We start from the raw sequence: 55542 nt of genomic DNA, 5'->3' as shown, positions 1-55542 counted from the left end.
CACGGCGCCGGCCGCGGGTGCGGCCAGGGCGCCCACGGCCAGGCTTGCCGCGATCGCCGCGCCCAGCGTGCGCCGGCGGCGGCGATCGGTCCGGTCAGGGGCGGTACGTACGCGAGGAGCAGAAGACAAGTCTCAGCACTTCCGAGGGTATCGGCGTCTTTTCCGTCCCTCAGAGGCTAAGAAAACGTCCTGGCCTGGAGCTTCGTACGCTTAGCCGAAATCCGGGTACCCCAGGTGACCGAGGATGGCCTCCTTCGATCGAGGTATCCGGGCAGGTGAGCCCGGGTGGCGGCGGGCCACCGGCGGGGGCCTACCAGCGGGCGAGGCCGGCCTGGAAGGACGGGTCGAAGCGCCGCATGTACCCGGTGTCATCGCGGTTGCGCTGTCCGCAGTGGACATACTGCTCATGCAGCCGCGCCAGGGCGTCGGGGTCCAGTTCCACACCGAGGCCGGGGGCGGTCGGCACGGGCACCGAGCCGTCGGTGAACGTCAGCGCGCCGTCCACGATCACGTCCTCGGTCTTCCAGGGCCAGTGGGTGTCGCAGGCGTAGGTGAGGTTCGGGGTGGCCGCGGCCGGGTGGGTCATCGCGGCCAGGCTGATGCCCAGATGCGAGTTCGAGTGCATGGACAGGCCCATGCCGAAGGTGTCGCAGATGCCGGAGAGCAGCTTGGACCGGCGCAGTCCGCCCCAGTAGTGGTGGTCGGAGAGGACGACCTGGACGGCGTCGGCGGCCACCGCGGGGGCCAGCTCGTCGAAGGCGACCACCGGGGCGGCGCCGAAGCCGCCGCCCCCGTTCCCGCGCGGACCGCCTCCGGGTGACCCCGGCCCGTCCCGCCCGGGGCCGTGTGGTTCCCGGGCGGGACGGGACCGTGTGGTTCCCGGAGGGACATGGGGCCGACGTGGTCAGCGAAGCCCGGAAGCCGGTGTGGGCACGGCACGTGTGACCTGGATCTTCTCCCGGAACATCAGCTCCTCGACCCGGGGGCCGATCTCCTGCTGCCACCGCTCGCTCTGGTAGACCGCCGCGTACAGCCGCTCCCGCTCCGCCTCGTCGGCGAAGCGCCGCATCCACACATAGCCGTCGGGATCCTCCTCGTCGATGAACGAGGCGATGACGTTCATCCCCATCGACTCCTGGAAGGGGATGATCACCTCTTCCATGAAGCCGACCCATTCCTCCCGGCGGCCGGGCCTGATGTGGTAGCGGCGGATCTCGTAGAACATGCGTGTCTCCTTCTGATGTGAGGGGTGGTGCGAGCGGGCCTCGGGCGTCCGCCGTCGGCGCGGAGCGGGTCAGGCGCCGACGCGGAGGACCAGCTTGCCGCGGGTGTGGCCGTCCTCCCCCTGGCGGTGGGCCCGTCCGGCCTCCTCCAGCGGGAAGACCTCCTCGACCTCGACCGCGACCTCACCCTTGTCGATGAGTCCGGCGACCGTGGTGAGCGCGGCACCGTCCGGCTCGACCAGGAAGGCGCTGGTGCGCACCCCACGAGCGTCGGCGGCCTGCCGCACCTCGGGGGCGACGCCACCGGGGACGGCCACCAGCAGTCCGCCCTTCCTGAGCACCTTCAGGGAACGGGTGCCGGTGGCGTCGTGCTCCTCGCCCAGCAGGTCGATCACCACATCGACGTCCTCGACCGCGTCCTCGAAGCGCTGCGCGGTGTAGTCGACCAGCTCCGCCGCCCCGAGCCGGGCGAGCCATGCGTGCCGGCTCTCCCGGGCGGTCCCCACCACCCGCGCGCCCAGGTGCCGTGCGAACTGGACGGCGAAGTGCCCGACGCCACCCGCGGCGGCGTGCACCAGAACCCGCTGCCCGGCCGTCACCTGCGCCGTGTCCACCACGATCTGCCAGGCCGTCAGCGCCGCCAGCGGCACGGCGGCCGCCTCCTCATGGCTCAGCGTGGCGGGCTTACGGGCGAACTGGCGGGCCGGAGCCGTGACGAACTCGGCGTAGCCACCGGCCTGACGGGGGAACCACGGCATCCCGTACACCTCGTCACCGGGGGCCAGCGTGGTCACCCCGAACCCGACTTCCTCGACCACACCGGAGACATCCCAGCCCAGGGTGAACGGCGGCTCGCCGAGCACGCCCGCCATGCCACCGCCCTGACGGGTCTTCCAGTCGACCGGGTTGATACCGGCGGCGCGCACCCGCACCAGCACCTCGGTGGGCAGCGGCTCCGGCCGCGGGACCTCCGCGACGCGCAGCACCTCCGGGCCGCCGAGCGCGTCCTGCACCACCGCACGCATCATGGACCTGGCCACGTGGGCCTCCTGAGCTCATCGTTCTCGTCACGCCCGCTCTCCGGGCGCGCTCGCACGCTAACCGCGGAGGCGTGGTTACCCACAAGGGACACTGCTATCTTTTGGGTAGTACCAGCGCCCGGAAGGTCCCTCCATGAGCACGCGATGCCACACAGGCCAGCACGACCATCATGATGTGTACGAGGCCCAGTGCCCGTGCCGCGCCATGCTCGATCTGCTCGCGAACAAGTGGTCGGCGCTTGCCATCGGGGCTCTGGAGGACGGCCCGCTCCGGTTCGGCGCACTACAGCGCCGCCTTCAGGGGATCAGCCCCAAGGTGCTCACACAGACGCTGCGCCGCCTCGAGGACGCCAGTCTCATCGAGCGGACGGTCTACCCCGCCGTCCCGCTCCACGTGGAGTACGAACTCTCTCCCCTGGGCCACAGCGCGTCCGTCCCGCTCAGGAACCTGCGCCTGTGGGTGGAGGACAACCTGGACCTCACCACCGCGCCCGTGAAGCCGGTGTGACGGCGCCGGTTCCCCTGCCGACGCCGCCCGCCCCCCCTCAGCGCCCTCCTGCGCAGACGGCAGTCGTAAGAGCGCCCTTTCCGGGTCCGGGCTCGTCAGGCGGCGGGGACGGTGCGGATGGCGGCGATGTCGAACTGGAGGCGGACCTTCTCACTCACCAGCGCGCCGCCCTCGGCCAGCCGGGCGTTGTAGGTCAGGCCCCATTCGGAGCGGTTGATGGTGGTGGTGCCGTCGAAGCCCGCCCGCTGGTAGCCGAAGGGGTCCGTGACGTACCCGATGTAGGTGAGCTCCAGGACGACGGGGCGGCTGATGTCTCTGATCGTGAGGTCCCCGATCATGCGGTAGACGTCCGGGCCCGCGACTTCCACGGCGGTACTCGCGAACCGGATGTGGGGGTAGGTTCTGGCGTCCAGGAAATCCCGGCCCATCAAGTGGTCGTCGCGCTGCTCGACACCGGTCTGGACACTGGCGGTGGACAGCAGGACCTCGGCCCGGGAGCGGCGCGGGTCACGGCCGTCGAAGTAGAGGCGGCTTTCGAATTCCGTGAAGGCGCCACGTACCGTGCTCACCATGGCGTGCCGCACGGAGAAACCGATCCGGCTGTGGGCCGGATCGACGATCCACTCTCCGGTGAGAGCCGCGAGGCCGGTATCCGGCACCGCGACGGCGCCGGACGTCGCCCGGGTAGGGGGGACCGCCGGTGCGGCGTTGGTGACCGCGCGACGGGAGGTACTGCGGCTGAACAGGTTCATGCCACCTGTTGTTACTTTCAACTTAGGGGGTGACGCAACCCTTGATCAAGAGCAGTTACTCAAGGATCTTGAGTAACTGCCTCCCACCGCCGTCCGAGCGCGCTCATCAGTGGCCCGCGCCAGGACGGCCGCGCCCGACGCGGGGCGGCGTCCACCGGGCCGGATAGGTCATCCTGGTCAACGCCCCCTGATCACCAGGATGTTCCCGCCCGAGGAGAAGTCCCCGTTGACCACCGACAGCTACTACGTGCCGATCGACGAGCACCGCTACAAGCCCACCGCCCATGTCAGTGGCGCCTGGAGCACCGACGAACAGCACTTCAGCCCGCTCGGCGGGCTCATCGTCCACGCCATCGACCGCCACCTCGCCACCCGTCCGGACACCGGGCTGCTGCTCAGCCGGATCAGCTTCGACATCCTCGGGCGCCTCGCCCTCGACGAGTGCGAGATCCGGGTGGAGACCGTCCGGCCCGGCCGCACCATCGAACTCATCGAGGCCGTCGTGCTCATCGCCGACCGCCCCGTGGTCCGGGCCCGTGCGTGGCTCCTCGCCACCGTGGACACCGCGGCCGTCGCCGGTGGCGCCGGGGACCGGCTCACCCATCCCGAGCAGCTCGCCCCCTGGTCGATGGCCTCCCTGTGGCCCGGCGGGTACATCGCCTCCCTGGACTCCCGTCCGCTGGCGCCGCCCCAGCAGGGCCGGGCGACCGTCTGGGTCTCCAGCCCGCTCGCCCTCGTGGCCGGGCAGACCAGCACCCCGCTGGCCTCGTACGTCGCGCTCGTCGACACCGCCAACGGGATCGCCGTACGTCAGCCGCCCACCGAGTGGATGTTCCCCAATGTCGATCTGACCCTCCACCTCCACCGCCGGCCCGAGGGCGGCTGGGCCGGGCTGGACACCACGGTCACCTTCGGTCCCACCGGCCAGGGCATCACCAGCACCGTGCTGCACGATCTGCGCGGTCCGATCGGACACGCCCAGCAGATCCTCACCGTCCGCCCGCTGCCCGGCGCCTGACCTCGTACGACACACGCCGCCACCGGCGAGGTGGCGGCCTCCCTGTACGATGGCGCGGCAAGCAACGAACCACTCTGCCTGACGCAGAGCTGGCGCGACCGCTCGGCGGCCGCGGTCCTTCTGCCTCCTCATCGGCGCGGACCCGGTATCTACCCCGGTCCAGCGCGAGAGGACAGCTCTCGGCGCACTCCGGCATGCCGGCCCGGGTGCGCTACCAGGCGGCGGAAAGGCGTCGGCCGTGGCATCCGCGGTCTCCAGCAACACCCCTCCTCCCGCACAGCGCGTCGGCTACCGGCAACTGCTGCGCACACCGGGCGCATGGACCTTCCTGCTGCCCGGCTTCGCCGCCCGGCAGCCGTTCGCGATGCTGACGATCGGCATCGTGCTGCTGCTGCGCCACACCACCGGGTCGTACGGGCTCGCCGGTGCGGTCGCGGCCGTCACCGGCGTCTCCATGGCACTGTTCGCGCCCCAGAGCGGCAAGCTGGCCGACCGCCATGGGCAGAGCGCGGTCCTGGTGCCGGGTGTGCTGCTCCACGCGGCGGCCGCCGCCCTGCTGACGGCGCTCGCCCTGGCCCACGCGCCGCTGTGGGCGCTGATCGCGGCCGCGGTGCCGACGGGCGCCTCCGTCCCGCAGGTCGGGCCGATGGTGCGGGCCCGCTGGGCGGCCGCTCTCGGGGACGGCGCTCCTCTCGGGGACGGTGCCCCGGGCGGATCCGGGCCGCGTTCGGGGCGCCATCCGCTGCTGGCGACCGCGGCCGCGTTCGAGTCCGTGACGGACGAGCTGACGTTCGTCATCGGCCCCGTGCTCGCGACCGGTTTGAGCACCGGTGTGCATCCGGCGGCCGGCCTGATCGCGGAGGCGGCGCTGACGCTGGTGGGCGGGCTGCTCTTCGCGGCCCAGCGCCGTACCGCGCCGCCGCTGAGCGTGGCGCGGGCGGACACCCGGGAGCGGCCCGCCTCGGCCCTGTCCGTACCGGGCGTACGGGTCCTGGCGGTGGCCTTCCTGGGCGTCGGCTCGGTCTTCGGCGGGATGCAGGTCGCCCTGACCGCCTTCGCCCAGGAACACGGCCAACCGGCCCTGAACGGTGTGCTGTACGGCGTCTTCGCGGCGGGCAACATGCTCGCCGGCGTGGCCTGTGGCGCCATCGCCTGGCGCACCTCCCCCAGGCGGCGGCTGCTGACCTCCTACGCCGCGCTGACGCTGATCTGCGGGGTGCTGTGGGCGGTGTCCGCGCCGCTGCCGCTGGGCGGGCTGGGACTGCTGGCGGGCCTGTGCATCGCACCGGCGCTGATCACCGGATACACCCTGGTGGAGGCCCTGGTCCCGGCCACGTCCCGGACCGAGGCGTTCACCTGGCTGACCGGTTCGGTCGCGCTGGGGCAGGCCGCGGCGGTGACGGCGGCCGGACAGATGGCGGACGGCTTCGGCGCGAGCGCCGCCTTCACGGTGCCGTTCGTCGGCACGGCGCTGGCCCTGCTGACGGTGGTGTCCCTGCGCGCCCGGATCGCACCGCGCGGCGTCTCCACGGTGATAGGCCATGAGCAGCCCACCGCCGAAACCCACTCCGCCTCACTCCGGACGGCGGACACTCCCTGAGCGACCTCCGGCCGCACGGTCCCGGCACGCCCTCATGCGAACGTCACCTGCGCCGTGGCGTGCCGGGCCTCCCGGTGAGTGGCGATGCGCAGGTCGGCGCCGCTGCCGGCGGGTGTGCCGGACGCCAGGAGGTGTTCCCCGGCGAACAGCGGCCGCCGCAGCCGGTAGGACAGCGAGGCCACCCGCCGTGCCGGGGCGTGACGGCGGACGAGTTCGAGCATCAGCAGGGCCAGCAGCGGGCCGTGGACGACGGGACCCGGGTAGCCCTCCTCCCCTCGCGCGTACGGCGTGTCGTAGTGGATGCGGTGGGCATTGGCGGTGAGCGCGCTGAACCGGAACAGCAGTGTCGGATCCGGGTGCAGCGGAAGCTGCCACGTCCCTTCGGGGTCGGGGGCGGCCGACTCGTCGAGCGCGGCCGGGTGGTGACGTACGGAGCCGCGCCCCGACCGGTAGACGATGTCCTGCTCCTCGACAAGGCAGGTCCGGCCATGCTGGCGGAGTTCCCGGCGCTCGGTGACGAACAGCAGCTCCCCCGTGCTCCCGTGTTTCGCCGCCACCGTGCCCAGGCTGCTGATGCGCTCGGCGGGCTCGCCGAGGCGCAGCGGTTCGGTGATCTCGCACCGCCCTCCGGCGATCATCCGCTGCCGGTGCGGGAGGGGTGGCAGGAAGTGTCCGTCCCGGAGGTGTCCGTCGGCTCCGAGCTCCCGCTGCGCGGGCCAGTGCAGGAAATAGAGCCAGTGCCACAGCGGTGGCAGGGGCTCACTGTCCTTCGCCACGGCCTCGGGCAGGTCGAGGACCGCCGACAGGGCCGCGACGGGGCCGACGGGCAGGGCGTCCTCGGCCGTGACCGGTCCCGGGGCCCATGCGGCGATGTACGAGCTGAGCGGGGGCGGGGTGGGTGGCATGGTTCTTCTGTCCCTCCTCATGGGTGGTCTGACCTGGTCAGGCCGGGAAGGGCTGCTCCGCCAGGAACGACGACACGATCGTCGCGGCCGCCGGGCGGCACTCCTGGAAATAACCGTGCCGCGCACCCTCGAAGATGTGCGTACGCGCCCGGGGGATGCGCGAGGCGAGCAGCGGTGCGTTGGCCGCCGGGGTGAGCCGGTCGTCCGCGCCGTGCAGGATCAGGGTGGGCGCGCTGATCTGCGGAAGGACGTCCCATGCATCGTGTCGATTGCTGGCCACCAGGTGGCCTCGCCGGGCGTGCGGGGGCATACCGGGGGCGCCGAGAGTCGTATAGGGCCCGGGGTGTGCGGACCGCCAGGCCGGGGTGTACATCAGGTCGATCAGCGCCTCGTTCGCCGCCCGCGCGTCGGCCTGGGCCAGCGAGCGCCGCACCGCCATATCGCGCTCCGTCGCATGGGGCCCGCCGGGCGAGGTACAGCCGAGCACGAGCCGCCGGATCCGGTCCGGATGGCGGGCGGCCACCCACTGGGCGGCCCGCCCTCCCATGGAGGTCCCGTACAGATCGGCGCGCTCGATGCCCAGATGGTCGAGGACGGCGATCACATCGTCGGCGAAGCCCGGCGTCGAGTAGGGCTGGTCGGGCTTTTCGCTCTCCCCCGTGCCACGCCAGTCCATGGTGAGGGTGGTGTGGGTGTCGTGGAAGTCCGCCCGTATGCCGTCCCACCAGTGGTGGTTGTTGGCCTGGCCCGCCAGGAGCACCAGCGGGGGCCGTCCGGTGCCCTGGTGCTGATAAGCGAGGAGGGTGCCGTCCAGCGCGCGGGCGTGGCCGCTGACCTGCTGATGGACGTCGGTGCTTGCCATGGGTGTTTCTCGCCTTCCGGGCTTCACGGGTCGTTTTCCGGGTTTCGGGCTTCAGGTGTCGGCCCCGTCGATCAGGCTGCGCAGGCCGTGCCCGGCCGCGGGGATGACCAGCGGATGCTCGGCGGCCCGCGCGAAGGGGACGGGCCGATCGCCACGCAGCCCCTCGGACGGCGGCGCGACCACCCACAGCCGCTCGCGCACCAGGGGCTCCAGGCCCACGGTGACGATGCCGGTCACCACGCCCGGGGTCGGCTGGACCTCGGCACGGGCGCGCTCCAGCTCGTCCAACGCTCGCTCTCCAGCCATCCGCGCCCGGCATGGACGTATCACGCTTTGCCATTTCACTGGCACGCCCATGAGCGTCCATGATGACACTCCCGGCGCTCCCGGCTGATCGCCCTGCTCTGCAAGACCGACCCCGGCGCCACCCCCGCGCACCAGGGCATCTCCATCCTGCTGGTCGAGCACGGACCCGGTCTGACGGTATCCCGCGATCTGCCCAAGCTGGGCTACAAGGGCGTCGAGAGCTGCGAGTTGTCGTTCGACGGCTACCGCACCCCGGCCGACGCCGTTCTGGGCGGTGCGGAGGGCAAGGGGTTCGCCCAGATGATGAAGGGGCTGGAGACCGGGCGGCTACAGGTCGCCGCCCGTGCGCTCGGCGTGGGCCGGGCGGCGCTGGAGGACTCGCTGGCCTACGCCCAGGAACGCGAATCGTTCGGCAAGCCGATCTGGCAGCACCAGTCGATCGGCAACTACCTCGCCGACATGGCTCCCTCGCTGACCGCGGCCCGTCAGCTCACTCTGTACGCCGCGCGGGAGGCCGACGCGGGGCGGCGCGTGGACATGGAGGCGGGTATGGCGAAGCTGTTCGCCTCCGAGACCGCCATGGAGATCGCGCTCAACGCCGTCCGCATCCACGGTGGTTACGGCTATTCCACCGAGTTCGACGTGGAGCGGTACTTCCGTGACGCGCCCCTGATGATCGTCGGCGAGGGCACCAATGAGATCCAGCGCAATGTGATCGCGGCTCAGCTCGTGAAGCGAGGCGGACTGGAGCGAGGCGGACTGGATTGAGGCGGACTGGAGTTCACACAGCACAGCCCGCCCGCGTTGGTCGCCACATTGCCGCCGATGGTGGACCAGGGCGCGCTCGCCGGGTCCGGCGGGTACCAGAGGCCCTGCTCGGCGCAGGCGGCCCGCAGATCGTCGTTGACCACACCGGGTCCGACGACCGCGAGGCGCTCCACGGGGTCGATCTCGTGGATGGTGTCCATGGCCTCGGTGGAGAGCACCACACAGCCCTCGACGGCGTTGGCACCACCGGAGAGACCGGTGCCCGCGCCCCGGGTGACCAGCGGAACGCCGTGCCGCGCACAGGCCCGCACCACGGAACGCACTTCGAGCGCCGTACGTGGCCGCACCACCACGAGGGGCGTGCCGTACGGCGCCCACTCCGCCTCGTCGTGGACGAAACCGGCGGCGACACCGGGGTCCTCGACCATCCGGCCGGCCGCGAGCTCCTGCCGCAGATCATCGATCAACACGCCCGGTCCCCTGCCTGGTCGTCGCGCACGGTGCTTCCGCTCGCACGGTACCCACCGCCCCGGGAAGACCTGATCACCACCCCCGCCACCAGGGCGGCCGCGGGCCGGCCCTTGCGCGAGAACCATCGTTCTCCTACTCTCGTACCCGAGGAGGAGAATGCTCGTTCTCCCCTCCACCGCCCCGCTCCACCGCCCACAAGGAGACGCTGTGACCGACGCTCCACGCCCGCCGTTCCCTCCGTTCACCCGGGAGACCGCCATCCAGAAGGTCCGGCTGGCGGAAGACGGCTGGAACTCCCGTGACCCGGAGAAGGTCGCCCTGGCCTACACCGTCGACTCGCGCTGGCGGAACCGCGCGGAGTTCGTCACCGGGCGCGACGAGATCATCGCCTTCCTCACCCGCAAATGGGCGCGCGAGCTGGATTACCGGCTCATCAAGGAGCTGTGGGCCTTCGACGGCAACCGCATCGCCGTGCGCTTCGCCTACGAATGCCACGACGACTCGGGCAACTGGTTCCGCTCCTACGGCAACGAGAACTGGGAGTTCGACGACGCCGGTCTGATGCGCCTGCGCTACGCATGCATCAACGACCTCCCCATCAAGGAGTCGGAGCGTCACTACCACTGGCCGCTCGGGCGCCGCCCCGACGACCACCCCGGGCTGAGCGACCTCGGCCTCTGACCGACCGGCACCAGGAGAACGGCGAAATGATCAGTCCCGAGACCGCGGAGCTCCGGATCCTCGACGCGGCCGAGACCCTGTTCTACGGACGGGGGCTCCAGGCGGTGGGCATGGACGAGATCCGCTCCGCCTCCGGCGTCTCCCTCAAACGGCTCTACCAGCTCTTCCCGTCCAAGGGGGAGCTGATACAGGCGTATCTGCGGCGCCGCGATATCCGCTGGCGCCAGCGGCTGGCCGCGTACGCCGATGCCCAGGACACCCCCGAGGAACGCATCCTGGCCGTCTTCGACTGGCTCCATGAGTGGTTCGGCGAGCCGGACTTCCGGGGCTGCGCCTTCAGCAACTCCTTCGGGGAACTCGGCGCCACCTCCTCGCCCGTGGCCGAGACGGCACGCGCCCATAAGGAGGCGTTCTTCGGATACCTCGCCGAGCTGACGGCGGCCGCGGGCAAACCGGCCTCGCTCTCCGGCCACTTGGCGCTCCTCGCCGAAGGCGCCATCACCACCGCGGCCATCACCGGCAGCGCCGAGCCCGCGCACGCGGCGAAGGAAGCCGCGCGCGTCCTGCTGGCGGCGGCATAACGGCTACCATCCTGTCTTGTGCGGGGGTGGTGGGAGCGGGGCCGGGCGCTGGGAGCAGCCCATCCCCAGGCCGTTGACCTGGGGATCGCGCTCCTGGTCCAGGCGGCCATGACGATGCCGTTCGTGGTGCCGCGGCCACCCGACGCGGAGCCGGCCACCTGGCCCGCCTATGGGCTGACCACGCTCACCGTCGTCCCCCTGATCTGGCGTCGGCGCGCTCCCCTCGCCGCGCTGATCGCCATCATCGCGACGAGCGCGCTGTACAAGCTGGCCGTGGAAGGCCCCGGACAGCCGCTGCCGTACACCGGGCTCGTCATCGCCATACGGTCGCCGTCCTGTCACCGCCGTGGAAGCGGCTGGTCACCGGGGGTCTGCTGGCGGTCGCCGTGCCGGTGTCGGTGTGGCTGAACACCCGGACGGCGCGCGAGCTCACCTTCTCCCTCTTCGTGTTCGCGGCGGCCTACGTCTTCGGCCGGCTGACCGATGCCCGGCAGCGGGCCGACCGGATCGAGGCGGAGCGGGCCGCCGCCCGCGAACGGGCCAGGATCGCACGGGAGATGCACGACATCCTCTCCCATGCGGTGAGCCTGATGATCGTGCAGGCGGAGGCCGGTCCGGTGGCGGTGCGGACGGCTCCGGAGCGGGCCGAGGCCGCCTTCGACGCCATCTCCACGACGGGCCGGGAGGCGATGGTCCAGTTGCGCCGGATGCTGGGCGTGCTGCGCACGGGCGACGAGCCGGGCCACGCCCCGCGTGAGCCGCAGCCGGGCCCGGCCGGTCTGTCCGGTCTTCTCGACCGGGTACGGGCGAGTGGCCTCGATGTCGCGTACGAGTCGACGGGGGCCGTGCGGCCAATGCCGGACGCCACCGGGGCGACCGTCTTCCGGATCGTCCAGGAGGCGCTGACCAACGTGGTCAGGCACGCGGAAGCCCGTACCGTCTCCGTTCAACTCACCTATGGTGAGGGAGCCGTGGACATCCGGGTGCTGGACGACGGGCGCGGACCGCGGTCCGGTTCCGGCGGTGGCCACGGTCTGATCGGGGTCCGCGAGCGGGCCGCGGCGCACGGCGGTACGGCGGTCACCGGGCCGGGCCCGGACGGCCGGGGCTTCGAGGTACGGGTCCGCCTCCCCGTAGTCTCCTCGGCGGAGGTGGCGCGTTGACGATCCGTGTGGTGGTGGCCGATGACCAGGAGCTGGTGCGCAGCGGCTTCTCCATGATCCTCGACGCCCAGCCGGACATCGAGGTGATCGCGGAGGCGGGCGACGGGGCCGGGGCCGTCGAGGCGGTGCGGCGGCACGCGCCCGATGTGGCGCTGCTCGACATCCGGATGCCGGGTATGGACGGCATCGAGGCATGCCGCGAGATCGGCGCGGACGGCACCTGCCGGACGGTGATGCTGACGACCTTCGACTCCGACGAGTATGTGTACGAAGCGCTGCACGCGGGCGCGAGCGGCTTTCTGCTGAAGGATGTGCGCAGGGACGATCTGGTGCACGCGGTACGGGTGGTGGCGCGGGGCGACTCGCTGCTCGCGCCGTCGGTGGCCCGGCGTCTGGTGGAGCAGTACACCCGGGCGACCGCCCGGCCACGGCGGCCCGATCCCCGTCTGGACATGCTGACCGCACGGGAGCGGGAGACCCTGCTGCTGCTCGCGCGCGGCCTGTCGAACGCCGAGATCGCGGCGGAGCTGGTGGTCAGCGATCACACGGTCAAGACGCATGTCGGCAATGTGCTCGCCAAGCTGGGGCTGCGGGACCGGATCCAGGCGGTGATCTGCGCGTACGAGACGGGCCTGATCACGGCCGGGACGGCCGGGGATCCCCCGCCCGGGGGAGCCTCCCGGCCCGGCTCCTCCCCCGCGTCGGCGAGGAACTGACGCCCGGAACACGCTCGCGCGGGCGATCCGCGACAGACCGCCGGTCACCAGGATGGAGCCATCGGGAGCAATGGCGAATACGGCGCTCATATCGCGCCCCCAGCACTGGAGTTGACCATGCAGAGCACCAGACGCACGCTGCTGGCCGCGGCGCTCGTCCTGGGCGTCGTGGCGGGCCCGGCGGTGCCGCCGGCCCTCGCGGCCACCTCGTCCGCGGCGGTCCCCACCCGGTCCGGGATTCCGGCGCTGGAAGCCGCCATCGCGGGTCTGCCGACGCGGGACGCGACGGCCGCGCTGGTACGGGTCGGGGGCTCCGAGGGCGTCTGGCGGGGCAGTTCGGGTGTGCACGACCTGAGGACCGACCGGCCGGCCGATCCGGCGGGCCGGTTCCGCGCCGGTTCCGTGACCAAGGTCTTCACGGCCGCGGTCGCCCTGCAACTGGCCACCGAGGGCACGCTCGACCTGGACCGCGGCGCTCGTTCGTATCTGCCGGAGCTGATCCCGGCGTCGTACGGGAAGGTCACCGTGCGGCAGTTGCTCAATCACACGCACGGCATCCCGGCCCCCGACTTCCCCGGGAACACGGTCGAGGAGCGGTACGCCGACCGCTTCCGGATCCATGACCCGAAGGAGATGGTCCGCTCGGCGACCTCGAAGGACCGCGAGTTCCCGCCCGGCGAGAGGCAGCACTATCTGAACATCGGCTACACCATCGCCGCTCTGGTCATCGAGCGGGTCTCGGGCGACTCGTACGAACACCAGGTGGCCCGCCGGATCCTGAAGCCGCTGGGGCTGCGCGACACCTATCTCCCGGGGGCCGATCCGCGCATCCTGGGCCCGCACAACCACGGCTACCAGACGATGCGGCTGGACGACGGCACGACCGGTCCGCGCGATGTGTCGGTGTGGGGGCCGACGGACGGCTGGGCGGCCGGTGACATCATCTCGACCACGGCCGACCTGGAGCGGTTCATCAAGGCCCTGTTCCGGGGACACGTGGTGCGCGGCCCGCTGCTGCGCGAGATGTTCACCCTGCCGAAGGTGGCGGACTGGGGAACCGGGGATCCGGCCGCGTACTCGGCCGGGCTGTCGATGAAGAAGCTGGGCGGCCGTGAGGTGTGGGGCAAGACGGGCGGCCGCTGGGGCTACAACACCGGCGTCGCCGCCACCCGCGACGGCTCGCGCACCCTGGTCTACAGCGTCAACTCCACGGACGCCAAGGGCCAGGAGATGAACGAGGTGGCGCGGAACATCATGGTGGCGGCCTACGGCAACCCCTGAGCACTCGGGCGGGCGGCCCCGGAGCGCTCGGGGGTATGCGCCGGGTGGCACGCGTGGCGGCGGTGGAACGAGTCCCACCGCCGCCCGGGTCCAAGCCGTCCCGCGCGCGGCTCAGTCCGCCTTGAGGGCCGTGAGGACGTTCAGCCGGGCCGCCCGGCGGGCGGGCCAGAGTCCCGCCACCACGCCGACGAGTGCGGCGCCCACGAGGGCCACGGCGATGCGGCCCCAGGGGATGACCATCTCGTACCCCTGGATGCTGTCGGAGGCGAGCTTGCCCGCGGCCCAGCCGAGGAAGATGCCCGCGCCGATGCCCAGCAGGGCCCCGAAGAGCGAGATCAGGACGGACTCCAGGTGGATCATGCGCTTGGTCTGCTCGGGCTGGAGCCCCACCGCGCGCAGCATCCCGATCTCGCGGGTGCGCTCGAACACGGACATCGCGAGGGTGTTGACGACTCCCAGGACGGCGATCACCACGGCCATGGCCAGCAGCCCGTACAGGACGTTGAGGAGCAGGGTGATGGACTCGCCGCCGGCGGACTCGGCCAGGTCGTCGGTGTTCCGCAGCCGGATGAGGGGGTTCTGGTCGAGGGCGCGCTGGAGGGAGCGCCGTACCGTCTCGCCGTCGCCGTCCTTGGTGTGCACCAGGACCGAGGAGTCCTCGATCTTCTTCAGATGGGGCTGGAGGGTGGCCAGCGGCATCATGGTGGCCGGGAGGAATTCGTCGCTGCGGTAGATGCCACCGATCCGCAGGGTGCCCCGGCTGCCGTCGGCGTAGACCACCGGCACCCGCTGCCCCATGGTCCATCCGTGCATTTCGGCCGTGGAGGTGTCGATCAGCAGGTTCTTGCCGCCGCCCGCGCCCAGTGCCGCGAGCGACCCCGATGCGAAGCTCGGGTCGAGCAGATCGGCGATGCTCCGGGCGTCCACACCGGTCAGGTTCACCTCGTCGCCGCGGATCCGGACGGCGCCCTCGCGCCGCGGGCTCGAGGAGGTCACGGCCGTGGACTTCGCCAGGGTGTCATGGACCGACGCGGGCAGGTGGCCGCTGCTCCTCGACGAGATCTCGAAGTCGGCCGTGACGGTGTTCTCGGCCCGCTGGTGCAGCGATGTCGTGGCGGACACCGCGACCACGGTGAGGCCGGTGACCATGGACAGCCCGATCATCAGGGCCGAGGCGGTGGAGGCGGTGCGCCGGGGGTTGCGCCGGGCGTTGCGCGGGGCCAGCGTGCCCGGGACCCCGAAGCGGCGCAGAAGGGGCCCGGCCAGGGCGATGGCCGGGCCGGAGAGCGCCGGGGTCACCACGATGATGCCGATGAGCAGCAGGACGGACGGGAAGAGGACGGTGGTGCGGCCCTCCTCGCCGCTGGACGCCGTGTACACCACGCCGAGCACACCGATCACGATCAGGGCGATACCGATGGCGTTGCGCCTGCGGAGGCTGCGGACCGGCGGGGGGGTGTGGAGCGCGGACATGGCGGCCACGGGAGGCACGGCGGCGGCGCGGCGGGCCGGCAGATAGGCGGCGAGCATGGTGACGACGACGCCCACCAGGAACGAGATCAGTACGGTGCCCGGGGCGACGACCAGCGGCCCGTCGGGGAGGCCGGATCCGGTGGACGCGAACAGTTGCCGGATGCCCATGGCCACGGCGATGCCGAGGAGGAACCCGGCGGCGCCCGCGCACAGCCCCAGCAGGGCGGCCTCGATGAGGACGGAGCGGGTCACCTGGCGGCGCTCGGCGCCGACGGCCCGCATCAGGGCCATCTCCTGCGAACGCTGGGTGACCAGCATGGTGAAGGTGTTGGCGATGACGAAGATGCCGACGAACAGGGCGATGGCCGCGAAGACGAGCAGCACCTGGCTGAGCCCTTTGGCCCCCTCGGCGGCGTCGGCCTGCTGCTGCGCGCGCAGTTGCGCCCCGGTGTGGATCTCGGAGTTCTCGGGCAGCAGGTCGCGCGCCTCGGCCGCGAGCCGCTGCTCGGAGGCGCCGCGGTCGGCCTCGAGCGAGACCGCGTCGTAGTGGCCGGGCTTCAGCAGCAGCTTCTGCGCGGTGGCGTCGTCGAAGAGCACCAAGGTGCCGCCGGAGCCGGAGATGTCGTCGGTGCGGACGATGCCGACGAGTTTCTTGTGCAGCACCGGTCCGTCGATGGCCAGCCGGACGGTGTCGCCGATCCGGTAGCCGCCCTGGTCCGCGGTGCTGGTGTCCACCAGCACCTCGTCGGGCCCGGTGGGAGCGCGTCCGGCGGTCAGCGGGTGGCGGTTGTCCTTGCCGTCGGCCTGGGGGAAGTAGTTGCCCGCCCTGGTCACATCCTCCTCGCCGAGGGGATGGCCGTCCTTCGCGGCCACGGCGGCGAACCCTTCGACGGAACCGGTCACGGACGCCACCCCGGACAGCCGTCGCAGGCTCCGCAGTGTGTCCTCACCCACGGTTCCGGGCTCGCCGGTCTTCTCGTCGTACGGCGGTGTGGCCTGGACCGAGACATTGCGCAGAGTGGTGAGGTAGCGCTCCTTGTAGGCGTTGCCGATGGTGTCGGTGAAAACGAGGGTGCCCACGACGAAGGCGACGCCGAGCAGAACGGCGAGCATGGTCATCAGCAGGCGGGCTTTGTGCGCGAGGACGTTGCGCAAGGCGGTGCGGAACACGGGGGCCTTCCGGGAAGGTGCCGGGTGAGGGGTGCTCAGGAGCAGGGCGTACGTGGGACGTGGCGAGCGGCCGTCAGACGCGAGGCATGGGCGTCAGACCTGGTGCGCGGGGGTCAGGCGCCCCATGCGCTCCAGGACGGCCTCGGCGGTGGGCGCGTGGAGTTCGTCGACGATGCGCCCGTCGGCGAGGAAGACGACGCGGTCCGCGTAGGAGGCGGCGACGGGGTCGTGGGTGACCATGACGACGGTCTGGCCCAGCGCGGTCGTGGAGTCGCGCAGGAACTCGAGGATCTCGGCCCCGCTGCGGGAGTCCAGATTGCCGGTGGGCTCGTCGGCGAAGACGATATCGGGCCGCCCGGCCAGCGCGCGGGCGACGGCGACGCGCTGCTGCTGGCCGCCGGAGAGCTGGCCGGGCCGGTGGTCGAGCCGGTCGGCCAGGCCGACGGTCCGGATGATGCTCTCCAGCCAGTCCCGCTCCGGCTTACGGCCCGCGATGTCCATGGGGAGGGTGATGTTCTCCACGGCGCTCAGGGTCGGCAGCAGGTTGAACGCCTGGAAGACGAAGCCGATGCGGTCGCGGCGCAGCCGGGTGAGCTGACGGTCGTTCAGGGAACTGATCTCCGTGTCGCCGAGGCGGACCGACCCGAAGGACAGCGCGTCGAGACCGGCCATGCAGTGCATCAGCGTGGACTTACCCGACCCCGAGGGACCCATGATCGCGGTGAACTGGCTCCGGACGAAGCCGACGGTGACCGCGTCGAGGGCCACCACGCGGGTGTCCCCCGTGCCGTACACCTTCGTCAGGTCGGTGGCGTGGGCCGCGTAGCTCTCGGGGGCGGAAGGGGGCAGGTTCGCGTGCATGCCGATCCTCGGTGGACGCTCGGTGGATGCCCTCGTGGCAGAGGGAGTCGCCGCTATTGGCGACCTCCATGAGCCTGCCGCTCGGCCACCCGCCTGCGGATCCCCCGAACATCCGGCACCGCATCCCCCGATCGGGGGAGATCGCCGCGGCACCGCCATTCCGGCCGGACGACTGCCACGACGGCCGGGCCGCTATTCCACCCGCCCCGAGCGGAAGGCCCAGGCCGCGACCTCGACCCGGTTGCGCAGGCCCAGCTTCGCCTGGACGGACCCCAGATGCGTCTTGACCGTACTGGGCGCGATATACAGCTCGGCGGCGATCTCCGGGTTGGTCAGTCCACGGGCGATGCCCTGGATGACCTCCTCCTCGCGGTCGGTCAGCGGCTCGGCCGGTTCGGACGCGCCGCGTCGCCGCGCCTTGGTGAAGTGCTGGAGCAGACGGAGGGTGATCTGCGGGGCGACCATGGCGTCCCCGCGGACGGCCGCCCGGACGGCCTCGGTCAGCAGTGCCGGACCGGCGTCCTTGAGGAGGAAGCCCGACGCCCCGTTCGACAGCGCCGTGTACACATATTCGTCGAGGTCGAAGGTGGTGACCACGACCACTTTCGGCGCTCCGGGATAACCGCCGCCGGCCAGTCGGCGGGTGACCTCCAGACCGTCGGGCGGAGGCATCCGGATGTCCACGAGACACACGTCCGGCCGGGTCTCGCGGGCCAGCGACAGGGCCGAGGCCCCGTCGGCGGCCTCGGCCACCACCTCCATGTCGGACTCGGCCGACAGCACCATGCGGAACCCGGCCCGCACCAGGTGCTGATCGTCCGCGACCAGGATGCGTATGGTCATGCCGTCCTGCCCTCCCGTAGCCGCAACCCGGATCGTACGGCGTGCCGCCCGCGCGCCCGGGCGTTGCGTGAAGCCTCGTCGGGGTGCAGCGGTACGGAGGCGCGGACCCGCCACCCGCCTTCCGGGCGGTGCCCCGCCTCGAAGGCGCCGCCGAGCAGCTCGATCCGCTCCCGCATGCCCATGATGCCGAAGCCGCCGCCGAGCCGGCCGAGGCCGCCGCGGTGTCCGGACGGGGAGCCTTGTCCGTCGTCCTCGACGACCAGTTCGGCGTGGCGTGCCGCGACCCGGGCGGACACGTCCACCGACCGGGCTCCGCGCGCATAGCGCTGGGCGTTGGTCAGGGCTTCCTGGAGGACGCGGCTCAGCCCGCCGGTGACCTCCGTGGGGACGTCCTCCGGCAGGTCCTGTCCGAGGTCCAGCCGGATCGGCAGCCCCGTCGCCCGTGCCTCGTCCACGATGCGGGTCAGCACCTCGCCGAGGTTCTCCGGATGCCGCGGGGTCTCGTCACCGCGCATCGAACCGACCAGACGCCGCATGGACGTCAGCGCCTCACCGCCCGCGTTCTCGACGGCGTCGAGCATCTCGTTCAGCATCCGCGGGTCGGGGGTGCCCCGGCCGGTGACATGGCGCACGGCCTGCAACTGCACCACGATCGCGGTCACCTGATGGGCCACGGTGTCGTGCAGGTCGCGGGCGAGCGCGAGCCGTTCCTCCTGCCGGACGAGCTGTCCGGTGCGTTCCTGCTGGATGTCGTAGAGGCGCAGTACCAGACCGCAGACGAAGGCCAGGGCCAGGGCCAGCACGATGCTGCCGGAGAAGTCGCCGGGATCCGCGTCCCGCAGCAGCGGGACGGAGAACACGCTGATGCCCAGGGCCGCCACGATCACCGGGGCCCATCCGGGCGTGCAGCGGCGCACCGCCACGGCGAGGAGGGCCAGCAGGCCCATGAGTTCGGTGCCGCTGCTCTCGCTGGTCACCATGTTCACCGGCAGCAGGCGGTAGGCCAGCGTGGCCGCGAAGGTGCCGGCGCAGGCCACCAGCGCGGCCCGCGGGACCCAGCGGGAATCGCGCATCGCGGCCAGCACGGCCATCGCCCCGGCCAGGGCTCCGGAGCAGACCGGCGCCCAGTCCCCGACGTATGCCTCCGTGTCGAAGGTCGGGTCGAAGACGATCCGCTCCGTCACGTCCTGATAGACGGAGAAGAGGAACAACAGCGCAAGCCCCGAGATCAGGATCCGCCCCGGCCAGCTTCGGTAACCGGCACGGCGGCCGGAGGACACAGCTATTCGCACCCGCGCCACCCTACGCACCTACGGCGGCGATTGCCGCCCGCCTCCCGTGTGCGGGTCGGTGGGCATGGGCGCGGGCCGGGCGTCGCGCACCCGCTCCGGGGTCCAGTACGAGGGGTCCGGCGGATCCGCCCGGTGGCTCCGCGGGGTGTCCGGGGCGGTCCGTGGGGTGTCCGGGGCGGTCCGTGGGGTGTCCGGGGCGGAGGGATCGCCGGTGTCCTGGCCCCGGGCGGCGACGGCGAGGGCCGCGACGATGCCGGTGGCCGCGATCGCCGCGGTGAGGAGGGCTGCGCTGAGCGGGCGCATGGCGTTGTCTCCCGATGCCGAAGGCCGGGAACCCCTGACTGCGGGGCCCCGGCCGAGTGCGGTGTGGTACTGAACCGCCTGCGGTGTGGTGCTCAGCCGTTGGCGGTGTTGTTGTAGATCGTTTGGATCTTGTTGTCGAAGTAGGGGCTGTCGATATAGGCGGGCGGATCGGTCCGGGTGCTGGTGACCCCGATCTCGGTCCCCAGGCCGGTGGTCTCGTTGTAGTCCCGCAGCCAGGGGCCGCCACTGGCGCCCTCGACCATGGTGCATCCGTTCTGCACCCGGGAGCCGTCCTGCCAGGTGCCGACGTTCTGGCACACGTAGGGCACCTCGCCGTTGTGGCCGAAGGCGGCCGGGTAGCCCCAGACGGTCACGGTGTTGGCGTACCCGTAGTTGTAGCCGAGCCCCATGCCGCCAACGGTGTTGACCAGCTTGCTGGAGCCGTTGTCCCAGACGTTGGCCACGCCGATGTCGTAGTTCAGGTCACTGCTGTTGATCCAGCCGTTGAACGAGGTCAGCGTCTTGGCGGACCAGGTTCCGTACGGCCGCGAGCCGTTGTAGTAGGCGGGGACGAACACCCAGTTGGTCGCCCAGGTGCCGCCGGCGCCACCGTGGACGCAGTGTCCGGCGGTGAACACCATGTTCTTCGTGGGATTGTTGACCGCCGCGGCGGAGCAGGCGTAGTCGCCGCCGTTGGTCGGGTTGTGGAAGAAGACCTTCCCCTGCACGATCGAGGTCGCGATCCGGATCCCGCGGGCCTTCTGCGAAGTGGTCGCCTTCTGCGGTTTCGCGAGCTGAGAGGGTTTGGCCGCCGCGTCGACGGCCGCCTTCTGTGACGCCTTGGCGTCGGCGGGCGTGTCGGCTTCGACGGCTCTGCGCATGCGCTGCGGAGTCCAGTAATTCTCGGCGGACTCAACGGATGAGCGGGATGCCGCACTCTTGTGTGTGGACACCGCGGAATCCGCGGTACGTGTGACGGTGCTGTGCGAGTCGGCGGACGCGGCCGCCGGAATTGTCAGGGCGAACGCGAAAACCACTCCGCTCGCGGCTAAAACGACCTTGCGTATCTGCACCAGTCCCCCCAAATCCTGATCGGGACGGGGAGCGGATGCCCCCGGTGAAATCCCGGCCGCACCGTATCGCGCGGTGAAGTGCGCACGGCAAGTGCCTGCGGGCGGCGAGAACGGTATCCGGTCAGGCATTACAGCCCAGCCGGTACGGAAAATCGCTTCCCGGCTCCTGGGCTGCCCTCCCCGGCAAAAGCGGAATGAGTCTTGCACCGCATTGAACGAGGAATTCCGAAGTGTCGACGCGCGTCAACGCACGACACGTCCCACCACCGCCTCTGTGGCGACGTCCGCCCCACTCCCACAGTGTCCGGAATCCGCATCCGCATTTATCCGGCTGAATTCATGGAGGGGCCATTCATATATGCACAGCAGCCCCGCACAGCGTTATTCGCACCGCCCGCCGCAGCGGATACGGGAGCACGGCGGACCGCCCGCCGCCCCACCTCGTCCACGACCCGCCCGGCGCACCACGGCGATCCGGCGAGGAATCGTCACCGCAGGGAAGTTGGCCTGACGCGATCACTTCGTTAGCCTCCCGGCAGCCCCGCAGATCCACCGCTCCCGAGGAAGACAATGCAGTGACGAACCCCCAGGACGACCAGGACACGCAGGCCCCGCACCCCACACCGGAGGCACCACCCCCGGGCTGCCCCGCCCACGCCGCACGGCTGTACGGGCCGGATTTCCGGCGCCGGCCAACCGAGACCTACCAGCGGATACGGCACGACAGCGGACAGGTCGCGCCCGTCCTGCTCGAAGGCGACATCGACGCCTGGTTCGTCCTCGGCTACCGCGAGACGCGCCAGGTGCTGTCCGACGTCGAGACCTTCGGCCGGGACCCGCGCCGCTGGAACGGCTGGGACAGCGTGCCGCCGGACTGGCCGCTCATGCCGTGGGTGGCGTACAGCCCGATGCTGGCCTTCACGGAGGGGGAGGAGCACCGGCAGCGTGCGGCGGCCGTCAGCGAGGCCCTCGCCACGATCGACCCCTTCGTGCTGCGCGGGCACTGCGAGCGCTTCGCCGACCAGTTGATCGACAAGTTCGCCGTGAGCGGCAAGGCGGACCTGGTGTACGACTACATCTACTCGGTGCCCACCCTCGCCACGGCCGAGTTGTTCGGCCTGTCCGACGACGAGGCCGGGCTGGAGGCCCTGGCGGGCGGGCTGACCGTCTCGTTCCTCTCCAACGAGGAGGCCATCGCCGGCCAGCAGCAGGTCGCCGCGTATGTGGCGGAGCTGGTGAAGGCCAAGCACGAGGCGCCGGGCCCCGACCTCACCTCGCAGTTCATCCTGAACACCCCGGACCTCACCGAGGAGCAGCAGACCGCCGACCTGATGGTGCTGATGGCGGCCGCGCTGCCGCTCACCTCGTACTGGATCGGCAACACCCTGCGGCTGATGCTCACCGACGAGCGCTTCGCCATGACCCTCTCGGGCAACCGCCGCAGCATCGGCGAGGCCATGAACGAGGTGCTGTGGGCGGACTCCCCGCTCCAGAACCTCATCGGGCGGTACGCCACCCGCGACACCGCACTCGGGGGGCGGCGCATCCGCACCGGCGACCTCGTCGTCCTCGGCCTGGCCGCCGCCAACGCCGATCCGCTGCTGTGGCCCGACACCCCCGTCGGCCACGGCGGGAACCATTCGCATGTCAGCTTCAGCGGCGGTGACTACGGCTGCCCGGTGGGCGGCCCCGAGACGGCCAGGATCATCGCGGAGACGGCGATCGAGGTGCTGCTGGACCGCGTGCCGGACCTGACGCTCGCGGTCGCGCCCGACGAGCTGAGGTGGGCGGACTCCTTCTGGTACCGCTGCCTGGAATCGCTGCCCGTCACCTTCAGCCCGACGGCGGTCACCGCGGGCTAGCACCCGGGGTTCCCCCGGCGCCGAGCGACGCCGGGGGCCGTGAGTGTCCGCCGGTGTCAGTGGCCGGGCGGCTGCTGGAGCATGGCGAGGGTCAGGACGTTGCCGCCGATGCCCCAGCCGCCGTCGGTGACCTCTTCGACCACGACCAGGGTGTTGGCACGGGCGCGCTCACCGTAGATGTCGACGTACAGCTCGGTGGTGCGGGTGACGATCTCCTGCTTCTGCTTCTCGTCGAGGGATCCGGCGGGGACCTTGAAGTTCGCGAAGGGCATGGTCGTTCTCTCTCCTGGTGGGGAAACGGGGTGGAAAGCGGTCGTGCGGGGGCGTCGTGGCGGTCAGACGATGCCGCCGTTGGCGCGGATGACCTGGCCGTTGACCCAGTGGCCGGCCGGGGAGGCGAGGAAGGCGACGACCTCGGCGATGTCGGTGGGGGTGCCGAGGCGCTCCAGCGGGGGCTGGGCCGCCATCCGGGCGATGGTCTCCTCGTCCTTGCCCTCGAGGAACAGATCGGTGGCGGTGGGGCCGGGGGCGACGGTGTTGACGGTGACGTCCCGGCCGCGCAGCTCGCGCGCCAGGATCATGGTGAGTGCCTCGGTCGCTCCCTTGCTGGCGCTGTAGGCGCCGTAGCCGGGCAGGGCCAGGCCCACGATGGACGTGGAGAAGGTGATGAGCGCCCCGCCGCCGCGGATCCTGCGGGCGGCCTGCTGGGCGACGACGAAGGTTCCGCGGATGTTGGTGCGGTGCAGCGTGTCCAGCTCCGCCAGGTCCAGCTCGGCGATGGGGGCCAGATACAGCCGGCCGGCCGCGTGGACGACGACGTCGACCCCGCCGTACTCGGACTCCGCGGTGTCGAAGAGCGCGGCCACCTGCCGCTCGTCGGCCACGTCGGCCCGGACGGCGACGGCCCGGCCACCGGCGGCGGCGATGTCATGGGCGGCGGCTTCGGCCGGCTCCCGGTGGCCCGCGTATCCGACCACGACGGCGTATCCGTCGGCGGCCAGCCGCTTGACCGCCTCGTGGCCGATACCGCGGGAGCCGCCGGTGACGATGGCGACGCGGGGCCGGTCGGTGGGGTGCTGGGGCGCGGTTGCCTGGGGTGACATGGGGACTCCTGGAACAGGGTGCTGGCTGGCGGATGCCACATGGTGTGGCCGTGGCCCGGGGCGCCGGCGGTGTCGCCGCCGACGCCTCGTCGGTGTCTCCACTCTGGGCCGGGGTCTCCGGGCCGGCCAGGGCTGTCCGCACCCGGGGGTTGTCAGCCCCTGGCTCGGCCCACCGGTACAAGCGACCATGGAGGGCGTGAACCACTCCGAATTGGCCGCGTTCCTCAAGTCCCGGCGCGACCGCGTCCGCCCCGCCGACGTCGGCCTGCCCACCGGCCCGCGGCGCCGGGTGCCCGGGCTGCGGCGCGAGGAGGTCGCCCAGTTGGCCGGGCTGTCCGCGGACTACTACACCGAGCTGGAGCGCGGACGCGGCGCTCAGCCCTCGGCCCAGGTGTTGACCGCCCTCGCCCGGGCGCTGCGGCTGGGCGGCGACGAGCGCGACCATCTGTTCCACCTCGCCGACCGCCCCGTTCCCCCGGTGACGCACGGCCCGGCCGCACAGGTCCAGCCGGCCCTGCTCGGTCTGCTGGACCGGCTGGGCACCACCCCCGCCCAGATCATCACCGACCTGCACCAGACCCTGGCGCAGAACGAGCTGGCGGCCGCGCTGGTCGGCCGTCCCCCGGCGGTCCGCGGGCCCGCGGCCAGCCTCGTCCACCGCTGGTTCACCGACCCGGACGCCCGTGCGCTCTACCCGCCCGAGGACCACCCCCACCACTCCCGGGTCTTCGTCGCCGACCTCCAGGCCGTGGCCGCCCGGCGTGGCGGCGACACCGAGGTGCGGCGGATGGTGGCCGCGCTCCGACGCCGCAGCGAGGAGTTCGCCACCCTCTGGGACACCCATGACGTCGCCCTCCGGCGGACCGACCACAAGCGCATCGTCCACCCCGCGCTGGGCGTCATCGAGCTGGACTGCCACTCCCTGTTCAGCGAGGACGGCCGCCAGCGCCTGCTGTGGTTCAGCGCCCCGCCCGGCACCGAAGGCGCCGCCCAGCTCGAACTTCTCTCGGTCATCGGCACACAGGACCTGACGGCCGACGAGAACAGCACCTCACCGTGATCCCCTGGCATACGGCGCCGGGGCGGCGGCCTCCGGGGCCGGGCACGGCGCCCTGATCGCGCCAACGTGGTGACGTTCGGGGTACGGAGCGAGCACCCGGCCCGTCATCGGGAACCCCTGTCGCAGTACGAGCGGGCTTCACCCCGTGCCGGGGCACGGCACCGGGCGGGCCCGCCGGTCTCCGACGCACCCAAGGATCCCGTATGAATGGACCAGCCCCCCTTCTGACCCTGAACAACGGCGTGCGGATGCCCGCTCTGGGCCTCGGCGTCCACCAGAGCCCGCCCGACGAGACCATCCCCGCGGTGACGACCGCGATCGAGAACGGCTACCGCCTCATCGACACCGCGGCCGCCTACGGCAACGAGAAGGAGGTCGGTGAGGGCATCGCCCGCTCGGGCATCGGCCGTGCGGACATCTTCGTCATCACCAAGCTCTGGATGTCCGACTACGGCTACGACGCCACCCTCCGCGCCTTCGACACCAGCCTCACCGAGCTGGGCCTGGACCGGCTCGATCTGTATCTGCTGCACTGGCCGGCCCCGTCCGCGTTCGACACCACGGTGGCCTCGTACAAGGCGGCCGAGAAGCTGCTGGCCGACGGCCGGGTGCGGGCGATCGGCGTATGCAACCACACCCCCGCGCATCTGACCGATCTCATGGCGCGCACCGACGTGGTGCCCGCGGTGAACCAGGTCGAACTGCATCCGCTCTTCAGCCAGGCCGAGCTGCGCGCCTTCGATGTCCGCCAGGGCATCGTCACCCAGTCCTGGTCGCCCATCGGCGGCGTGAACCGCTACGGGGGCGAGAGCCCGGACAAGGTCGGGGATCCGCTCCAGGAACCCACCATCACCGGCCTCGCCGATAAATACGGCAGATCCCCGGCCCAGATCATCCTGCGCTGGCAGGTCGAGCACGACCTGTGCGCGATCCCGAAGTCCGTCAAACCCCACCGCATCGCGGAGAACATCGCGATCTTCGACTTCTCCCTCACCCCGCACGAGGTGGCCGCCATCGACGCGCTCGACACCGGAGCGCGGGGCGGTCCCGACCCCGACCAGGTGGGGCCCGACACCTTCTCCTGAGACCGCTTCCCCTTAAGACACCGCGCGGGGCGGCCACCGAGCCGCCCCGCACCCACCTGATCTGGACCGGGTCAGGACTCCAGGTCGTCGACGAAGTGGCGGAAGCCGTGTCGATCCTGGTGCAGGGTCCACAGGGTGTCCGCGCGCTCGGGGTGCGGCACCACGGCGGTGCCCCGTTGACGACGAAGAGCACCGTGTCGCGGTGGCGGGATGTGGCGAAGGCGGTCGCCGGTGACCGGCTCGCCCCTCGTCACCGGGGTACGAGCCGCAGCGTCGTGGCGCGCGCCGTGTCCGCGACCATGGGCTCGACATAGGTGCCGCTGTAGCGGCCGTACTTGGAGCGGTACGCGTCGTCGACCCGGTCGTTGACACCGGGGTCGCCCTCCTCGATCAGGGTGACGTCCCGGTCCACGCCGCCGGAGCGGATGTGGCCCTCGTGGCTCCCATGCGCGGTGCGCCACCAGGAGCCGTCGGTGCCCCGGAAGGAGCGGACGTAGAGGTCGTCGCCGTCACGGACGACCCAGATCGGCACCGCCGTACGCGGTGTGCCGTCGCCTTGCAGCGGCGCCATTTCCAGTTCGTCCGTCGTGGCGATCCGGTTGAGTTCGTCGCTGGTCCATGTCGTCATCGTCTGCCTCCTTCACGAATAACCGAAAGGGGAGAATTCCATCTCGGGAGGAAAGCAACCAGGGAGAAAACCTTCCCCCTGGGCGGCCGGCGAACGATGCCCCACCAACCAGTATGCCGAGCGGGAGGTCACCCGGCGAGGGCGGCGAACGCCTCGTCCAGGAGGGCGGTGAGGTCGGGGCGGCCGGGCCGCCGGCCGTTCTGCATCTCCAGCAGCCGGGCGGAGAGGGCGGGGGTGTTCCGGACCAGGCGGGTCGTCGCGAGGGCCGCGCCCGGGTCCCGGCGGTGGTACGCGATGACGACGCCCTTCTATGACACCGGGTTCCATGCTAGGAATGCTGATTCACGGCGATCCTTCGGTTCCAGACCTCTGTCAGCGGGAGAGCGGCATGCGGGGACTTCAGGGCAAGAGGATCGTCGTCGCGGGCGGCGCCACCGGGATCGGCGCCGCCACGGCCGAGCGGCTCGCCGAGGAGGGCGCCTCGGTCGTCGTCGGCGACATCAACCTCGTCGGCGCGAAGGCCACCTCCCAGCGCATCGCCGAGGGCGGCGGCACCGCGGTCGCCGTCGAGTTCGACCTCGCCGACGAGGAGTCGATCGGTGCGCTGGTCGACCGGGCCGCCGCCGAGTTCGGCGGGGTCGACGGGCTCTACAACGTCGGCGCCGACCTCTCGGACGACCATCTGGGCCGGGACACCGACCTGCTGGAGATGGACCCGGCACTGTGGCGGCGCACCCACGAGGTGAATCTGCTCGGCTACGCCCTCACCTGCCGGGCGGTCATCCCGCGGCTGCTGGCCCAGGGTGGCGGCGTCATCGTCAACACCTCCTCCGGCGCGGCCTGGGGAGGGGAGCCCCGGCGGCCCGCGTATGCCGCCTCCAAGGCCGGGATCAACGCGCTGACCCGCCATATCGCCTCCCGCTGGGGCAAGGAGGGCATCCGCTGCAACGCCGTGGCGCCCGGGCTGGTCATGGGCGACACCCAGAAGCAGCGGGACGACCAGCGGCTCCAGGCCATGGCGCTGAAGATCGCCCGTAGTCCGCGGCTGGGCGAGCCCGCGGACGTGGCCGGCACCGTGGCCTTTCTCCTCTCGGACGACGCCGAGTGGGTCAACGGCCAGGTGTGGTCGGTCTGTGGCGGCATGAGCCTGCGCGACTGAGACTCCGCCGGCTCACCTCATCGGCCCACGACGTGGCCGGTCACCGCTTTGCGCACCGCCACCGGGATCCCCGCCCGGGACGGCATTCGGGGAGGAGTAGTCTCCTGCGCAGCGGCTCTTACGGTTCGTTCGCCCCACACCACAACGAGGAGAGACCGGTTGTCGACGTTTGTCGTGTTCGACCTTGAATTCACCTCATGGCCGGGATCGCTCGAGCAGGACTGGTCGGAGCCGGGGCAGCTTCGCGAAATCGTCCAGATCGGCGCCTTGCGCATCAGCACGGGCACTTCCGCTGACGACCACTGTGTTGTCGAGGAATACGAGGCGCTGGTCAGGCCGGTGGTCAACCCGCGGCTGTCCCCGTTCTTCACGGGTCTCACCGGCATCGACCAGGAAACCGTGGACCGTGAGGGAGTCGCCCCCGCCGAGGCGCTCAGTGACTTCCTGGCGTTCTGCCGGGGCCAGTCCGTGCTCTCCTACGGCAACGACATGGTCGTCCTCGGGGAGAACGTGGGATGGGCCCGGGCGCGCGGCGAGGAGATCAAGAACGGCTTTCTCTCCGCCGGCTTCCTGAATATCCGCCCCTGGCTGAATACCGTCGCACCGATAACGGCATCGGCCAACTCCGGTCGGCTGTGGGAAGCGCTCGGCCTGCCCAAACCCGTGGCCGGCAGGGAGCATTCAGCGCTCTTCGACTGTTATTCGATCGCCGCGGCGATCAGACATGTACGCGCCGGTGGGGCCGCCCTGCCCGAGGGATGGCTCTAGGGTCCTTCTGGCGGCCCGAAGATCTTGGTCGGCGGCGCCCACGCGCGTCGTCCAGTACGTAGGAAAGGAACTGCCCTATGACCGCAGTGCGCGGAACAGCCGTCGACATCCCCACCCGGGACGGCATCGCCGATGCCTATCTGGTCCATCCCGACGACACCGACCGCCACCCGGCCGTTCTGCTGTACATGGACGCCTTCGGCCTCCGGCCCCACCTGCGGGGGATGGCCGACCGTCTGGCCGCGGCCGGTTACACCGTGCTGGCGCCCAATGTCTTCTACCGCCACGGGCGGGCTCCCGTGGTGGAGTTGCCCGACTTCATCGACTTCGCGGCGCGCCCGGAGATCTTCCAGAACATCATCCCGATCACACAGGAGCTCACTCCCGAGCGCGCGATGAGCGACGCCGGCACCTATCTGGAGTGGCTGGCCGCCTGCCCGCAGGCCACCGACGGGCCCGTGGGCATCACCGGCTACTGCCTGGGCGCCGGGCTGGCCCTGCGTACCGCCGGAAGCTACCCCGACCGGGTCGCCGCGGTGGCCGGATTCCACGGTGGCAACTTGGCCACCGACGCACCGGACAGCCCGCACACGGTGGCCGGACAGGTCACCGCCGAGCTGTACTTCGGACACGCGGACCAGGACCACTCCCTTCCGCCCGAGCAGATGGAGCGCCTGGACAAGGCCCTCACCGAGGCCGGTGTCCGCCACCGCGCCGAGGTCTACACGGGCGCGCAGCACGGCTACACCCAGGCCGACACCGTCTCCTACAACGCCGAGGCCGCCGAACGCCACTGGGAGGCCCTGCTCGAACTCTTCGGCCGCACCCTCTGACCGTGGCCGGCACCACCTCCGGCGACCGGGGCTAGGGTCCTTCTGACGGATCTCCGTGGGAGAAGGAGCGGCGTCAGGGGGCACCTCCCAGCGGTAGCTGGGGGAGCGTGCTCTCGGCGTGCCGCGCGGAGGCCCTCGTAGCGGAGCTACTTGGGTTTTCGCACGGTGCGGCGAGAGGGCGTGCCGGGCGTCGCGACGCCGCGGAGATCCGTCAGAAGGGCCCTAGAGCTGCCGGAGGTGGTCACGCAGGGTGCGGGCCACCTGCGCCATGAGGGCGTCGGCACCGGGCTGGGTGCTCGCGGGCACGAGTGACTCGGTGAGCACGGCGATGGCGAACGCCTGGCCGTCGGAGTGCTCGACGATGCCGATCTCATGGCGGAGGTTGAGGAGGGTGCCGGTCTTGGAGGACCAGGTGGTGGCGTCGGAGCTGAAGTCCGGGGCGAGCCGGTGCCGCAGTACGTTGTGGGCCATGAGGTCGCGCACCTGGAGGGCCACGTCGGGGTGGATTTTCGACGGTGTCCACAGGGCTTGGAGCAGGTCCGCCCAGGCGCGTGCGCTGCCGGTGTTGGCGCGGGTGGTGTCGAGTTGCGGCACCCGGTGGCCGCGGCCACCGGTGCCCGCGTCGATGGCCAGGGCGTGGGCGAGATGCACCTGCTCGGCGTCGAAGCGCTCCACGGGGGTTTCGCTCAGTTCGCGCATGCCGTGCCGGACGGTGATGCCACGCAGCCCGAGTTCCTGGAGGATCTCGGCCACCTGGGCGGGCGGGGTGAGGTCGAACAGCGCGTCGGCCGCCGTTCCGTCACTCACACAGGTGCTCAGGTAGAGCAGATCCTCGATCGCGATCCGGGCGGGGTGGCGGAACCGGCTCAGCCCGGTGGGGCCGGGCGTGGTGATCCGCCCCGGGGCTACGTCGAGCATCGTCGCCCCGTCGAGGTCGCCGCGCCGGATGCGCTCCGCCGTCGCCAGCGCGAGCGGGACCTTGACCAGGGAGGCGGACGGCAACTGGGTGTCCGGGTCGATTCCCAGCTCGTCCCCCGTGTGGAGGTCCCGTACGAGCAGGCAGCCGTGCAGGCCGCCGTCGCGCAACTGCTCGCGCAGATCGCGCAGCAGTGTCTCGGTGCTCACGCTTGCGTTCCTTCCTCGGTGTCCGCCCGGGTGTCCGCGCCGAGGCAGCGGGCGATGGCGCCGCCCAGGCGCCCTTCGATGGGCTGCGGATTGCCGTCCGCGGCGGCGGCGAGAGCGAACCCCCGGCCGAGTGTGATCTCGCCGATGGGCCGCCACTTCAGGGCGAGTTCCGCTGCCTGCGCGGGAGAGCACAGCAACAGGTCGTGGGTGCTGAGGACTTCGGCGGCGGCGGTTGTCAGGTCGGTGGCGGCCACGAGCTGGGCGGGCCGCAGACCGACCGCGTCGCGCAGCCGGGTCAGCGGGTCGCGGATATGCGGCACATCGTCCTCGGGCTGGATCCAGATACGGCGGGCCGGGCCCGGAGCGGCCCGGCCGACCCGCAGCGTCTCGAGATAGACCCGCCGCACACCGGGCTCCTGGACTCCGGCGAGCCCGAGCGGCACGGACCAGGTGGCCTCGTCCGCGGGCACCGCGAGCAGGGCGGCCCGCACCTGCTGCGCGTGGATGAGCTCCAGGCGCTGCGCCGGTGCCGCGACGCGCAGATCGAGCGTGATCCCGTGCCCGCGTGCCTCGGCGACGAGTCGTGCGAGACCGACCGTCGAGCAGATGCCGGGCACCGCGAGCCGCCACGGTTTGCGCTTGGCGGCCTCGGCCTCGTGCAGCAGCACATCGGCCGCCTGTACGAGCTGTCTGGCCACCGGCAGCATCTCCCGCCCGAAGGGGGTGAGTACGGCCCGCCGTGAGGTGCGTTCGAAGAGCTGCTCGCCGAAGCGCTCCTCCAGAGCGGCCACCCGACGGCTGGCCACCGACTGGGACATCCGGGCGGCGGCCGCCCCGACGGTGAAGCTCCCACGCTCGCTCACACTGACGAACGCCCGGCACGCTCCCACCAGATCCACATCCGTACTCTATGCCAGATCAGCATGAAAGAGCGCAGGAGCGTATTGGACCGCATAGCCGCCCGACGGCGAAGGTGATCCCGATGCCCACGGCCGCGCCCCGGCGAGGGGCCCGGTCGTTCCATCCCCTGTGCCCCCCTGCGTTTCGGGGGCCCAACCGGAGGTCAGGATCATGCGATTCCCCCGTGCCCGGCACACCGCCCTCGGCGCGCTCACCGCGCTCACGCTTCTCGTCCCGCTGACGGCCTGCGGCCAGGACGGATCCTCGGACGCATCGGGGTCGTCGAGCACATCCAGCTCGCCGTCCACGTCCACGGATCTGGCCGCGAAGGCGGGCACGGACCCGGCGTCGTTCACCGGCGAGTTCAAGAAGCTGGAGCGCTCCTACGACGCGCGGCTGGGTGTCTACGCCATCGACACCGGCACCGGACACGAGGTGGCCTATCGCGACGGCGAGCGGTTCGGCTACGCCTCCACGTTCAAGGCGCTGGAGGCCGGTGCCGTGCTGAAGAAGGTCAAGCTGGGCGGGCTGGACCGGGTGATCAAGTACTCCAAGGACGATCTCATCGACAACTCCCCCGTGACCGAGAAGCATGTCGACACCGGGATGAGCCTGGGCGCGCTGTGTGACGCCGCCGTCCGCTACAGCGACAACGCGGCGGCCAACCTGCTCTTCGACGAGCTCGGCGGGCCGAGGGGCCTCGACGCCATGCTCGAGAAGATGGGCGACGATGTCATCCAGATGGAGCGCCGCGAGCCGGAGTTGAGCCGCTGGGTGCCCGGTTCCACCCAGGACACCAGCACCCCGCGGGCGATGGCCAAGGATCTGCGCGCGTTTGTGCTCGGCGATGTCCTCGGCGACGGAGAGCGCGCACAGCTCACGAAGTGGCTGCGGACCAACACCACCGGGGACGCGCTCATCAGGGCCGGGGTGCCCAAGGACTGGCAGGTCGGCGACAAGACCGGAAGCGGTAGCTACTACGGTGGCCGCAATGACATCGCGGTGGTGTGGCCGCCCGACTCCGCTCCCATCGTCGTGGCGATCATGTCGAACCGCGGTGACAAGGACGCCAAGTCCGACGACAAGCTGATCGCGGACGCGGCGCATGTCGTGGCCGACACACTGTCGTAGCACCCCTCCTCCGCTCCCCCGCGGCGCTGACTGCTCAGTTCCGGAGGAAATACAGGACGGTCATGGTGACGGCGGTGGTCAGCACGACGCCGCGCAGCAGCCACGCGGGGAGACGACGGGCGATATGCGCTCCGGCCACCCCGCCGGCCACCGCGCCGACCAGCATGGTGATGAGCACGAACGGTGCGCTCAGCGCGTCCGAGGCGATGAGGAACAGCCCGGTCGCGCTGAGGTAGACGGCCGCGATCTGGGCGACCCGCATCGGGTTGCCGGCCGAGGGGTCGAGGCCGAGGCCGATGCTCCACACGGCCAGCATCATGATGCCGACGGCACCGCCGAAGTAGCCGCCGTACACGGCGAGGAGGAACTGGCCGATCAGGACGGCCCGGGGGCTCATGCCGACCGCATGGCCCTTCGCTTCGCTCACCACTCGGGAGACATGGCGCCCGAAGGCGAGGATCACCGTGGCGAACGCGAGCAGCCAGGGCACCGCGGCGTCGAACGACACCGCGGGCAGCGTCAGCAGCAGACCCGCACCGAGCCCGCCACCGATCACACTGACCCCGGTCAGCGCCCGTGTGGACGTGCCGCCGACCGGGGCGAGGTCGCGCCGGTAGACCCACGCGCTCGCCACGGTCCCGGGTACGAGGGCCACGGTCGAGGACGCGTTCGCCGTCACCGGGGACAGACCGGCCGCGACCAGGGCGGGGAGCGCCACGAACGTGCCCCCGCCCCCGACGGCGTTCAACGCCCCGGCGGCCACGCCCGCCAGCAGAACAATCACCATCTCGGACACCCGCCGAGCATCGCCCCACGGCCCGTGGGCGCACAATGCGTGATCCGCGTAGCCTGCGCAAGGCTGTGCCATAGGCTCGTCAGGGTGCGTTATGACCTGGACGACCTGCGGCTCTTCCTCCACATCGTGGCGGAGGGCTCGATCACGGCGGGCGCCCGCCGGATGCATCTGAGCCTCCCGTCGGCCAGCGCCAGGGTGCGCTCGCTCGAACACCACGCGGGCGTGGCCCTGTTGATCCGTGGCCGACGGGGGGTGCGCCCCACTCCGGCGGGGACCGCGCTGGCCCGCCACGCACGGGATGTGCTCGCCCAGACGGCGCGCCTCGAAAGCGCCGTGGCGAGCTACGCCCGGCCGCCGACCGCGCCACTGACCCTGCTGAGCGGCGGCTCGGCAATGCATCACCTCGTACCGAGGGCCCTGGTCTCGTTCCTCCGCGCGCACCCGGACGTCGATGTGACGGCGTCCGAGAGCCGCACCCCACGGACCGTGCGGCTGCTCGCGGATGGCGACGCGGACCTGGGCGTCGTTCTCGACACCGAGGCGCGCGACTGCGGTCTCACCATGGAACCCCTCTGCGATGACTCCCTGGTGGTGATCGGCCAGTCCGGCGGGATCCTCGCGGGGCGCGGCGCGGTGGCCTACCGCGAGGTCGCCGAGCATCCGCTCGTGGGGCTCGACGCGGGCTCCTCGCTGCGGCGCTCGATCGAGAAGCACCTGGGTCCGCACGCTCCGGCGGTGCGGTACCGCACCACCGTCGCCCACCTGCCCACCCTTGTCTCCCTCGCGGCCGCCGGTGTGGGACTCGCGGTCGTGCCACGCCGCGCCATCGCCCCCGGCCGGCCACTGGATGTATGCGAGCTCCAGGATCCCTGGTCGCGCCGCACTCATCTGCTGGCCTGGGGCGAGAAGGCGCGGGCCGCGTCCACCGCCACCGCGGCACTCGCCGAGCATCTGCGCCGGGCGGCGGTGTCCGAGCCGGACGGGGGCACCGGCGTTCCGGCGATGTGAAAGCGGGCCCGGGGCGGCGAATCAGCGCTGTCGTGCGCGTCCCGCGTCGAGGCGGCGCAGTTCCCGCACACTGTCCGCGAGCGTGCGGTCGCCCAGCGATTCGAGCACCGCTTCCTCGGCCTCCGCGGTGAGCGCGGTGAAGTACTCACCGGCGTGTGCGGTCACCTGGCACTCGGGCTCCACCCCTGGCGAACAGGCCCACAGGGGCTTGTCGCCGACGGCACAGCGGTAGATCTCGGCCAGGGTGATCCGGCCGGTCGGCCGCCCCAGCCTGGCCCCACCGGTGCGGCCCTTGACGCAGACGACCAGCCCCTCCTCCGTCAGCGGGACGAGGAGCTTGCGGACCAGGCTCGGGTTGGTGTTCAGCACCCGGGCCAACTCGGCGGAGCTCAGCGGTGCGGAGTCGTCCTCGGCGGCGACCGCGAGGAAGAGCATCAACGCGTCGCCGCCTACTACGCGCGCCGGGCCGCGGCGGGCACCGGCCTGATCATCACCGAGGGCACCACCGTCGACCACCGGTCCGCCGGTTTTCTCGACGGCATTCCCCGGTTCCACGGCGAGGAGCAACTCACCTGATGGCAAGGGACCGTTGACGCCGTGCACACCCACGGTGGCGCGATCATGCCCCAGCTCTGGCACGTCGGAATACAGCGGCCCGCGGGAGCTCCGCCGTTCCCCGGCTCGCCGAGGACCCCAAGGAACTGGAGGCCGTGCTCACCCCGCCGGCGGAGGCCGGGGGCGACGCGTTCCACGCGTCCGGACGCCGCCACTGGCAGGCCGAGTTCCCCGACCCGGGATCGGACCTGAACATCGCCGGATGGGCGAAGAAGGTCACCGGCAAGCCGGTCATCACCGTCGGCTCGGTCGGCCTGGACACCGTCTTCCAGCCCGGCTCCCTCTCCGGTGCGAACGCGGCCGTGGACACCATCGAGCGGCTCCTCGACCCTCTGGAGCGGGACGAGTTCGACCTCGTCGCGGTCGGACGCGCACTGCTCGCCGACCCCGAGTGGGCCGACAAGGTCCTGAACGACCGGATGAGCGAGCTGATTCCGCTCAGCAAGGACTCGGTGGCGTCCCTGCGCTGAGCCGAGACCCCGCCCGGGCGAGGCGGCGGGAGGGAATCGGCGCCGGCCGGCACGGGGGAGTCCGACCGGCGCCGAGCATGGGGTGTGCAGCTAATTTAACATTTCACCACCGCCCCGCATTCCCGGCGTGGGCTCGGCCCACGGACGCGCGGTACGTCGAAGGATGTATGGACGGTTTCATCACTGGCTACGAGCTTCGTGGCGAAGTGGGACGTGAGGATGGCTGGAGTCACCGCACTCCCCGGAGGACCTCCCATGACCGAGCCGCACACCGGTACGCCCGCCCCCTCGACCGCCGCCGCCCTGTTCCGGGCGCTGACCGGTGGTCTGGTGATGGCCACGGCACTCGGCGTCGGCACGGCCCTGGGTCCGGTCGGCGCCGACGCCTTCGGCCTGACCGGCTTCGCGGCCCGGGTGCTCCCGGGCGTGCTGGTCACCGCGCTGGCCGTGCCACTCGTACTCCTCCTTTTGAGCCGGGGGCGCCGGTCCCCGGCGTGGCTCGGGTTCGGCGGGGCGGGCCCGAGCCTGCGTGCGCTGCTGACCGGGGCGGGGGTGACGGCGGCCTCGGCCGCCGTCGTTCTCGGCGCGGGTACCGCCGCGGGCATGCTGCGCTGGTCGCGTATCGAGCCCGTCACCCTCGCCGGGTTCATCCTCTCGAACGGGGTGGTCGCCTTCCTGCTCGAAGCCCTGCCGGAGGAGACGACCCTGCGCGGCTACGCCTGGACGTCACTGCGCACACGGTTCGGCGCCACCGCCTCGGCCCTCGGCACGACGGCGGTGTTCCTGCTGGTGCCGGGGGCATCGACCGTGATCGGGGCCGCCACCGCGCATCTGGTCGGCGGCGATCCGGAACCGATCGGGTTCGCACCGGACGGGCAGAATCCCGCCGACTACCTGATCCTCCTGACCGTGTTCGGGCTGACGCTCGTGGCGGCCCGGACCGTTCTCGCCCGGGCTCCGCTGTGGGCCGCCATCGGCACCCATCTGACCTTCCTGACCGTCAACCGGATCGCGCTGGAGGGCGACCGGCGCGGCGCGGGCTGGCACGCCGAGCAGACGACACCGGACGCGGTGCTGCTCGTCCCCGTCTATCTGCTGCTGGCCATTGCCGGTTTCGCGGTGTGCCGACGGGTCGCACGACGGCGTGGCGCCGAGCCGCGGCATGGCGCCACGCCGCCCCGGGCGGTGGCGGAGCGACTGGAACGCCCGGCGCCACACGCGTGACGCGTTGACCAGCCCTGACGGGATCGCTGTCAGGTCGCGGCCCAGCCATCGGGCCGCATGGTCGTGGCGGATCAACCGTGCTGGTACGGGGAGTAGTTGTGTCCCCGATGCCATCGCTTGGCCGATACCCCCGAAGCGTGGACCCGTTACGCCCGGTGAGACGATGCGCTCGCCCCATCTTCAACAATCGAAACGGAGGGCGAATGCATAAACGTCGTGGAATCGTGACCCCCCGCTGGAGAGTCGCGGCGGTCGCGTCCACGGTGGCCGTAGCGATCGCGGTTCCGGTGGCGATGGCCCAGGCTTCGGCCGAGCCGCCACCGGAGGTCAGCGCCCAGGGCGCGTACCTGCTCGACACCGGTTCCAACAAGGAGCTGATGGCCAAGGACGCCGACACCAGGCGTCCGATGGCGAGCACCACCAAGATCATGACTGCCCTCGTGGTGCTCGAGACCCGGGGTCTGGACCTCAACCAGCAGGTCACCGTCAAGCAGGAATACCGCGACTATGTCACCAAGTCGGGCGCCAGCACGGCGGACCTTCAGACCGGTGACAAGCTGACCGTCAATCAGTTGCTGTACGCGTTGATGCTGCCGTCCGGCTGTGACGCGGCGATGGCGCTGGCCGACACCTTCGGCACCGGCGACACCACCGCCGAGCGCACCAAGTCCTTCATCGCCAAGATGAACGCGAAGGCGAAGGACCTGGGGCTGGCCAACACCAACTACGACTCCTTCGACGGTGTCTCGGCCGACAGCGACAACTACTCGACGCCCCGTGACCTGGCGCAGGTGACCCGCCGCGCCATGGAGAACGCGACGTTCGACACGGTTGTCAAGTCGGTGTCCACCAAGCAGGAGGCACCGGCGGCCAACGGCCGCACCCGGTACTACTCCTGGGACAACACCAACAAGTTGCTGGGTTCGTACCAGGGCGCCATCGGCGTCAAGACCGGGACCACCACCCCCGCCGGACCCTGTCTGGTCTTCGCCGCCAAGCGCGGTGACAAGGAGGTCGTGGGAGTCGTGCTCAACGACGCGGACCGCTACCCGGACGCGAAGAAGATGCTCGACTGGACGTACGACACCACCACCGAGGTGAAGTGGCGCCAGCTTCCCAAGGACGCCCAGCGGGACTGATCCACAAGCCCCGCGAAGGCGACAGCACGGTGCCCCGGCCGGACTCGTTCCGGCCGGGGCACCGGTGCTTGGGCGCCCGCACACCCGGGGTTTCCCTGGAGTACGGGAGCGGAGGCGGGGAAGGCGCTGGTCGGGAGAGCCGAGGGGCAGGGGCGGGCGCACCGATGGGAAGGGGCGCCCGCCCCGAGGGTTCCCGCCGTGCCACGGCCGGCTTGCTGTGGCCGCCACTGGGCTGCTGTACCGGCACTCAAGCGCAACACAGCAGTCTTTGAGGACAGTTGGGGTAGCCGCGCCGCCGCCCCGCCGTCCTCGAACGGAGTCGACCATGGCCTTCACCCTCGACCCTGAGCTCGCCGCGGTGCTACAGGCCCTCGCCGAGCAGGGTGGCCCCACTCCTCCCCCGCCCACACGCGACGACTGGCGGACGCTGCGCGCCAGGGGCACGGCCTCGATGCGGTGGCTGGCCTCCCTGCTCCCGGCCTACCCCTCCGGCTTTCCCCTGGTGAAGGCGGGCTCGCACAGGGTGCGGTCCGCGGACGGGGCGGAGATCCTCGTCCGCTGGTACGAGAAGGCCGACTCCGCGCCGGGTTCCGCGGTCGTCTACGCCCATGGTGGAGGGATGATCGCCGGCAGTGTCGACCTCTACGACTCCGTCGTCGCCGGATATGTCCAGGCCACCGGGGTGCCGTTCCTGTCCGTGGGCTACCGTCTGGCCCCCGACGCGGCCACCGGCACCGGCCCCGTGGAGGATGTGTTCGCCGCGCTGACCTGGTTGCGCGGCCAGGCGGCCGAGCTGAGGGTCGACCCCCGCCGCATCGCCGTCATGGGCGACAGCGCCGGGGGCGGGCTCGCCGCGGGCACGGCGATCCTCGCCCGTGAGCGGGGCGTCCCCCTCGCTCGCCAGGCGCTTCTGTATCCCATGCTGGACGACCGCACGCTCACCCCGGATCCACGGCTGACCCCGTATGTCGCCTGGACCTGGGACGACAACTGGACCGGCTGGCACGCCCTGCTGGGCACGGCGTTCGGCACCGACGCCGTGCCGCCGGAGGCGGCGCCCGCGCGCGTCGCCACCGTCGCGGGCCTGGCACCCGCCTATGTCGAGGTCGGAGAGCTCGACATCTTCCGCGCCGAGGCCGTCACCTACGCACAGCGGCTCGCCGAGGCCGATGTCCCCACCGAACTGCATGTCCACAGCGGCGCCATCCACGAGTACGACCGCCTCGCCCCCGCCTCGCGGCTCGCCCGCCGGGCCATGGAGGACCGCAGGCGGGTGATCTCCGCGCTCTGAGAGCCCCGGGACGCCCCCGCCACGGGCCGCGGCCCTCCATCCGTGACCAGAGCGATCCGCGCGCGATTCCGGCCGTTCGCCGTCTCCCTGGTCCGCTGAACCTCCGCGCACCAACCGCAGAACCTCAAGCCACCATCGTTCGTCTTCTCCTTCGAACAGCCGCCGGACGAAGGACGCGCATGACAGGCAGAGTCGGGGAGACGACGGGGAGCCCTGGCACGGGGTCGGCCGACGCGGACGGGCAGCGCAAGGGGCGCCGCCCGCTGCGGATCGCTCTGCTGATCGTGGTGTCGTTCCTGGTGCTGCTCGGTGGCGGGGTGGGCTGGATCTACTTCAAGCTGAACGGCAATATCACCACCTTCGGGGCGGACGGCCTCTCGGACAATCGGCCCGAGGGCAACGCCGCCGGTCAGAACCTGCTGGTCATCGGATCGGACACCCGGTCGGGCGACAACAGCAAGCTGGGCGGCGGCACCGGGGACGTGGGCCGTTCGGACACCGCCCTCCTGCTGCATGTCTACTCCGATGGCAAGCACGCGGTCGGGGTGTCGATCCCCCGCGACACCCTGGTCGACATCCCGCCGTGCCGGCTGCCCGACGGCAAGTGGACCAGGACGCAGCGGAACACCATGTTCAACTCGGCGTTCTCGGTGGGCGAGACGGCACAGGGCAACCCGGCCTGCACCCAGAACACCGTCGAGAAGCTGACCGGGCTGCGCATGGACCACACCGTCGTCATCGACTTCGAGGGCTTCGCGCGGATGACCTCGGCGGTCGGCGGGGTGCAGGTGTGCGTACCCCAGAACGTCTATCAACGCGATCTGAGCCCCAACCGGAGCACCCGCGGCAAGCGCATCTTCAGCAAGGGGGTGCAGACGGTATCCGGGCAGAAGGCGCTGGACTACGTCCGCATCCGCCACGGCATCGGTGACGGTTCCGACATCGGGCGCATACAGCGGCAGCAGGCGTTCATCTCCGGTCTGCTCAAGAAGGTGAAGGGCCAGGGCTTCGACCCGACCACGCTGTATCCGCTGGCGGACGCGGCCACCAAGTCCATGACCGTGGACCCGGGGCTCGGGTCGGCCAAGAAGCTGATGTCCTTCGCCATGTCGCTGAAGGACATCGATCTGCACAACACCAAGTTCCTCACCATCCCCTGGCGCTACCAGGGCGAACGAGTGGCCGTGGTCCAGCCCGACGCCGATGCGCTGTGGGCCGACATCAGGGCCGACCGCACCATCGACGGGAAGGCGGCCGGTGGGAGGAAGGACGGGCGTCGGGCCCCCGCCACCCCGAGCGGCACCCCGAGCGCCACGTCCACCGTGGCGGGCGAGAGCATCAGCGTCACCGTGTACAACGGCACCACCACCCCCGGGCTCGCCGCACGTGCCGCGCACACCCTCACCACACATGGCTTCACCGTGGCCGGCGCCACGAACGCCGGCAGCCAGGACCACGCCACCACGGTGATCGGCTACGGCCCCGGCGAGCGGGACGAGGCCAAGACCGTGGCCCAGCTCTTCCCCGGCGCCGGACTGCGGCCCGCCACCACCCCGGGCATCAGTCTCACCCTGGGGCAGACGTATCTCACCGCGCCCTCGCCCGGCGCCTCCACACCCGCCACGCCCTCCACGCTGCCCTCGAAGGTGGCCGAGGACGCCCGCTCCGCCGACGACGACCCCTGTTCCCATCTGTCCTATGGCTGACCAGCGTTCTTCACGCGCTGTTCAGGCATGGCGCCCGCTCCCCTGGGCATCCGCAGATCAAGCCGCTCACCCCGGCACGGCACAACCGCACCAGAGCACAACGAAGGGGACGACAACGTGGGTATCGTGAGCTGGATCATCCTCGGCCTGCTGGCCGGAGTCATCGCCAAGATTCTTCTCCCCGGGCGTGACCCGGGCGGGCTGGTCGGCACCACGATCATCGGCATAGCGGGGGCCTTCGTGGGCGGCTGGATCTCCGCGCAGTTCTTCGACCGGGAGGTCCAGAAGGAGTTCTTCGACCCCGCCACCTGGGGCGCGGCGATCGGCGGCGCGTTCGTTCTCCTCGTTCTGTACCGTCTGCTGTTCGGCAATTCACGGAACTGACGGCGCGCAGGCCACGCCTCAGAACGCCGCCGCGCCCGCGAGCCGGCGGATCGTACGGGCGGAGGGCGACCCGGGGTCGGCCGTGATCAGGACCACCTCCTGGTCGTCCTCGGGTACCAGCAGGACGTCGCAGTTCAGTTTGAGCGTTCCGGCCGTGGGGTGGTCGATGGTCTTGGTCCGGTGGCCGGGCGCATGGACCGGACGCTCGTCCCAGATCTGCCGGAACTCCTCGCTGCCGGTGCGCAGTTCGCCCAGCAGCGTGGTGAGCGCCGTGTCATGGGGGTAGCGGTCGGCGGCCCGGCGCAGCCGTGCGACCACGATGCGGCCGAACTCCTCGGCGCTGGAGCTTTCGTACGCGTGGCCCCGGTCCAGGAAACGGCGGCGGGCGAGGTTGCTGTGCCGGCCGAGGTCGTCGCCGAGCAGGGCCTGCGCCAGCGGGTTCCACGCGACCACGTCGTAGGCCGCGTCGGTGACGATCGCCCCGGTGTCGGGCAGCCGCCGCAGCATCTGGACGATATGCGGGCGGACCCGCCGCACCGCCCGCACGCCCGGGGGCGCGCTCGTCCCCGCGAGCCGGAACAGATGGCTGCGCTCGGCGGGCGTAAGCCGCAGCGCCCCCGCCAGCCCGTCCAGGATGCGCGGCGAGGGCCTCGGGCCCCGGGCCTGTTCCAGGCGGGTGTAGTAGTCGACCGACATATGGGCCAGCTCCGCCACCTCCTCCCGCCGCAGACCCGGCGTACGGCGGTGGGGATCGGCGGGCAGACCGATGTCCTGGGGGCGCAGCCCCTCGCGGCGGTCCCGCAGGAAGCGGGCCAGTTCGTGCCTCGCCATGCTGCCTCCTTCGGCTGCCTGGTACAGGTTGTCCCTGGCAGGGTGGCCGTGGCCGGGGAACCCTTGATGTCATGAACAATCGCACAGCACTGGTCACCGGTGCCAACAAGGGCATCGGCAAGCACATCGCACATCAGCTCGCCGCCGAGGGGCTCACCGTGTATGTGGGCTCGCGCGACGCCGAGCGGGGGCGCCGGGCCGTCGAGGAGATCGGCGGCGGCGCCCGGCTGATGGTGCTCGACGTGACCGACCCGGAAAGCATCGCCACGGCCGCCGCGCAACTGGACCGGCTGGACATCCTGGTCAACAACGCGGGCATCATGGTGGACGGCGCCACGGCGCCCGACGCGGATCTCGATGGCTTCCGCCGGACGTATGAGACCAACGTCTTCGGTGTTCTCGCCGTCACCAACGCCTTTCTTCCGGCCCTGCGCCGCTCGCCCGCGCCCCGGATCGTGAATGTCTCCAGCGGCACCGGTTCGCTGACCTGGAGCGCGGACCCGGAGCATCAGTTCGTCTTCTCCGCCGGATCGGGCGCGGCCTATCGCTCCTCCAAGACGGCCCTGAACGCCCTGACCCTCTACACCGCACAGGCCCTGGCGTCCGAGGGCTTCAAGGTCAACGCACTGGCTCCCGGGCTGCGCAAGACCGATCTGAACTCCCGGGCCGCCGAGAGCGACGGGGATCCGGCCGAGGCCGCGGCGGGCGCGGTCCGGCTCGCCCTTCTGCCGGACACCGGGCCCACCGGTGGGTTCTTCTCCTGGGACGGCACTCCGGCGCCCTGGTAGGCCCCGGGTTTCCTACGGGCCGTGCGGTGGCGCCCCGGGCGCCCCCCCTGTCCGTCCCCGCTCGTCGCCTCGGTGTCCGCCCGCTCTCCGCCGACCGGGTCAGTCGGCGGAGAGCTGGGTGTTCGGCACCCGCCAGGCGGCGATCACGAGGGCGATCAGGCCCACCGCGGCCCCGGTGAGGAACACCACGCGCAGGGCACTGACATAGCCCTCCAGGAACGGCTGCGCCACGCCCGGATCGAGGTGGCGGAGGAAGGCCGAGTCCTCCAGGTTCACTCCACCGTCGGGCCGCAGGACGCCCTTCAGCGCCTCCGCGTTCCCCGGTTCATCGGCCATCCGGCGGAACGACGCGTCCTCGGAGGCCACCGCGAGGCGCTCGCTGATCCGCGAACCGGCCAGGGAGAAGAGGATGGACAGGAAGGCGGCGGCGCCCACCGTGCCGCCGTTGGAGCGGAAGAAGTTCACCGACGCGGTGGCCGCTCCCATGTCCCGCCCGGGCACCTCGGACTGGGCGAGTGTGGTGATCGTCTGCATCGCCGCGCCCAGCCCGGCCCCCATGAACACCATGCCGATGGCGACGTACCACAGCGGGCTGTCGTCCCTCAGCGTGGCGAACACCAGCATGGCGACGGTGAGGGAGCCGACGCCCGCCACCAGATGCACCTTGAACCGGCCGGTCCGTGACATCAGCCGGCCCACCACCAGGGTCACGGTCACATTCGCCACCATGGTGGGCAGCGTGGCCAGGCCCGCCTTCATCGGACTCATGCCCTTGGCGAGCTGGAGATACAGCGGCAGCGTCGTCATGGCGCCGAACATGGTGATGCCCACCGTGAAGTGCAGCACGGTGCCCAGCCGGAACGCGCGGATGCGGAACAGTTTGACCGGCAGCAGCGCGGCGTCCGCCATCCGCCGCTCCAGCAGCACGAACGAGACCAGCCCGACCACTCCCACCGCGTACATCACCAGCGCCCGGGGCGAGCCCCAGCCCCAGCTCCGCCCCTGTTCGGCGACGATGAGCAGGGGCACGATCCCGAGCGCCAGCGTCAGCGCCCCGCCATAGTCGAGGCGGTGCCGTACGGGCTGGTGGGGCACGTGCAGCACCCGCAGGATCACCACGATGGCGAGGGCCGCCAGCGGGATGTTGACCAGGAAGATCCAGCGCCAGCCGTCCAGCCCCACCAGCGTGGCGCGCCCGGCGAACACCCCGCCCACCAGGGGGCCGACGACACTGGAACCGGCGAAGACCGCCGTGATGTAGCCCTGGTAGCGGCCGCGCTCCCGTGGCGAGGTGATGTCGGCGATGATCGTCATGGCCAGGGACATCAGTCCGCCACCGCCGAGGCCCTGGACCGCCCGGAAGGCCGCGAGCTGGTGGATGGACGTGGCGAATCCGCACAGCAGCGACCCGAAGGTGAACAGCACGATGGCGGTCAGATAGACCGGCCGGCGGCCGTAGATGTCGGAGAGCTTCCCGTACAGCGGGGTGACGATGGTGCCGGTGACGAGATAGGCGGTGGTCACCCACGCCTGGGCGGTGAGGCCGTGCAGATCGTCGGCGATGGTGCGCAGCGCCGAGGAGACCACGGTCTGGTCGAGCGCGGCGAGGAACATGCCGAGCATCAGCCCGGACAGCACGGTGACGACCTGGCGGTGGGACAGCCGGGCGGGGCTCTGGGGCTCGGCGGGCTCGATGGGCTCGGTGGGCTCGGTGGGCTCGATGGGCTCGGTGGTGGTGGATGAGGACGACATACGTACCTGCGAACCTTCTCTGCCGCGCGTGGGGAGCCAGGGAAAGCCGGGGCCTCGAAGCCCGGAGCGGGGCCCGGAGCCCGGGCGCACGGCCCGGGCTCCGGAAGCCGGTGTTATCCGGCGATCTTCTCCAGGTCGGCGACGGCACTGTCGATCTCCGGCAGCGCCAGCATCTCCAGCCGCGCCCGGCGGGCCACGGCGCGGCAGTCGTCGTCTGCCAGCAGCTCACGGCAGACGGTGGTGATGCCGTCCGGCGTGGGGTCGGTGATGTGCCGGCCGAGGCCGAGTTCCTCGACCCGCTGTGCGTTGCCGGGCTGATCGCCGAACTGCGGCAGCACCGCCATCGGTGTCGCGGTGCGCATCGATTCGCGGATGCTGTTGAAGCCGCCGTGGGTGAGGAAGAGATCCACGGATTCCAGCAGCAGGGGCTGTGGCAGCCGCTCGGTGATGTGCACATGCGGCGGCACCCCGTCGGTGTCCACGGGGATACCGGAGGTGGCGAGGACGACGGTGCACTCCTCCAGCTTCGACAGCCCCTGGATCATGGCGCGCAGCGTGTCCACCGGATCCGGCACCGGCATGGGCGACGCGGGGACTTCCGCCTCCTTGTTGCCGTGGAACATGGGGATCGCGGTGCCGATGGCGGCGAACACCAGGGGCCGGTCGGTGGGCAGTTCGGCGACCCAGCGCGGCAGCGCGGCGCCACGGTCCACGTCCACCGTCTGCCGGTAGGACCAGGAGGCCGGCAGATGCCGGGCGAAGGAGAAGGCGGGCGGTACGTAGTCGACGCGCCCGTGCGGGATGAGCGACAGCGGGTCCTCGACGGTGGACAGCCCCTGCCGCTTCCGCAGGGTGTTGAGGCCCGGCAGGATTCCGGCCGGGTCGAAGGTGTTGGAGGCCCCGGAGGGGGTGGAGAGCTGCGGTATGGCGAGCGCTTCGGCGATGACGCACGAGGCGAGGTCCATGCCGTCGCGCAGGATGAGGTCGGGGCGGAAGTCGTGTGCCACGGGGAGCAGGGTGTCCAGCAGCATCGTGGCCGTCGGGCCGGAGAGGGCCTTGGTCATGAGGCGCAGTATGCGCGCCTGCGGCTCCTCGCCGGCCATCTCCGGCGGAGCGCCCTGGGCGTTCTCCTCGGCCAGGACGGTGCCGAGGTAGGCGGACGGGCTGAAGTCGCCGATGACGCTGGTCACCCGCACCTCCTCCCGTTCGAAGACGAAGGCGAGGGCCGGGGTGGTGACGACCAGCACCTCATGGCCGGCGGCCGCGAGGGACCGGGCCAGGGGAAGCTGGGCCCGGCCGTGGGAGGGGCTGCCGAGCGTGGTGAACATGACCCGCAACGCAGGGGCCTTTCTGTGGGAAGGGTCTCGTACGGCGAGAGGGGGGGTGGTGGGGCGAGAGGGGGCTGGTGGGGCGGTCAGCTCGCCATCGCGGGCGTGCGGCCGATGCCCTCGCAGGTGAGCCCGGCGCGGCGGAGCCGCTCCGGGTCGAGCAGATTGCGGAAGTCGTAGACGTGCGGGGATCCGAGCAGTCCGGCGATGTGCTCCCAGTCGAGGTCGCGGAACTCCGGCCACTCGGTGAGGACGAGACAGGCGCGCGCTCCCCTCAGGGCCGCTTCGGGGGTGTCGGCGAGGGTGAGCAGATCGCTGAGGTCGGGGCGGGTTTCGGTCAGGGCGGGGTCGTAGGCGTGGAGTTCGGCGCCCCGCTCCTTGAGCAGCCGGGCGATGGCCAGGGCCGGTGAGTCGCGCAGGTCGGAGGTGCCCGCCTTGAAGGCCAGGCCCAGCACGGCCAGTCGTACGCCGTGCAGCGAGCCGTCGCCCGGTGTGCACCCGGCCACCACGCGCTCGACGAGCCGCCGCTGGTGCTCGACGTTGGTCTCGATGGTGGCGCCCAGCAGCGGGAAGTCCACGCCCGACTCCTGGCAGATCGTCAGCAGGGCGTGGGTGTCCTTGGGCAGGCAGGAGCCGCCCCAGCCGGGACCCGGCCTGAGGAACGCCGAGCCGATGCGCGGGTCGTGGCCGATGCCCGCGAGCACATGGTCCACATCGGCGCCGAAGTGCTCGCACAGCGTGGCGAGGTTGTTGGCGAAGGAGAGCTTCATGGCCAGGAAGAAGTTGGCGGCGTACTTGGCGAGTTCGGCGCCCGCGGCGTCGGTGAGCACCAGCGGGGCATCCAGTCCGGCGTACAGACCGGCCACCCGCCGTGCCGCGTCCTGGTCCGCGGCGCCGACCACGATGCGGTCGGGGTGGAGGAAGTCGCGCACCGCGTAACCTTCCCGGAGGAACTCCGGGTTGCTCACCACGGCCACGTCCGGACGGTCCAGCAGCGCGGCGACGCGCTCGGCGGTGCCGACGGGCACGGTGGACTTGTTGACCACCACGCTGCCGTGCGGCAGTTCGTCACGGATCTGGTCCGCCACGGCCTCGACGGCGGCCAGGTCGGCGGCGCCGCCGACGCCCATCGGGGTCGGCAGGCACAGGAACACCACATCGGCGTCGGCGACCGCGGCCCGGGTGTCCGGGACGAACTCCAGCCGACCCAAGTCCAGTCCCTCGCGGACGAGTTCGGGCAGGCGGGGCTCGAGGATGTCGACCTCGCCCCGCCGGAGCCGCTCCACCTTGTGGCGGTCGGTGTCCGCGCACACCACTCGATGGCCGAGAGTGGCCAGACAGGCGCCGGTGGTCAGTCCGACGTATCCGGTGCCCACCACGGCCACGCGTCGTATCTGCACAGGGGTTCACCACTTCTGCTGGGGGTCAGATGCGGGCACGTGGCAGGGACCGGCCCGGCGGCCACCCGGCTGGGAGACGAGTATGCCGGGCATCCTCGTCCGGCGGGACCGCGCGAGCCGGCGACCAAAGTCACCACGCGTTGACAAAACATAACGCGTTGACCCCGATCTTGGTCAACAATCGATGACAACGGTGGATGACTTCTGGACATGCGAGGCTGAATCGACAGCATGTACGACACGGTCCAGGCGGAGGTACGACAGGTGAATCGGGCAAGCGACCCGCGAGGGTGCGACGATCTCCCCCCGCGGACCCGCAGATATGACGCGGCGGGCACGCGCAGCGCACTGCTGGGGGCCGCCGCGCTGCGTTTCGCCAGGTACGGCTACGACCGCAGCAGCGTGCGCGACATCGCCAAGGACGCGGGGGTGGACGCCGCCCTGGTCTACCGCTATTTCGGCTCAAAGGAGGCGCTGTTCGACGCCGTGTCGACCAGCACCGGGCTGTTCGAGCCGCTGTGCCATCTGCCGCTGGACGAGGTGTCGGCGTGGATCTGCGAAGTGGTCTCGATGGGGCCCACCGAGGAGGAGGCCCCGCATCCGCTGCTGACCAAGCTCCGCTCCTCCAGCCGGGAGGAGACCGTGGGGAGGCTGCGCGAGGAGGTCACCGAGGTGTTCTCGCAAGGATTCGCGCGGCGCCTGGAGGGCGAGGACGCCGAGCTGCGGGCCGAGTTGCTGGCCGCGTGGCTGATGGGCATCACCCTGCTGCGGCTGGCCATCCGCTCACCGGCGCTGGCCGCCACACCGGACGACACCCTGCTGCGCTTCCTGCGGGCCGGTATCGATCCGCTGCTGGACGCGGAATGCCCCGGGCGCGGAAGCGAGGACCGCTGACCCTCTGCTCGCTCCGCCCCGGGGCAGGGGAAACCTATGCCGCGGCTGGGGCTCTTCTGGCTGATCTCCGCCAGAAGGACCCTAGACGTTCGGCACGCGCAGCTTGTCCCAGCTCGTCTTGCCGGGGATGCCGTCCGCGTCATCGCCGGAGTAGCCCAGTTTGCGCTGCCAGGCCGCGTAGGACTTGCGGTCCGCCTCGGTCCACTCGGGGCTCGGGCCCTCCTCGTAGCGTCCGCAGCCCTCGGCCACCAGCCGCTTGCCCATCGCCGTGATGATCTTGCTGTCGCGGCCGGCGCGGAAGAAGTCGGTGCCCGGGAACGGCTCATAGGCCGCGGGCGGCTTGGGGGCCGGGCCGTCCGGCTTGGCGTCGAGCCGCCCCGCGATGCGGCCGCGCATGGAGTCCATCGTGAAACCACGCGGGTCGACCTTGCCCGGCTGCCACTCCAGATGGCCGATCACCGACCGCTGGGTCCAGCCATGGGCGCGGCAGATGGCCGCGGACACCTTCTCGATCGCCAGCTTCTGCGCCTCCGGCCAGGGGTCCTCGCCATCGCCGAGGTTGATGCACTCGAAGCCGTAGAAGTGGCGGTTGCCATCGGTGTCGGCCTCGTTGTCGGGGGGCAGCGTGGATTCGTCGACAACGGCTCTGAGCACGTCGCTGTCGCCCAGGCCCGCGTGGTTGGCGCGGCCGTGGCCGACCATATGGACCGCGCCTGCCTTGTCGATGACGCCGTGGCACAGCGGCCCCGGCAGCGCGGAGTGTCCGTCGTAGCACAGCGCCACGGAGGAGTCCGTGCCCTTGGTGACGGTGTGATGGATCATCACCCCGTTGACCGGGCCCCAGGGGCCCTTGGAGTTGCGGTTGTGAGTGCGCCAGTCGCGGTACTCATGAACTTCCAGTCCCTCGTCGCGAAGCGCCTTGAGCAGACGGTCGGCGGTGAGCGGCGTGGCCATGGATATGCTCCTCAGGGATTCGGCATGGTGATGTACGGATGCCACGGTCACGGAACTCAATCGGCTCCGGACGGGCCTACGCTTCGCGCTCGGCGTCCTCCCCGGCCCTGGTCTCCGCCGCCGCCTCGGCCTCCGCCGCGAGCGCCCGCGCGTCAGCGGCCGGGGCAGGCGTGGCCAGCGGCCCGAACACCATCCGCAGATCCAGCTCCGCCTGCTCGGCCGTCACCCACGCCAGCGGCGCGTAGTGCACCTGGATCCCGGCCGGGGCCCGGAGCAGCGGGGTGCGGGCCGCGTTCACCGGCCACTCCACGGTGCCGGTGGCGGTGCGGGCCGGGATCAGCCAGTGGTCCCCGGAGCGGTAGGCGCCATCGGCGGCGAAGTACACCTCGACACCGTCCTCCAGCGGCAGCCAGCGGCCCTCCTCGACCTTGAGCGCACCGTGCCTGAGCCGCGCCGCCGCGCCCTTGCGCGGGCGCCGGGCGCTCTCCCGGTGGTCCCAGCGGCGCAGGAAGGGCCGCAGCTCGGGGCGGCGTCCGACGCCCGGCTCCGGCTCACCGGACAGCCGCACCCGCCGCCCCGGCAGGTCGACCTCCTCCACCCGCAGCAGCGGCAGCGGTTCACCCCGGCTGGTGTAGGCCGTGTCCACGAACTCCACCAGGTCCCCGACCCCCAGATCCAGCTTGTCGTCACCGCCCAGCGACGCCAACTCCACCCAGGTGCCGTCGAGTTCATCGACCGGGAAGACCACCGAGCCGTTCTCCCGGGACCATTTGAAGGTCGCCTCCTTCGCCGTACCGCCCTCGTGGATCTCCACCCGGTAGAGCTGGTTCTCCGGCCCCCGGTAGCGCGCGTCCGGCCGCACCAGGCAGGGGTCCTCATCCGCGTGTTCCGGCCGCTCGCCACGGGCCGCCAGCCGGGACCCGGGCGCCGACGCCTTCCGCGCCCACGCCTCGAACGCCTTGCCGACCTGGTCCTTGTTCGCCCCTTCCGGGTTCTCCAGCTCCAGGGCCGAGCCTTCCAGCGGCAGCACCTGCCAGACCAGCTTGACCCGCGCCGCGGTGTCCGGCATCGCCGAGCCGAGGGCCACCTCGCGCAGCGCCGGGTCCTCGGCCGCGGTGACCGACCGCTCCCACACCTTGAGGCAGACCAGGAACGGCCGCTGCTCCGGCAGCCGGTCGCCCGGCCGCTCCGGGTCCCGGTAGGCGTCGGGCTGGTCCCAGTAGGTCCAGGTGGCGGGCGGCTCGTCCGGCTCCGGCGCGTCGGCCTCGCCCTCCTTGCCGGTGGCCCCGTCCGTCGCCTCGTCGTCGACCGGCACACCGGGCAGCGGCCGGGTCGCGTCGCACAGGATGCCGTCGACGTAGTAGCGGCCGCCCTCGATGATCAGGTCGTCCAGATCGCGGCTGCCGCCCTTGAAGGTGATGTGGAAACCGGCGTCCGCGGCCGGGCCGCCGTGCTGCCCGATCAGGTCGGCGGCCAGCGTACGGGCCTGGTGGAGCTGGATCGCGGTCTGCTCGTTGGCGTCGGCGTCGAGCTGTACGCGGCCCTGCTGGGCGACGACGGCGGAGTAGCGCCGGTCGGGCCGGAAGGTGAGACGGGAGAGATCGGCGTGCATGGAAGGGGTCCCCCTCGGAAGGTTCGGAAGTCTGGCGGGCGCGGGCTCGGGCCCGGACGAGTGGGCCGGGGTCGGGGTGACGTCGGGTCAGGTCACGGCGATGACTCCCGCGTCCGTGCCCGCCGGGGCGTACTCCGCGAGCCGCGCCCGCAGGCTGTCCTCGCGCTGCGGCTGGTACAGGTCGTGGAAGGCGCCCATCTCGGCGCCGTCCTCGGCGCCCCGGCGGATCTCCTGCGCGCATCCGGCCGCCAACTGCCCGTACACCGGGGTGCCGTACCGCTCGCCGCTGAACAGCGGCCGCACTCGCCACGCCTCCTCGGCCCCCACCAGGTCCGGCTGGCAGCGGTAGCGGCGCGGGGTGCGCGAGCCCGGTGGCACATGGCTGAACCGCAGACATCCGACGCCGCGCCGGGCCACGTGCATCCGCCCGGTGAAGATGCTGTTCTCGCCGATCTGGACGGCGTGGGTGCGCACTTCGCCGATGACGGTGGTGCGGTGGGCGTGCAGTACGGCGTGGGCGTGGCGGCAGTCCGGGGCGGACAGCGCCGGGCGGTCATGTCCGGTGGCGTCCAGGATGGAGTCGCGGATGTGGATGGCGAGCGGGTCGGTGTGCACCTCCTCGCCGATGACCTCGATGGTGCCGAGGATGCTGCGCTCGATCTGGACGCATGCGGTGGTGCGCTCCAGGACCAGACTGGGTTCGTCGGGCGAGCGGGGTTCGCACTCCGGCTCCAGGGACCAGCCGGGGACGAGGGTGCAGTGGCGCAGCACGACGGTGCCGACCGGCCCGGTGACATTGAGGCCGCGCCCGGCGATCAGCAGCCCGTCCAGCACGATGCGCGGCGCCTGGCCACCGGTGTGCTCCGGTTCCTCCCGCGCCCGGATGTTGAGCGCGTCGGGGCGGTTGCTGTACCAGTCCAGCAGCCGGATCACCGGCCGGGTGCCCTCGGCGGCGCGCAGTTCGAGGCGGTCGCCCGGGTCCAGGTCGAAGTCGAGCTGCTCCTGGTAGGCGCCGCTGTGGGTGATCTCGATGATGCCCTCGGGGCCGCACCGCCCGCTCCGCCGGTCGTGCTGCCACTGCCGGTAGGCGTCCATGATCCGCTGATGGGCGCAGCCCGGCCCGACCCGGTAGACCTCCGCGGCCGGGGAGGTCTCGCGGTCGTCCCGCTCGTACTCCCCGCCGCCCATGTCGTCGGCGTACGCGTAGTGGTAGGTGACCCAGACGCCGTGGCGCGGCGCCGCGCGCGAGCCGAAGGCGATCCGGCCGCGCTCGGGGTCAATGACCACCTGGCCGCGCTTGGCCCGGTAGCGCCAGTCCGTCAGATCGGCCACCACGATGTCCGACGGCGGCACGGGCTCGTCGTGGCCGTCCCGCCAGACGGTGAAGCTCTTGCCCGGACCGTAATAGTCGAGAAGGTGGTCCGCGAGCTGCCGTCGGCGGATGTACGCGGGCACGTTGTCGATGGCGGCCGGGGGTCCCCCCGCCGAAGGCAGGGGGCGGGCGGCGGACGGCTCGGATTCGGGCCGGGTCACCAGCGGGGTGTCATTGCCGAGGATCGAGAAGGTGTAGAGGTTGCGGGCCCGGTCGATGCAGTACGCGGGCGCCTTGGTCACGCGGTAGGGCTTCAGCCGCCAGACGAACAGCCCGACCCCGGCCGGGGTGTGGCCGCCCTGCCTGCGGCGGGAGCCCGCGCGCCGTACGTCCACCGAGCGCGCCACCGTCCCGAACGGCCCGCCCGCCAGGTCGAGCGCCGCCCCGTCGCGCAGATCGGCGAGCCGGCCCCGGGAGAGCCTGCGCAGGTCCGCCGCCGCGCCGCCCGTCCCGCCGTACAGCTTGACCGGCTGCTGGTGTGCGGTGAGCCGGGAGAACTCCACGGCGCGGGCGGGCCATCCGGCCACCGACGCGGACAGCTCCTCCAGCAGCGCGAGCGTGCCCTTGCGCCGCCGGTTGGCCACGGTGGCGGCGACATCGCGGCGCGGCGCCAGTGCCTCGGCCAGCCGCGCCCGGGACGCGTCCGGCGGCCCGCCGTCGCGCAGTCCGGTGGCCAGGACCCGTTCGTAGCCGGGCAGCGGGCGGTAGCCCACCAGATCGCCGAGGTAGGGCAGCACCCATGCGGTGGCGGTCTCCACGAACCAGTCGTCATAACTCCGCTCGGCCCCGTCGCGTACCCGATCGACCTGCTCGGCGATCACGGCGAGCAGGGCGCGCAGGGGCTCGCCCGCCTCGGCGTCCCTGAGGCGATGCCACTGCGGCAGCAGCTCGGCGAGCCCGTCCGGCTCCCTGCTCATGAGGTGACCTCCGTAAGGATCAGCGTGTCCGGGACATCGGGTGACAGCAGCGCGAGCCGCGCCGGGCGGATGCCACGGAAGACGGACACCGAGCGGCCCTTGGCGAGCCGGCGGGTGTCGGTGATGTCGGGGTTGAGGCGCAGCAGTTCGGCGAGCGGGATGCCGTGGTGTGCGGCGATGTCCGTGAGCGTCTCGCCATCGGTGGCGGTGACCCGGTAGGTGTCCTCCGCGTACTCGGCGGGCCGGGCGGGGACCACGGCGCTGGGCTCGGTGAGCCGGCCTGCCAGGTCGGCCAGCTCCTGCGGGGTGCTGGAGGCCGGGACACCGGTGAAGGCGTCCACGTCCACATAGTCCACACCGGGCACCGACTGGGCGGTGGCCAGAACCTCGGAGAGCACGGCGGGCTGTCCCAACTCGCGGCCGGGATAGCCCAGTTGCCGCAGCAGGGCCTGACGCAGCCGGGGTTCGACCAGCTCCCAGGAGTGGTCCGGCGCCACCTTCACCCGCGCCACCAGCACCAGCAGCACCAGCTCGCGCACATCCACCCGGACCGGCAGCCGGGTGTCCCCGTAGGCGGCCAGCGAGGTGCGCAGGGCGCGCAGCACCTCCGCGTCCTCGCCGATCGGCGCGTCGTCCACCCCGGCCACGGTGACATGCAGCACCTTGCGCCGCCCGTCGAACAGGTCGCGGGCCAGGGCCCGGCCGATGCCCGCGCGGGATCGGGCGAAGTCCTCGTAGTCCTGGAGGGAGACCAGCCGGTCGAGCGCGGAGACCGCGAGCGGGATGGTGCGCCGGGTCATCCCCGGGCCGTCGCCGTCCGCGCCACCGGTGGCGGGCTGCGGGTTGGTGACGGCGGTGACGCCCAGCGGCCGGGTCAGGGCCTGGGTGACGCGGTCCGCGGGAACGTTGGCGGCCTTGCCGGTGCCGAAGCGGTAGCGGGCCCGTACGTTCTCGTGGCCGCTGGGCAGGCGGGCGCCGTGCACCCCGTCGCCGAAGGTCACCGTGGTCCGCCCGTCGCCGGTGGTCCCGGTGACGTAGACGCGCTCGTACGGGCCACGGCCGGCGAGGCTGTCCACCCGGTGCCACAGCAGCCCGTCGACGCGTATGTCGAGGGCGGGGGTGGCACCTAGGGGGTTGTCCGCGGGGAGCCAGGTCAGTGGCGACTGCCACAGTGCGAAGGTCTGGTTGGCCAGGGCGGGGTCGCCGCTGCCGATGGGCTCGTCACGGCTCTCGCCGTGGGTGGCGGGCACCACATTGCCCTGGACTCGGACCGTCTCCCGGCGGTAGCGGTAGGCCAGATCGGCGGTGAGGGTGAGGGTGGTGTGGACGTGGTCGCCGGGCAGTTCGGGGTCGACACGCTGGTCCACCGCGGCGATCACCGCCAGCTCCGTACCCCGGACCGGCGTCGGACCGCCCGGCCCGGCCGGGCCCGGGATGTCGGCGCGCTCACCGGAGACGACGATCCGGCGGCCCGGCCGCAGCCCGTCGTACAGCTCGGCCAGCTCGATCTCGTTGCCGTGCACGTCCTCGCCCAGCGGCTCGTCCGCCGGGCGCAGCGGCTCACCGCCCGCGTGCACGGTGGTGTCGCGGATCGCCGAGAGCAGCACATCGTGTTCGTCGAGCCACGGGTCGGCGAGCGTGAGCTGGGTGCCGCGGCCGGTGATGCCGTAGTTGGTGTACGCGGCGGTGCGCACGGCGACGACACGGGTGGTCACGGAGGCGAGGTTCTTGTCGCCCGGGATGCCGTCCGGCTCGCCGGAGCCCTTGCGGGGTCGCTCGATGGCCACCCAGCTTCCGACGGTGACGGAATCCTGGACCGAATCCAGCGGCAGCACATAGCGGTTGGCGGGCTCCGGCACGGTGGCGATCCCGATCTCGACGGCCGGGGGCTCGCTGCCGGGGGTGAACCGCAGCGTCAGTTCGTAGCTCCCGTAGGTGATCTGCTTCGGGGGTTCGCCACGGCTCAGCATCCACTGCTGGGTCTCCCCGTTGTCCACGACCACGTGCACCCGGCCGTCCTCGGCGGGCCGGGACACGAACAGGGTGAGCGGGGGCAGTCCGGGCAGCAGGGTGGCGGTGACACCGGGCTCCTGCGAGTCGGTGGGACGGCTCCTGAGCCAGCCCAGGTCGTGGTCCTGGCCGAGGCGGGTGGAGAGTTGGACCTTTCCGGGGCCGAGGTCGAACTCGGCGCTCTGCGGCAGGTTCTCGGTGCGCTGCCACGACGTCCCGGTCTCGATGTGCTGGAACTCCGCCTTCACCGGCACCTTGCCCGCCGTGTCGTACACGATCCGTACGGCGGTCAGCTCACCGCCGGTCAGCGGCCAGTCGGTCTGCCGGATGACCCGGCCCCGGTCGTCCTGCACCGGCTTGAGCGGCGCCATCGCCCCGAAGGGCGCGGCCGTCACCCGCATCGCCAGCAGCTCGCGCAGCAGCGGGAGGGTCCCCGGCGGGGCGGTGGCGGCCGGGGCGGCCCGCCGCCACGCCGCGTACATCCCGCTCGCCACCCTCGGGTCGAGG

At 71.6% G+C, this 55542-nt stretch carries 49 protein-coding genes and 5 pseudogenes; 25 read left to right on the top strand and 29 right to left on the bottom strand.

What is annotated here, in order from left to right:
• Positions 1-310 precede the first annotated feature (310 nt).
• From KN815_RS11095 to KN815_RS11085, 3 genes and pseudogenes are all read right to left on the bottom strand, one after another.
• Positions 311-766, bottom strand: a pseudogene (locus tag KN815_RS11095) (enolase C-terminal domain-like protein); the annotation flags it as partial.
• A 138-nt stretch (positions 767-904) separates the two neighbouring features.
• Positions 905-1225: an NIPSNAP family protein gene (locus tag KN815_RS11090; protein WP_216341605.1), complete on the bottom strand. Its 321-nt coding sequence runs from the start codon at positions 1223-1225 to the stop codon at positions 905-907.
• A gap of 69 nt (positions 1226-1294) precedes the next feature.
• Positions 1295-2248, bottom strand: a complete 954-nt coding sequence (locus KN815_RS11085; protein ID WP_216341610.1) for an NADP-dependent oxidoreductase — start codon at positions 2246-2248, stop codon at positions 1295-1297.
• Positions 2249-2396: 148 nt separating this feature from the next.
• Between KN815_RS11085 and KN815_RS11080 the strand changes: the two genes are divergently transcribed.
• Entirely contained in the window at positions 2397-2771 is a 375-nt protein-coding gene (locus KN815_RS11080) for a winged helix-turn-helix transcriptional regulator (RefSeq protein WP_216341604.1), read from the top strand.
• A gap of 95 nt (positions 2772-2866) precedes the next feature.
• On the opposite strand, the gene KN815_RS11075 is transcribed toward KN815_RS11080, so the two are convergent.
• The gene (locus KN815_RS11075) at positions 2867-3523 is read right to left on the bottom strand and encodes a YceI family protein (protein ID WP_216341603.1); all 657 of its coding nucleotides are present in this window, start codon (positions 3521-3523) and stop codon (positions 2867-2869) included.
• 199 nt (positions 3524-3722) lie between these two features.
• Here KN815_RS11075 and KN815_RS11070 point away from each other — a divergent pair, with 199 nt between their 5' ends.
• Together KN815_RS11070 and KN815_RS11065 are read left to right on the top strand one after the other, a co-directional pair.
• Positions 3723-4541: a thioesterase family protein gene (locus KN815_RS11070; protein WP_216341602.1), complete on the top strand. Its 819-nt coding sequence runs from the start codon at positions 3723-3725 to the stop codon at positions 4539-4541.
• A gap of 238 nt (positions 4542-4779) precedes the next feature.
• Positions 4780-6141 carry an MFS transporter gene (locus tag KN815_RS11065; protein WP_216341601.1) on the top strand — a complete coding sequence of 454 codons (1362 nt, stop codon included), beginning with the start codon at positions 4780-4782 and terminating at the stop codon, positions 6139-6141.
• 32 nt (positions 6142-6173) lie between these two features.
• Here KN815_RS11065 and KN815_RS11060 read toward each other — a convergent pair whose 3' ends face one another.
• Genes KN815_RS11060 through KN815_RS11050 form a run of 3 tightly spaced genes read right to left on the bottom strand, consistent with a single transcriptional unit; the run spans position 6174 to position 8214 of the window.
• Complete coding sequence (locus KN815_RS11060) at positions 6174-7046, bottom strand: HTD2 family dehydratase (RefSeq protein ID WP_216341600.1); 873 nt, start codon at positions 7044-7046, stop codon at positions 6174-6176.
• A gap of 37 nt (positions 7047-7083) precedes the next feature.
• Positions 7084-7908: an alpha/beta fold hydrolase gene (locus KN815_RS11055; protein ID WP_216341599.1), complete on the bottom strand. Its 825-nt coding sequence runs from the start codon at positions 7906-7908 to the stop codon at positions 7084-7086.
• 51 nt (positions 7909-7959) lie between these two features.
• The gene (locus KN815_RS11050; RefSeq protein ID WP_253208895.1) at positions 7960-8214 is read right to left on the bottom strand and encodes a type 2 periplasmic-binding domain-containing protein; all 255 of its coding nucleotides are present in this window, start codon (positions 8212-8214) and stop codon (positions 7960-7962) included.
• A 66-nt stretch (positions 8215-8280) separates the two neighbouring features.
• On the opposite strand from KN815_RS11050, the pseudogene KN815_RS11045 reads away from it, so the two are divergent.
• Positions 8281-8982: pseudogene (locus KN815_RS11045) on the top strand (acyl-CoA dehydrogenase family protein); the annotation flags it as partial.
• Positions 8983-8996: 14 nt separating this feature from the next.
• Here KN815_RS11045 and KN815_RS11040 read toward each other — a convergent pair.
• Positions 8997-9410 (bottom strand): annotated as a pseudogene (locus KN815_RS11040) (FAD-binding oxidoreductase); the annotation flags it as partial.
• 250 nt (positions 9411-9660) lie between these two features.
• On the opposite strand from KN815_RS11040, the gene KN815_RS11035 reads away from it, so the two are divergent.
• From KN815_RS11035 to KN815_RS11015, 5 genes and pseudogenes are all read left to right on the top strand, one after another.
• The gene (locus tag KN815_RS11035; RefSeq protein ID WP_216341598.1) at positions 9661-10134 is read left to right on the top strand and encodes a nuclear transport factor 2 family protein; all 474 of its coding nucleotides are present in this window, start codon (positions 9661-9663) and stop codon (positions 10132-10134) included.
• 26 nt (positions 10135-10160) lie between these two features.
• Positions 10161-10715, top strand: coding sequence for a TetR/AcrR family transcriptional regulator (locus tag KN815_RS11030; protein ID WP_216341597.1), 555 nt, complete (start codon positions 10161-10163; stop codon positions 10713-10715).
• A gap of 18 nt (positions 10716-10733) precedes the next feature.
• Positions 10734-11878 (top strand): annotated as a pseudogene (locus KN815_RS11025) (sensor histidine kinase).
• Complete coding sequence (locus KN815_RS11020; RefSeq protein WP_216341596.1) at positions 11875-12594, top strand: response regulator; 720 nt, start codon at positions 11875-11877, stop codon at positions 12592-12594. The pseudogene KN815_RS11025 and the gene KN815_RS11020 overlap by 4 nt, the downstream one beginning before the upstream one ends.
• A gap of 117 nt (positions 12595-12711) precedes the next feature.
• Positions 12712-13875: a serine hydrolase domain-containing protein gene (locus KN815_RS11015; RefSeq protein ID WP_216341595.1), complete on the top strand. Its 1164-nt coding sequence runs from the start codon at positions 12712-12714 to the stop codon at positions 13873-13875.
• A 111-nt stretch (positions 13876-13986) separates the two neighbouring features.
• Here KN815_RS11015 and KN815_RS11010 read toward each other — a convergent pair whose 3' ends face one another.
• From KN815_RS11010 to KN815_RS10985, 6 genes are all read right to left on the bottom strand, one after another.
• Positions 13987-16518 (bottom strand): ABC transporter permease, encoded by a 2532-nt coding sequence (locus tag KN815_RS11010; protein ID WP_216341594.1) that lies wholly within the window; start codon positions 16516-16518, stop codon positions 13987-13989.
• Positions 16519-16611: 93 nt separating this feature from the next.
• Entirely contained in the window at positions 16612-17379 is a 768-nt protein-coding gene (locus KN815_RS11005; RefSeq protein ID WP_216341593.1) for an ABC transporter ATP-binding protein, read from the bottom strand.
• 192 nt (positions 17380-17571) lie between these two features.
• The gene (locus KN815_RS11000; protein ID WP_216341592.1) at positions 17572-18222 is read right to left on the bottom strand and encodes a response regulator; all 651 of its coding nucleotides are present in this window, start codon (positions 18220-18222) and stop codon (positions 17572-17574) included.
• Complete coding sequence (locus KN815_RS10995) at positions 18219-19514, bottom strand: sensor histidine kinase (RefSeq protein WP_216341591.1); 1296 nt, start codon at positions 19512-19514, stop codon at positions 18219-18221. Before KN815_RS10995 ends, KN815_RS11000 begins: the two co-directional genes overlap by 4 nt.
• Positions 19515-19532: 18 nt before the next feature.
• The gene (locus tag KN815_RS10990) at positions 19533-19817 is read right to left on the bottom strand and encodes a hypothetical protein (protein WP_216341590.1); all 285 of its coding nucleotides are present in this window, start codon (positions 19815-19817) and stop codon (positions 19533-19535) included.
• A 92-nt stretch (positions 19818-19909) separates the two neighbouring features.
• Positions 19910-20698 (bottom strand): trypsin-like serine peptidase, encoded by a 789-nt coding sequence (locus KN815_RS10985; protein WP_216341589.1) that lies wholly within the window; start codon positions 20696-20698, stop codon positions 19910-19912.
• Positions 20699-21465: 767 nt separating this feature from the next.
• Between KN815_RS10985 and KN815_RS10980 the strand changes: the two genes are divergently transcribed.
• A complete protein-coding gene (locus KN815_RS10980) occupies positions 21466-22752 on the top strand; it encodes a cytochrome P450 (RefSeq protein ID WP_216341588.1) in 1287 nt (428 codons plus the stop codon).
• A 56-nt stretch (positions 22753-22808) separates the two neighbouring features.
• On the opposite strand, the gene KN815_RS10975 is transcribed toward KN815_RS10980, so the two are convergent.
• Positions 22809-23024, bottom strand: a complete 216-nt coding sequence (locus tag KN815_RS10975) for a tautomerase family protein (RefSeq protein WP_078638778.1) — start codon at positions 23022-23024, stop codon at positions 22809-22811.
• 63 nt (positions 23025-23087) lie between these two features.
• A complete protein-coding gene (locus KN815_RS10970; protein WP_216341587.1) occupies positions 23088-23855 on the bottom strand; it encodes an SDR family oxidoreductase in 768 nt (255 codons plus the stop codon).
• Positions 23856-24051: 196 nt separating this feature from the next.
• Here KN815_RS10970 and KN815_RS10965 point away from each other — a divergent pair, with 196 nt between their 5' ends.
• Together KN815_RS10965 and KN815_RS10960 are read left to right on the top strand one after the other, a co-directional pair.
• On the top strand, positions 24052-24915 hold the full coding sequence (locus KN815_RS10965) for a helix-turn-helix transcriptional regulator (protein ID WP_216341586.1): 864 nt from the start codon (positions 24052-24054) through the stop codon (positions 24913-24915).
• A 203-nt stretch (positions 24916-25118) separates the two neighbouring features.
• Positions 25119-26000 (top strand): aldo/keto reductase, encoded by an 882-nt coding sequence (locus KN815_RS10960; RefSeq protein WP_216341585.1) that lies wholly within the window; start codon positions 25119-25121, stop codon positions 25998-26000.
• Positions 26001-26250: 250 nt separating this feature from the next.
• Here KN815_RS10960 and KN815_RS10955 read toward each other — a convergent pair whose 3' ends face one another.
• Positions 26251-26628, bottom strand: coding sequence for a DUF2255 family protein (locus tag KN815_RS10955; RefSeq protein ID WP_216341584.1), 378 nt, complete (start codon positions 26626-26628; stop codon positions 26251-26253).
• 388 nt (positions 26629-27016) lie between these two features.
• On the opposite strand from KN815_RS10955, the gene KN815_RS10950 reads away from it, so the two are divergent.
• The 3 genes from KN815_RS10950 to KN815_RS10940 all read left to right on the top strand — a co-directional run bounded on the left by KN815_RS10950 (position 27017) and on the right by KN815_RS10940 (position 29388).
• On the top strand, positions 27017-27787 hold the full coding sequence (locus tag KN815_RS10950; RefSeq protein WP_216341583.1) for an SDR family NAD(P)-dependent oxidoreductase: 771 nt from the start codon (positions 27017-27019) through the stop codon (positions 27785-27787).
• A gap of 159 nt (positions 27788-27946) precedes the next feature.
• Positions 27947-28555 carry a 3'-5' exonuclease gene (locus tag KN815_RS10945; protein WP_216341582.1) on the top strand — a complete coding sequence of 203 codons (609 nt, stop codon included), beginning with the start codon at positions 27947-27949 and terminating at the stop codon, positions 28553-28555.
• Positions 28556-28632: 77 nt separating this feature from the next.
• Positions 28633-29388 (top strand): dienelactone hydrolase family protein, encoded by a 756-nt coding sequence (locus tag KN815_RS10940; protein WP_216341581.1) that lies wholly within the window; start codon positions 28633-28635, stop codon positions 29386-29388.
• A 222-nt stretch (positions 29389-29610) separates the two neighbouring features.
• On the opposite strand, the gene KN815_RS10935 is transcribed toward KN815_RS10940, so the two are convergent.
• Positions 29611-30513: a serine hydrolase gene (locus KN815_RS10935; protein WP_216341580.1), complete on the bottom strand. Its 903-nt coding sequence runs from the start codon at positions 30511-30513 to the stop codon at positions 29611-29613.
• Positions 30510-31412 (bottom strand): LysR family transcriptional regulator, encoded by a 903-nt coding sequence (locus KN815_RS10930; protein WP_216341579.1) that lies wholly within the window; start codon positions 31410-31412, stop codon positions 30510-30512. The genes KN815_RS10935 and KN815_RS10930 overlap by 4 nt, the downstream gene beginning before the upstream one ends.
• Positions 31413-31584: 172 nt before the next feature.
• On the opposite strand from KN815_RS10930, the gene bla reads away from it, so the two are divergent.
• Positions 31585-32544, top strand: coding sequence for a class A beta-lactamase (gene bla / locus KN815_RS10925; RefSeq protein ID WP_216341578.1), 960 nt, complete (start codon positions 31585-31587; stop codon positions 32542-32544).
• 34 nt (positions 32545-32578) lie between these two features.
• On the opposite strand, the gene KN815_RS10920 is transcribed toward bla, so the two are convergent.
• Positions 32579-33331 (bottom strand): sulfite exporter TauE/SafE family protein, encoded by a 753-nt coding sequence (locus KN815_RS10920; protein WP_216341609.1) that lies wholly within the window; start codon positions 33329-33331, stop codon positions 32579-32581.
• Positions 33332-33424: 93 nt separating this feature from the next.
• Between KN815_RS10920 and KN815_RS10915 the strand changes: the two genes are divergently transcribed.
• On the top strand, positions 33425-34348 hold the full coding sequence (locus tag KN815_RS10915; RefSeq protein ID WP_216341577.1) for a LysR family transcriptional regulator: 924 nt from the start codon (positions 33425-33427) through the stop codon (positions 34346-34348).
• A gap of 21 nt (positions 34349-34369) precedes the next feature.
• Here the strand turns inward: KN815_RS10915 and KN815_RS10910 are convergent, their stop codons facing one another.
• Positions 34370-34783, bottom strand: coding sequence for an RrF2 family transcriptional regulator (locus KN815_RS10910; RefSeq protein WP_216341608.1), 414 nt, complete (start codon positions 34781-34783; stop codon positions 34370-34372).
• 6 nt (positions 34784-34789) lie between these two features.
• Between KN815_RS10910 and KN815_RS10905 the strand changes: the two are divergent.
• The 6 genes and pseudogenes from KN815_RS10905 to KN815_RS10880 form a co-directional block, all read left to right on the top strand.
• Positions 34790-35433 (top strand): annotated as a pseudogene (locus KN815_RS10905) (oxidoreductase); the annotation flags it as partial.
• Between the two features lie 255 nt (positions 35434-35688).
• Positions 35689-36657: a CPBP family glutamic-type intramembrane protease gene (locus KN815_RS10900; RefSeq protein ID WP_216341576.1), complete on the top strand. Its 969-nt coding sequence runs from the start codon at positions 35689-35691 to the stop codon at positions 36655-36657.
• Between the two features lie 203 nt (positions 36658-36860).
• The gene (locus KN815_RS10895) at positions 36861-37796 is read left to right on the top strand and encodes a D-alanyl-D-alanine carboxypeptidase family protein (RefSeq protein WP_216341575.1); all 936 of its coding nucleotides are present in this window, start codon (positions 36861-36863) and stop codon (positions 37794-37796) included.
• Positions 37797-38121: 325 nt separating this feature from the next.
• Positions 38122-39087: an alpha/beta hydrolase fold domain-containing protein gene (locus tag KN815_RS10890; RefSeq protein WP_216341574.1), complete on the top strand. Its 966-nt coding sequence runs from the start codon at positions 38122-38124 to the stop codon at positions 39085-39087.
• A 179-nt stretch (positions 39088-39266) separates the two neighbouring features.
• Positions 39267-40793 carry an LCP family protein gene (locus KN815_RS10885; RefSeq protein ID WP_216341573.1) on the top strand — a complete coding sequence of 509 codons (1527 nt, stop codon included), beginning with the start codon at positions 39267-39269 and terminating at the stop codon, positions 40791-40793.
• A gap of 117 nt (positions 40794-40910) precedes the next feature.
• Positions 40911-41177 (top strand): GlsB/YeaQ/YmgE family stress response membrane protein, encoded by a 267-nt coding sequence (locus KN815_RS10880; protein ID WP_211127266.1) that lies wholly within the window; start codon positions 40911-40913, stop codon positions 41175-41177.
• Between the two features lie 18 nt (positions 41178-41195).
• On the opposite strand, the gene KN815_RS10875 is transcribed toward KN815_RS10880, so the two are convergent.
• A complete protein-coding gene (locus KN815_RS10875; RefSeq protein ID WP_216341572.1) occupies positions 41196-42008 on the bottom strand; it encodes a helix-turn-helix transcriptional regulator in 813 nt (270 codons plus the stop codon).
• Between the two features lie 71 nt (positions 42009-42079).
• Between KN815_RS10875 and KN815_RS10870 the strand changes: the two genes are divergently transcribed.
• A complete protein-coding gene (locus KN815_RS10870) occupies positions 42080-42796 on the top strand; it encodes an SDR family oxidoreductase (protein ID WP_216341571.1) in 717 nt (238 codons plus the stop codon).
• 99 nt (positions 42797-42895) lie between these two features.
• On the opposite strand, the gene KN815_RS10865 is transcribed toward KN815_RS10870, so the two are convergent.
• The 3 genes from KN815_RS10865 to KN815_RS10855 form a co-directional block, all read right to left on the bottom strand.
• Positions 42896-44548, bottom strand: a complete 1653-nt coding sequence (locus KN815_RS10865) for an MDR family MFS transporter (RefSeq protein ID WP_253208893.1) — start codon at positions 44546-44548, stop codon at positions 42896-42898.
• 113 nt (positions 44549-44661) lie between these two features.
• Positions 44662-45876 carry a glycosyltransferase gene (locus KN815_RS10860; protein ID WP_216341570.1) on the bottom strand — a complete coding sequence of 405 codons (1215 nt, stop codon included), beginning with the start codon at positions 45874-45876 and terminating at the stop codon, positions 44662-44664.
• Positions 45877-45962: 86 nt separating this feature from the next.
• Positions 45963-47276, bottom strand: a complete 1314-nt coding sequence (locus KN815_RS10855; RefSeq protein WP_253208892.1) for a UDP-glucose dehydrogenase family protein — start codon at positions 47274-47276, stop codon at positions 45963-45965.
• 231 nt (positions 47277-47507) lie between these two features.
• Here KN815_RS10855 and KN815_RS10850 point away from each other — a divergent pair, with 231 nt between their 5' ends.
• On the top strand, positions 47508-48170 hold the full coding sequence (locus KN815_RS10850) for a TetR/AcrR family transcriptional regulator (RefSeq protein ID WP_216341569.1): 663 nt from the start codon (positions 47508-47510) through the stop codon (positions 48168-48170).
• 81 nt (positions 48171-48251) lie between these two features.
• Here the strand turns inward: KN815_RS10850 and KN815_RS10845 are convergent, their stop codons facing one another.
• The 4 genes from KN815_RS10845 to KN815_RS10830 all read right to left on the bottom strand — a co-directional run.
• On the bottom strand, positions 48252-49124 hold the full coding sequence (locus KN815_RS10845; RefSeq protein WP_216341568.1) for a peptidoglycan-binding protein: 873 nt from the start codon (positions 49122-49124) through the stop codon (positions 48252-48254).
• A gap of 76 nt (positions 49125-49200) precedes the next feature.
• Positions 49201-50736 carry a DUF6519 domain-containing protein gene (locus KN815_RS10840; protein ID WP_216341567.1) on the bottom strand — a complete coding sequence of 512 codons (1536 nt, stop codon included), beginning with the start codon at positions 50734-50736 and terminating at the stop codon, positions 49201-49203.
• Positions 50737-50823: 87 nt separating this feature from the next.
• Complete coding sequence (locus KN815_RS10835; RefSeq protein WP_216341566.1) at positions 50824-53025, bottom strand: hypothetical protein; 2202 nt, start codon at positions 53023-53025, stop codon at positions 50824-50826.
• A partial coding sequence (locus KN815_RS10830; RefSeq protein ID WP_216341565.1) for a putative baseplate assembly protein occupies positions 53022-55542 on the bottom strand: 2521 nt, incomplete at its 5' end. The genes KN815_RS10835 and KN815_RS10830, both read right to left, overlap by 4 nt.

Origin of the sequence: Streptomyces niphimycinicus, from assembly GCF_018883605.1 — a bacterium.
Taxonomy (GTDB): Bacteria; Actinomycetota; Actinomycetes; order Streptomycetales; family Streptomycetaceae; genus Streptomyces; species Streptomyces niphimycinicus.
Note: the sequence above shows the minus strand (reverse complement) of the source record. Positions and strands in the feature narration are given on the sequence as shown.

Bases quoted from the DNA above. Each gene is read 5' to 3' on its own strand.
- KN815_RS11090 (WP_216341605.1), bottom strand. From the start codon at position 1,225: ATGTTCTACGAGATCCGCCGCTACCACATCAGGCCCGGCCGCCGGGAG.
- KN815_RS11085 (WP_216341610.1), bottom strand. From the start codon at position 2,248: ATGCGTGCGGTGGTGCAGGACGCGCTCGGCGGCCCGGAGGTGCTGCGC.
- KN815_RS11080 (WP_216341604.1), top strand. From the start codon at position 2,397: ATGAGCACGCGATGCCACACAGGCCAGCACGACCATCATGATGTGTAC.
- KN815_RS11075 (WP_216341603.1), bottom strand. From the start codon at position 3,523: ATGAACCTGTTCAGCCGCAGTACCTCCCGTCGCGCGGTCACCAACGCC.
- KN815_RS11070 (WP_216341602.1), top strand. From the start codon at position 3,723: ATGTTCCCGCCCGAGGAGAAGTCCCCGTTGACCACCGACAGCTACTAC.
- KN815_RS11060 (WP_216341600.1), bottom strand. From the start codon at position 7,046: ATGCCACCCACCCCGCCCCCGCTCAGCTCGTACATCGCCGCATGGGCC.
- KN815_RS11055 (WP_216341599.1), bottom strand. From the start codon at position 7,908: ATGGCAAGCACCGACGTCCATCAGCAGGTCAGCGGCCACGCCCGCGCG.
- KN815_RS11050 (WP_253208895.1), bottom strand. From the start codon at position 8,214: ATGGCTGGAGAGCGAGCGTTGGACGAGCTGGAGCGCGCCCGTGCCGAG.
- KN815_RS11030 (WP_216341597.1), top strand. From the start codon at position 10,161: ATGATCAGTCCCGAGACCGCGGAGCTCCGGATCCTCGACGCGGCCGAG.
- KN815_RS11015 (WP_216341595.1), top strand. From the start codon at position 12,712: ATGCAGAGCACCAGACGCACGCTGCTGGCCGCGGCGCTCGTCCTGGGC.
- KN815_RS11005 (WP_216341593.1), bottom strand. From the start codon at position 17,379: ATGCACGCGAACCTGCCCCCTTCCGCCCCCGAGAGCTACGCGGCCCAC.
- KN815_RS11000 (WP_216341592.1), bottom strand. From the start codon at position 18,222: ATGACCATACGCATCCTGGTCGCGGACGATCAGCACCTGGTGCGGGCC.
- KN815_RS10990 (WP_216341590.1), bottom strand. From the start codon at position 19,817: ATGCGCCCGCTCAGCGCAGCCCTCCTCACCGCGGCGATCGCGGCCACC.
- KN815_RS10985 (WP_216341589.1), bottom strand. From the start codon at position 20,698: ATGCGCAGAGCCGTCGAAGCCGACACGCCCGCCGACGCCAAGGCGTCA.
- KN815_RS10975 (WP_078638778.1), bottom strand. From the start codon at position 23,024: ATGCCCTTCGCGAACTTCAAGGTCCCCGCCGGATCCCTCGACGAGAAG.
- KN815_RS10970 (WP_216341587.1), bottom strand. From the start codon at position 23,855: ATGTCACCCCAGGCAACCGCGCCCCAGCACCCCACCGACCGGCCCCGC.
- KN815_RS10960 (WP_216341585.1), top strand. From the start codon at position 25,119: ATGAATGGACCAGCCCCCCTTCTGACCCTGAACAACGGCGTGCGGATG.
- KN815_RS10955 (WP_216341584.1), bottom strand. From the start codon at position 26,628: ATGACGACATGGACCAGCGACGAACTCAACCGGATCGCCACGACGGAC.
- KN815_RS10950 (WP_216341583.1), top strand. From the start codon at position 27,017: ATGCGGGGACTTCAGGGCAAGAGGATCGTCGTCGCGGGCGGCGCCACC.
- KN815_RS10940 (WP_216341581.1), top strand. From the start codon at position 28,633: ATGACCGCAGTGCGCGGAACAGCCGTCGACATCCCCACCCGGGACGGC.
- bla (WP_216341578.1), top strand. From the start codon at position 31,585: ATGCGATTCCCCCGTGCCCGGCACACCGCCCTCGGCGCGCTCACCGCG.
- KN815_RS10920 (WP_216341609.1), bottom strand. From the start codon at position 33,331: ATGGTGATTGTTCTGCTGGCGGGCGTGGCCGCCGGGGCGTTGAACGCC.
- KN815_RS10910 (WP_216341608.1), bottom strand. From the start codon at position 34,783: ATGCTCTTCCTCGCGGTCGCCGCCGAGGACGACTCCGCACCGCTGAGC.
- KN815_RS10900 (WP_216341576.1), top strand. From the start codon at position 35,689: ATGACCGAGCCGCACACCGGTACGCCCGCCCCCTCGACCGCCGCCGCC.
- KN815_RS10895 (WP_216341575.1), top strand. From the start codon at position 36,861: ATGCATAAACGTCGTGGAATCGTGACCCCCCGCTGGAGAGTCGCGGCG.
- KN815_RS10890 (WP_216341574.1), top strand. From the start codon at position 38,122: ATGGCCTTCACCCTCGACCCTGAGCTCGCCGCGGTGCTACAGGCCCTC.
- KN815_RS10885 (WP_216341573.1), top strand. From the start codon at position 39,267: ATGACAGGCAGAGTCGGGGAGACGACGGGGAGCCCTGGCACGGGGTCG.
- KN815_RS10875 (WP_216341572.1), bottom strand. From the start codon at position 42,008: ATGGCGAGGCACGAACTGGCCCGCTTCCTGCGGGACCGCCGCGAGGGG.
- KN815_RS10870 (WP_216341571.1), top strand. From the start codon at position 42,080: ATGAACAATCGCACAGCACTGGTCACCGGTGCCAACAAGGGCATCGGC.
- KN815_RS10865 (WP_253208893.1), bottom strand. From the start codon at position 44,548: ATGTCGTCCTCATCCACCACCACCGAGCCCATCGAGCCCACCGAGCCC.
- KN815_RS10860 (WP_216341570.1), bottom strand. From the start codon at position 45,876: ATGTTCACCACGCTCGGCAGCCCCTCCCACGGCCGGGCCCAGCTTCCC.
- KN815_RS10850 (WP_216341569.1), top strand. From the start codon at position 47,508: ATGTACGACACGGTCCAGGCGGAGGTACGACAGGTGAATCGGGCAAGC.
- KN815_RS10845 (WP_216341568.1), bottom strand. From the start codon at position 49,124: ATGGCCACGCCGCTCACCGCCGACCGTCTGCTCAAGGCGCTTCGCGAC.
- KN815_RS10840 (WP_216341567.1), bottom strand. From the start codon at position 50,736: ATGCACGCCGATCTCTCCCGTCTCACCTTCCGGCCCGACCGGCGCTAC.
- KN815_RS10835 (WP_216341566.1), bottom strand. From the start codon at position 53,025: ATGAGCAGGGAGCCGGACGGGCTCGCCGAGCTGCTGCCGCAGTGGCAT.